At 54.0% G+C, this 57,671-nt stretch carries 52 protein-coding genes and 2 pseudogenes (2 of these 54 only partly in view); 27 read left to right on the forward strand and 27 right to left on the reverse strand.

What is annotated here, in order from left to right:
• The 11 genes in view from sctU to sctW are tightly spaced (at most 10 nt apart) and all read right to left on the reverse strand, a layout consistent with a single transcriptional unit that may run on beyond the window.
• On the reverse strand, nt 1–819 hold the 5' portion of the coding sequence (gene sctU / locus N7V53_RS10765) for a type III secretion system export apparatus subunit SctU (protein ID WP_124968167.1). It extends 267 nt beyond the left edge of the window; only the first 819 of its 1,086 coding nucleotides appear in the window; the start codon lies at nt 817–819; the stop codon falls past the left edge of the window.
• Nucleotides 816–1,631: a type III secretion system export apparatus subunit SctT gene (gene sctT / locus N7V53_RS10770; protein WP_279793379.1), complete on the reverse strand. Its 816-nt coding sequence runs from the start codon at nt 1,629–1,631 to the stop codon at nt 816–818. Before sctT ends, sctU begins: the two co-directional genes overlap by 4 nt.
• Nucleotides 1,631–1,891, reverse strand: coding sequence for a type III secretion system export apparatus subunit SctS (gene sctS, locus N7V53_RS10775; protein WP_023478855.1), 261 nt, complete (start codon nt 1,889–1,891; stop codon nt 1,631–1,633). Before sctS ends, sctT begins: the two co-directional genes overlap by 1 nt.
• A gap of 7 nt (nt 1,892–1,898) precedes the next feature.
• Nucleotides 1,899–2,552, reverse strand: a complete 654-nt coding sequence (gene sctR, locus N7V53_RS10780; protein ID WP_279793380.1) for a type III secretion system export apparatus subunit SctR — start codon at nt 2,550–2,552, stop codon at nt 1,899–1,901.
• A 5-nt stretch (nt 2,553–2,557) separates the two neighbouring features.
• Complete coding sequence (locus N7V53_RS10785) at nt 2,558–3,601, reverse strand: FliM/FliN family flagellar motor switch protein (RefSeq protein ID WP_279793381.1); 1,044 nt, start codon at nt 3,599–3,601, stop codon at nt 2,558–2,560.
• Nucleotides 3,598–4,137: a type III secretion system HrpP C-terminal domain-containing protein gene (locus tag N7V53_RS10790; RefSeq protein WP_128482835.1), complete on the reverse strand. Its 540-nt coding sequence runs from the start codon at nt 4,135–4,137 to the stop codon at nt 3,598–3,600. Before N7V53_RS10790 ends, N7V53_RS10785 begins: the two co-directional genes overlap by 4 nt.
• On the reverse strand, nt 4,134–4,598 hold the full coding sequence (locus N7V53_RS10795) for a type III secretion protein (RefSeq protein ID WP_279793382.1): 465 nt from the start codon (nt 4,596–4,598) through the stop codon (nt 4,134–4,136). Before N7V53_RS10795 ends, N7V53_RS10790 begins: the two co-directional genes overlap by 4 nt.
• Complete coding sequence (gene sctN / locus N7V53_RS10800) at nt 4,576–5,934, reverse strand: type III secretion system ATPase SctN (protein WP_279793383.1); 1,359 nt, start codon at nt 5,932–5,934, stop codon at nt 4,576–4,578. Before sctN ends, N7V53_RS10795 begins: the two co-directional genes overlap by 23 nt.
• Nucleotides 5,934–6,800 carry an FHA domain-containing protein gene (locus tag N7V53_RS10805; RefSeq protein WP_279793384.1) on the reverse strand — a complete coding sequence of 289 codons (867 nt, stop codon included), beginning with the start codon at nt 6,798–6,800 and terminating at the stop codon, nt 5,934–5,936. Before N7V53_RS10805 ends, sctN begins: the two co-directional genes overlap by 1 nt.
• A 2-nt stretch (nt 6,801–6,802) precedes the next feature.
• Nucleotides 6,803–8,926, reverse strand: a complete 2,124-nt coding sequence (gene sctV, locus N7V53_RS10810) for a type III secretion system export apparatus subunit SctV (RefSeq protein ID WP_023478924.1) — start codon at nt 8,924–8,926, stop codon at nt 6,803–6,805.
• 10 nt (nt 8,927–8,936) lie between these two features.
• A complete protein-coding gene (gene sctW / locus N7V53_RS10815) occupies nt 8,937–10,079 on the reverse strand; it encodes a type III secretion system gatekeeper subunit SctW (RefSeq protein WP_279793385.1) in 1,143 nt (380 codons plus the stop codon).
• Between the two features lie 278 nt (nt 10,080–10,357).
• On the opposite strand from sctW, the gene N7V53_RS10820 reads away from it, so the two are divergent.
• From N7V53_RS10820 to N7V53_RS10850, 7 genes and pseudogenes are all read left to right on the forward strand, one after another.
• Complete coding sequence (locus N7V53_RS10820; protein WP_279793386.1) at nt 10,358–10,903, forward strand: sigma-70 family RNA polymerase sigma factor; 546 nt, start codon at nt 10,358–10,360, stop codon at nt 10,901–10,903.
• 123 nt (nt 10,904–11,026) lie between these two features.
• Nucleotides 11,027–12,505, forward strand: coding sequence for a PAS domain S-box protein (locus N7V53_RS10825; protein WP_279793387.1), 1,479 nt, complete (start codon nt 11,027–11,029; stop codon nt 12,503–12,505).
• Entirely contained in the window at nt 12,502–13,143 is a 642-nt protein-coding gene (locus tag N7V53_RS10830; RefSeq protein ID WP_279793388.1) for a response regulator transcription factor, read from the forward strand. The genes N7V53_RS10825 and N7V53_RS10830 overlap by 4 nt, the downstream gene beginning before the upstream one ends.
• A gap of 377 nt (nt 13,144–13,520) precedes the next feature.
• Nucleotides 13,521–13,991 carry an SMI1/KNR4 family protein gene (locus N7V53_RS10835; RefSeq protein WP_023478747.1) on the forward strand — a complete coding sequence of 157 codons (471 nt, stop codon included), beginning with the start codon at nt 13,521–13,523 and terminating at the stop codon, nt 13,989–13,991.
• 133 nt (nt 13,992–14,124) lie between these two features.
• Nucleotides 14,125–14,598 (forward strand): hypothetical protein, encoded by a 474-nt coding sequence (locus N7V53_RS10840; protein WP_034812203.1) that lies wholly within the window; start codon nt 14,125–14,127, stop codon nt 14,596–14,598.
• A 16-nt stretch (nt 14,599–14,614) separates the two neighbouring features.
• A pseudogene (locus N7V53_RS10845) lies at nt 14,615–15,131 on the forward strand (RHS repeat-associated core domain-containing protein); the annotation flags it as partial.
• Nucleotides 15,132–15,534: 403 nt separating this feature from the next.
• Nucleotides 15,535–16,077, forward strand: coding sequence for a hypothetical protein (locus N7V53_RS10850; protein ID WP_023478806.1), 543 nt, complete (start codon nt 15,535–15,537; stop codon nt 16,075–16,077).
• A gap of 11 nt (nt 16,078–16,088) precedes the next feature.
• Here N7V53_RS10850 and N7V53_RS10855 read toward each other — a convergent pair whose 3' ends face one another.
• Nucleotides 16,089–16,697 (reverse strand): DUF4291 domain-containing protein, encoded by a 609-nt coding sequence (locus N7V53_RS10855; protein WP_023478812.1) that lies wholly within the window; start codon nt 16,695–16,697, stop codon nt 16,089–16,091.
• 692 nt (nt 16,698–17,389) lie between these two features.
• Between N7V53_RS10855 and N7V53_RS10860 the strand changes: the two are divergent.
• Nucleotides 17,390–18,685, forward strand: a pseudogene (locus N7V53_RS10860) (hypothetical protein).
• Nucleotides 18,686–18,817: 132 nt separating this feature from the next.
• Here the strand turns inward: N7V53_RS10860 and N7V53_RS10865 are convergent.
• A complete protein-coding gene (locus N7V53_RS10865) occupies nt 18,818–19,642 on the reverse strand; it encodes a WYL domain-containing protein (protein ID WP_279793389.1) in 825 nt (274 codons plus the stop codon).
• 345 nt (nt 19,643–19,987) lie between these two features.
• On the opposite strand from N7V53_RS10865, the gene N7V53_RS10870 reads away from it, so the two are divergent.
• From N7V53_RS10870 to N7V53_RS10895, 6 genes are all read left to right on the forward strand, one after another.
• A complete protein-coding gene (locus N7V53_RS10870; protein WP_039294301.1) occupies nt 19,988–21,394 on the forward strand; it encodes a Wadjet anti-phage system protein JetA family protein in 1,407 nt (468 codons plus the stop codon).
• Entirely contained in the window at nt 21,384–22,055 is a 672-nt protein-coding gene (locus N7V53_RS10875) for a DUF4194 domain-containing protein (RefSeq protein ID WP_137848790.1), read from the forward strand. Before N7V53_RS10870 ends, N7V53_RS10875 begins: the two co-directional genes overlap by 11 nt.
• On the forward strand, nt 22,039–25,551 hold the full coding sequence (locus N7V53_RS10880) for an SbcC/MukB-like Walker B domain-containing protein (RefSeq protein WP_279793390.1): 3,513 nt from the start codon (nt 22,039–22,041) through the stop codon (nt 25,549–25,551). The genes N7V53_RS10875 and N7V53_RS10880 overlap by 17 nt, the downstream gene beginning before the upstream one ends.
• 1 nt (nt 25,552) lies before the next feature.
• On the forward strand, nt 25,553–26,791 hold the full coding sequence (locus N7V53_RS10885; RefSeq protein WP_159868352.1) for a Wadjet anti-phage system protein JetD domain-containing protein: 1,239 nt from the start codon (nt 25,553–25,555) through the stop codon (nt 26,789–26,791).
• Between the two features lie 256 nt (nt 26,792–27,047).
• The gene (locus N7V53_RS10890) at nt 27,048–28,025 is read left to right on the forward strand and encodes a hypothetical protein (protein ID WP_279793391.1); all 978 of its coding nucleotides are present in this window, start codon (nt 27,048–27,050) and stop codon (nt 28,023–28,025) included.
• A gap of 167 nt (nt 28,026–28,192) precedes the next feature.
• Nucleotides 28,193–29,313 (forward strand): IS3 family transposase gene (locus tag N7V53_RS10895; protein WP_279793392.1). Its coding sequence is split into 2 segments (ribosomal slippage): nt 28,193–28,451 and nt 28,451–29,313, totalling 1,122 coding nucleotides; the frame shifts between segments, so codons are not numbered across the junction.
• Between the two features lie 178 nt (nt 29,314–29,491).
• Here the strand turns inward: N7V53_RS10895 and N7V53_RS10900 are convergent.
• The 3 genes from N7V53_RS10900 to pth all read right to left on the reverse strand — a co-directional run bounded on the left by N7V53_RS10900 (nt 29,492) and on the right by pth (nt 32,682).
• Nucleotides 29,492–30,667: an integrase arm-type DNA-binding domain-containing protein gene (locus tag N7V53_RS10900; RefSeq protein WP_279793393.1), complete on the reverse strand. Its 1,176-nt coding sequence runs from the start codon at nt 30,665–30,667 to the stop codon at nt 29,492–29,494.
• A 213-nt stretch (nt 30,668–30,880) separates the two neighbouring features.
• Nucleotides 30,881–31,972: a redox-regulated ATPase YchF gene (gene ychF, locus N7V53_RS10905; RefSeq protein ID WP_023478765.1), complete on the reverse strand. Its 1,092-nt coding sequence runs from the start codon at nt 31,970–31,972 to the stop codon at nt 30,881–30,883.
• A 125-nt stretch (nt 31,973–32,097) separates the two neighbouring features.
• A complete protein-coding gene (gene pth, locus N7V53_RS10910) occupies nt 32,098–32,682 on the reverse strand; it encodes an aminoacyl-tRNA hydrolase (RefSeq protein WP_023478596.1) in 585 nt (194 codons plus the stop codon).
• A gap of 272 nt (nt 32,683–32,954) precedes the next feature.
• Here pth and ychH point away from each other — a divergent pair, with 272 nt between their 5' ends.
• Nucleotides 32,955–33,230, forward strand: coding sequence for a stress-induced protein YchH (ychH, locus tag N7V53_RS10915; protein WP_023478593.1), 276 nt, complete (start codon nt 32,955–32,957; stop codon nt 33,228–33,230).
• Between the two features lie 116 nt (nt 33,231–33,346).
• Nucleotides 33,347–34,402, forward strand: coding sequence for a MerR family transcriptional regulator (locus N7V53_RS10920; protein WP_279793394.1), 1,056 nt, complete (start codon nt 33,347–33,349; stop codon nt 34,400–34,402).
• Here N7V53_RS10920 and dauA read toward each other — a convergent pair.
• From dauA to lolB, 4 genes are all read right to left on the reverse strand, one after another.
• Entirely contained in the window at nt 34,388–36,040 is a 1,653-nt protein-coding gene (dauA, locus tag N7V53_RS10925) for a C4-dicarboxylic acid transporter DauA (protein WP_034812198.1), read from the reverse strand. The genes N7V53_RS10920 and dauA overlap by 15 nt on opposite strands.
• A 132-nt stretch (nt 36,041–36,172) precedes the next feature.
• Nucleotides 36,173–37,120: a ribose-phosphate diphosphokinase gene (gene prs, locus N7V53_RS10930; protein WP_007371855.1), complete on the reverse strand. Its 948-nt coding sequence runs from the start codon at nt 37,118–37,120 to the stop codon at nt 36,173–36,175.
• A gap of 123 nt (nt 37,121–37,243) precedes the next feature.
• Nucleotides 37,244–38,110, reverse strand: a complete 867-nt coding sequence (gene ispE, locus N7V53_RS10935) for a 4-(cytidine 5'-diphospho)-2-C-methyl-D-erythritol kinase (protein ID WP_270221013.1) — start codon at nt 38,108–38,110, stop codon at nt 37,244–37,246.
• Nucleotides 38,107–38,730: a lipoprotein insertase outer membrane protein LolB gene (gene lolB, locus N7V53_RS10940; RefSeq protein WP_023478783.1), complete on the reverse strand. Its 624-nt coding sequence runs from the start codon at nt 38,728–38,730 to the stop codon at nt 38,107–38,109. The genes ispE and lolB overlap by 4 nt, the downstream gene beginning before the upstream one ends.
• A 200-nt stretch (nt 38,731–38,930) precedes the next feature.
• Here lolB and hemA point away from each other — a divergent pair, with 200 nt between their 5' ends.
• From hemA to kdsA, 6 genes are read left to right on the forward strand one after another with little or no spacing between them, the layout of a single operon-like run.
• Complete coding sequence (gene hemA, locus N7V53_RS10945; protein WP_023478633.1) at nt 38,931–40,187, forward strand: glutamyl-tRNA reductase; 1,257 nt, start codon at nt 38,931–38,933, stop codon at nt 40,185–40,187.
• 43 nt (nt 40,188–40,230) lie between these two features.
• Entirely contained in the window at nt 40,231–41,313 is a 1,083-nt protein-coding gene (gene prfA, locus N7V53_RS10950; RefSeq protein ID WP_023478594.1) for a peptide chain release factor 1, read from the forward strand.
• Nucleotides 41,313–42,143 (forward strand): peptide chain release factor N(5)-glutamine methyltransferase, encoded by an 831-nt coding sequence (gene prmC / locus N7V53_RS10955; RefSeq protein WP_023478731.1) that lies wholly within the window; start codon nt 41,313–41,315, stop codon nt 42,141–42,143. The genes prfA and prmC overlap by 1 nt, the downstream gene beginning before the upstream one ends.
• Before the next feature lie 15 nt (nt 42,144–42,158).
• Complete coding sequence (gene sirB2 / locus N7V53_RS10960; RefSeq protein ID WP_023478628.1) at nt 42,159–42,551, forward strand: invasion regulator SirB2; 393 nt, start codon at nt 42,159–42,161, stop codon at nt 42,549–42,551.
• A 3-nt stretch (nt 42,552–42,554) separates the two neighbouring features.
• Nucleotides 42,555–43,364: an invasion regulator SirB1 gene (gene sirB1, locus N7V53_RS10965; protein WP_023478892.1), complete on the forward strand. Its 810-nt coding sequence runs from the start codon at nt 42,555–42,557 to the stop codon at nt 43,362–43,364.
• 26 nt (nt 43,365–43,390) lie between these two features.
• Nucleotides 43,391–44,245: a 3-deoxy-8-phosphooctulonate synthase gene (gene kdsA / locus N7V53_RS10970; RefSeq protein WP_023478739.1), complete on the forward strand. Its 855-nt coding sequence runs from the start codon at nt 43,391–43,393 to the stop codon at nt 44,243–44,245.
• Nucleotides 44,246–44,288: 43 nt separating this feature from the next.
• Here kdsA and chaA read toward each other — a convergent pair whose 3' ends face one another.
• Entirely contained in the window at nt 44,289–45,383 is a 1,095-nt protein-coding gene (chaA, locus tag N7V53_RS10975) for a sodium-potassium/proton antiporter ChaA (protein ID WP_279793395.1), read from the reverse strand.
• Between the two features lie 276 nt (nt 45,384–45,659).
• On the opposite strand from chaA, the gene chaB reads away from it, so the two are divergent.
• Together chaB and N7V53_RS10985 are read left to right on the forward strand one after the other, a co-directional pair.
• Complete coding sequence (gene chaB / locus N7V53_RS10980) at nt 45,660–45,890, forward strand: putative cation transport regulator ChaB (protein WP_023478915.1); 231 nt, start codon at nt 45,660–45,662, stop codon at nt 45,888–45,890.
• A 171-nt stretch (nt 45,891–46,061) separates the two neighbouring features.
• Nucleotides 46,062–46,760, forward strand: coding sequence for a gamma-glutamylcyclotransferase (locus N7V53_RS10985; protein ID WP_279793396.1), 699 nt, complete (start codon nt 46,062–46,064; stop codon nt 46,758–46,760).
• A 9-nt stretch (nt 46,761–46,769) separates the two neighbouring features.
• On the opposite strand, the gene N7V53_RS10990 is transcribed toward N7V53_RS10985, so the two are convergent.
• The 4 genes from N7V53_RS10990 to N7V53_RS11005 all read right to left on the reverse strand — a co-directional run bounded on the left by N7V53_RS10990 (nt 46,770) and on the right by N7V53_RS11005 (nt 50,048).
• On the reverse strand, nt 46,770–47,015 hold the full coding sequence (locus tag N7V53_RS10990) for a DUF1883 domain-containing protein (RefSeq protein WP_279793397.1): 246 nt from the start codon (nt 47,013–47,015) through the stop codon (nt 46,770–46,772).
• Nucleotides 47,016–47,214: 199 nt separating this feature from the next.
• Entirely contained in the window at nt 47,215–48,999 is a 1,785-nt protein-coding gene (locus N7V53_RS10995; RefSeq protein WP_279793398.1) for a methyl-accepting chemotaxis protein, read from the reverse strand.
• Nucleotides 49,000–49,107: 108 nt separating this feature from the next.
• The gene (locus tag N7V53_RS11000) at nt 49,108–49,461 is read right to left on the reverse strand and encodes a DsrE/DsrF/TusD sulfur relay family protein (RefSeq protein WP_124968185.1); all 354 of its coding nucleotides are present in this window, start codon (nt 49,459–49,461) and stop codon (nt 49,108–49,110) included.
• A 71-nt stretch (nt 49,462–49,532) separates the two neighbouring features.
• Entirely contained in the window at nt 49,533–50,048 is a 516-nt protein-coding gene (locus N7V53_RS11005; protein WP_241175046.1) for a YbhB/YbcL family Raf kinase inhibitor-like protein, read from the reverse strand.
• Nucleotides 50,049–50,243: 195 nt separating this feature from the next.
• Between N7V53_RS11005 and N7V53_RS11010 the strand changes: the two genes are divergently transcribed.
• Complete coding sequence (locus N7V53_RS11010; protein WP_279793567.1) at nt 50,244–51,656, forward strand: YchO/YchP family invasin; 1,413 nt, start codon at nt 50,244–50,246, stop codon at nt 51,654–51,656.
• On the opposite strand, the gene narL is transcribed toward N7V53_RS11010, so the two are convergent.
• Nucleotides 51,657–52,307 (reverse strand): two-component system response regulator NarL, encoded by a 651-nt coding sequence (narL, locus tag N7V53_RS11015; protein WP_023478729.1) that lies wholly within the window; start codon nt 52,305–52,307, stop codon nt 51,657–51,659. It abuts the gene before it with no gap.
• Nucleotides 52,300–54,102 carry a nitrate/nitrite two-component system sensor histidine kinase NarX gene (gene narX / locus N7V53_RS11020; protein WP_279793399.1) on the reverse strand — a complete coding sequence of 601 codons (1,803 nt, stop codon included), beginning with the start codon at nt 54,100–54,102 and terminating at the stop codon, nt 52,300–52,302. Before narX ends, narL begins: the two co-directional genes overlap by 8 nt.
• A gap of 308 nt (nt 54,103–54,410) precedes the next feature.
• Between narX and N7V53_RS11025 the strand changes: the two genes are divergently transcribed.
• Nucleotides 54,411–55,802: a NarK family nitrate/nitrite MFS transporter gene (locus N7V53_RS11025; RefSeq protein ID WP_279793400.1), complete on the forward strand. Its 1,392-nt coding sequence runs from the start codon at nt 54,411–54,413 to the stop codon at nt 55,800–55,802.
• Nucleotides 55,803–56,194: 392 nt separating this feature from the next.
• Nucleotides 56,195–57,671: the start of a nitrate reductase subunit alpha gene (locus N7V53_RS11030; RefSeq protein ID WP_279793401.1), read on the forward strand. Its footprint extends 2,267 nt past the window's final position; 1,477 of the gene's 3,744 nt are visible here — the first part of the coding sequence; its start codon is at nt 56,195–56,197; its stop codon lies off the right edge, out of view.

Below are 57,671 nucleotides of genomic sequence, written 5' to 3' on the forward strand. Positions count from 1 at the left end.
GCCGACGGCGAAATGGGTCGGGTTAACCAGCAGCACATCCGCTTCTTCGACGTTGATCTCGCGCGCGGGAACCGGCTCTTCATTCAGGATCTCCTGCGCCACCTGGCGGCGGTGGCCTTTCATATGCGGATCGCCTTCGCTCTGCTTGAACTCGTTTTTCAGATCTTCATGGCTCATACGCTGCTGTTTCAGGAAGAAGTAGCGCTGAATACCAAAATCGAAGAGGCTTATCACCAGCATGACCATCAGCACCCGGCGCGACACCTTCATAAACAGCGCCATTACCCCTTGCCAGAAACCATTGAGATCGCCAAGCGCCAGTTGGGCAAGGCCGCCGAGATCCGGCAGGATCGCTTGCCATACCACCAGGCCTATCACCACCGCTTTAACGATGCTGGTCAGAAGCTGGGTAAACTGACGGGCGGAAAACATATTCTTCAGGTGATTAACCGGGTTAAGCGCATCCAGTTTCGGTGCCAGCGCTTCGCTGGAGAAGAGCGGGCCGAACTGCACCCAGCCGCCCACCACGCGCAGCAGCATAGCAATGGCGCAGGCGAGACCGACCAGCACCAGCATAACGGTGACGCTGTCACTTATTACCTCTTCCAGCGCATGATCAAATGGGTCGCGCAGGCGGGATAACGGCAGCAGCATCATCGCCTGCAACCGCTGCATACTCGAGTCGACCATGGCAAAAATGGTCTCAAGGATGCCGATAGAGATAAGCAGCTTAGGGATATCCTGGCTCTGGCTGACCTGGCCTTTTTTGCGCGACTCTTTCAGTTTTTGCGGTGTGGCGTCTTCGGTTTTTTCGCTCATGGCGCGCTCCCGGCGGAAGGGGTGAAGATCTGCGGCAGGATATGGATAAGATCGCGCAGCTCATACAGCCGCGCATTTCCCAGATGGTCCAGCAGCGGCAGATAGAGGATAAAAAAGAGCATGCCGAGCAGGCATTTCAGCGGAATCGTCAGCGCCGTTGCCTGGAGTTGCGGGCTATAGAGGCTCATAATCCCGATGGCAAAATCGAGCAGCAGCATCAGCGCCACCGGCGGCCCGGCGTAGAGCACCATATCGCTGAAGACTTTCCCCACCAGCGTCAGCCAGACGTGAAAACCTGCCTCTTTGGGAAACGGCATCCACTGGGTAGCGGACCACAGATGGTAGCTATCCCAGATCACCTGGGTGATGGTTGATAATCCCAGCCCGGTCACCAGCAGTAATATCAGCACCTGCTGCATTAACTTGCCGAGCGGCGTCACATCCGGCCCCAGTTGGGGGTTGATCTGCCCACCCATCAACGCGCCGCGCTGGTTATCGAATAATGCACCGACAGACTCATAGAGCCAGAAAGGCAGCGCCAGCAGCAACCCGAGCATGGTGCCTATCAACAACTCTTTCAGCACCAGACCTGTGAGCGTCATCATCGTCGGCTCAAGCAGATCAATCTGCTCTTTAATACCCGGCGCGATAAACAGCGCCAGCGCTACGGCAATCGCGGTGCGCAGTATCCCTTTGATGATGCTAAAGGAGAAGATTGGCGTCAGTAGCAGGCAGGGAAAGATGCGCGCCATACCAAGGGATAGCGCGAGGATCCCATTGAAGGTGTCGGTAAGCGGGTAACCTATCAGCATCAGGAGCCGACCGTTGACATCATGGCAAATGCCGCCTGCGCCAGCTCCATCAGCTCAACACCGACCCAGCGCCCGGTGAGCGCCAGCGTCAGGCCGACCGCCATCAGCTTGATGCAAAACGGCAGGGTCTGATCCTGCAACTGCATCGCGGCCTGCACCAGCGAAATGATCACCCCGGAGATCACTGCCACCAGCAGCGGCGGCGCGGAGAGAATAACCACCAGCAGTAACCCCTGGCGAAACAGCGTCAGAATATCCATGCGGGCCTCATAAATAGCTGTAGAACAGACCGTCGAGCAGCCGCGTCCAGCCGCTGATGAGCACAAACAGCAGGATTTTCAGCGGCAGCGACACGGTCATCGGCGAGACCATCTGCATCCCGAGCGCCAGCAGGATATTGGAGACGATCAGGTCCACGACAATAAAAGGAATGAAGATCAGAAAGCCGATTTTGAAACCGTTTTGCAGCTCCGACAGCACGAATGCCGGGATAATAAGCAGCATATTCTCCGGGGTGACCGAATCAGCCATGCGCTTTGGCCACATACGCTGGGCATTTTCCTGCAAATGGATAACGATGTCCGGGTCGGTGTTTTTGCGCATAAACGTTTTCAGCGGTTCGATCCCGTTAGCGGCGGTATATTCGAGCCGCTCCATACTGCTGAAATCGACCGGGACCGCTTTCAGCCGGTCGGTCATATCGCTAAACACCGGCGCCATAATAAAGAGCGTTGCCGCCAGCGCGATGCCGTTGAGCGCCATGGTTGGCGGTACCTGCTGCACGCCCATCGCGTTGCGCGTCAATTGCAGCACCATGGTGATCTTCAAAAAGCTGGTACAGATAATGAGCATCATCGGCAGCAGCGCCAGCGCGCCGAGAAACAGCGCCAGCATAATTGGGTTTAGCGGCCCCATCTCCATCGGAATCACCTGTTCACATCCACGACGCTCGCCACGCCCGGCAGCATATGAGTAATTTGCAGTCCCAGACGCCCTTCGACATCGACCAGTTCGCCTTTCGCCAGCGGAAACTCGCCGTGACACAGCAGCGCTTCACCGGGCACCACGTTATCGACCGTCACCGTCGAGCCGACATCCAGGCGGTTTAACTCACCCAGCGTCAGTCTGAGATGGCCGCAGCGCACGGTTAACGCCAGCGGCAGCGCATCAAAAGGCGAGGCCGCAGGCGTCGTGGTTTCAGTCAGGTTTTCATCCGGGTGTGGGGTGTCGGCAGGCAGATTATCTTCGGGGGTCACATTCACGTAAGTATTCTCCAGACGGGTAATAAGAAAACGGGCAGGATGCCCCTCCTCGAACAGCAATTCGCCCTCAAGGTGTAATTGCGCAAGGCGAAGCTCGCCGCGACCGGTCGGGGAAAAATACGAGGTAGCAGGGAAAACCACATCATCGGGGCGAAGTGTGCGTAACTGCGCGGGGGCAAACGACACCACGCCCAGATCTATCGGCAGCGATAACGGCAGGTCGCTGCAAAGCGGCGCAGGCAGCGAAACCCAGCCAGGCTGGTTTAACAACGCCGCAAGCGTAGCGGGCGCAAGGTATAGCTGACTCTGCGCCTGCGACTCGCCGAGCGTGACGCTCATCGCAAGCCAGATACCGTCAACCGGCGCGCAGGTGGCCTCCTGCGGCGTCAGGTCGCCAAACAGCGCGCGCAGCGCCGGGCTGAGATGCTGGTTAAAGAGCGGCCAGTACCACTCCGCGCACGCGCCAGGCTCTGGCAGCAGCGGGCAGGCGGAAAAGAGGCTCAGCAGCGCTTCACTGCCCGCCAGAGATAACAGCCCCGCCTGGCAGGAGAAGCCCTGCGTTGGTGGCCGCTCGCCGGGTTCGGTAAGCCGGAGCTGAAGCTCACCCGCTTCCTCCTCAAGGGTGAAGGGATAGCCAACACCGTGGCCGATACGGCGGCGCAGGCTGGCTTCCTCGCGCGGCAGAGTGCGCAGGGTCAAGGATTTCATTCCCGGCCTCCGCGCTGCTCAAAGCGCAGGCGCACGGCGCAGGCCATCCGGCGGCGCAGCGACTCCCGGCAACGCTCCTGATGGGCAGCCATCATATTCATCGCCGCTGGTGCAAAACGCAGGCTGATATCCCAGCCCGCAGCAAAAGGGCTCACGCGGGCATCCACTTCGCCTAACAGGGGCAGCAGCAGCGTCATGGAGACCGGGTCGGCAGGCTGCTTCTCCACCATGGCGCACAGCGGGGGCTCCAGCTGTTGCCAGGCCCTGGCCGGTGAAGCAGGAGGCTCATGCTCATGGCCTAACTGTGGCCCAAAAGAGGCGCTGCCTTCCCACGGTGTGATAAGCGGTTGCGGCACGTCGCTGGTGGGGAGCAACAGCGCGTCAAACAGCGAGCTCTCTTCGCGAAACGGCTCGGCGCGGGATTTACGCTCGGGGTTAGCGGCGTCTGACGATGCGGTTTGCGGCGAACGGCGCTGCACCTCCGGGCGGGCAGGCGGCGCGGGGTTATTTTGCTGGGTGTGGGGTAAAGCTGTCATCGTAATGCCTCGCTATGCTCCATCAGGTATTCCAGTTTTTCCACATCACGCAGACGCGCCTGGGTTTGCTGCTGCGCGTGCTGCACCTGCTGCTGCTGCGTGACCTGCTGTGTGCGGCACTGTTGCAGCTGATGACGCTGCCCGCTCACCGCGTCGCTGGCCTGGCGCTCCTCCGTCAATCCTTCGACCAGACGCTCCTGTTTTTGCAGCCCCGACTGGTGGTGTTCGGCAAAGCTCTCGCGCAGCTGTTGATAGTGCTGTTGTGCGGCTGCGAGCTGTTGTTCTGCTTCGGCTGACTGACGCTGCGTTTCGCGCAAAGCCTGCTCCGCTTGCCGTTGCAGGCGTTCGCAGCGGCGTAAGCGCTGGCGGCGAATCGGCAGCAGCAGAGAGAAGGCCTGCTGCAATTCAGCGCTGCCATCGTCAGTAATGATGTCGTTATCAGGCAGCGGATGACGGCGCATGCTGGCTTACCTCCGATAAGTGGTGCAGGGTGTCGTCATACTCTGTGGGGGCGTGCATTGCCTGTTGCAGATAGCCATTAATCGCCTCCTGAGCCGCTACCGCCGCATCGGTCATCGCATCGTGGCCCGGCTGGTACTCCCCAAGGCGAATTAACATCTCAACCTGCTGCCAGGCGGACATCATGCGCCGCAGCTGCGTGGCGTCGCGGATATGCTCGCGCGTGGCGACGTTGCTCATGGTTCGGCTCAGGCTTGCCAGCACATCGATAGCCGGGTAATGCCCGCGCTCCGCCAGGCGGCGGGTCAGCACAATGTGGCCATCAATCAGGGAGCGCACTTCATCGGCGACCGGATCGTTCATGGAGTCGGCTTCAATCAGCACCGAGTAGAGGGCGGTAATAGCGCCGCGGGAGGTCTGCCCGGCGCGCTCCAGCAGGGTCGGTAACAGGGTATAAACCGAGGGCGGTAGCCCGCCGCGCCCCGGCGGCTCGCCAAGGGCAAGGCCGATTTCACGCTGGGCGCGGGCAAAGCGCGTCAGGGAGTCGAGGATCAACAGCACGCTTTTACCTTTATCGCGCCAGGCTTCGGCAATGGCGGTGGCGGTAAACGCGGCTCTGGCGCGCTCCATGCTGCTGCGATCGGAGGTGGCGCAGATAAGCACCGTACGGCTGCGCAGCGCCTCGTCCAGCTCGTGGTCGAGAAACTCCCGCAATTCGCGCCCGCGCTCGCCAATCAAACCAAAGACGATGACATCGCAGGGGGTGTTACGGGCGATCTCCGCCAGCAGGGTGGTTTTCCCGCAGCCCGCACCGGCAAAGATCCCGACCCGCTGGCCGACGCCGAGGGTCAGCGGGCCGTCGATCGCGCGAATACCGGTCGGCAGCGGCGTATCGATGCGCGGACGATCGGTGGGGGCCGGGGCATCGCCCAGCACGCCGACCGCATTCTCCACCGTACCGGGCAGGGCGAACGCGCCAGGCTGGTCAGCATCGAGCGGGCGGCCAAAGCCGTCCAGCACGCTGCCGAGCAGGGCGTCAGACACCACAATCGAGTGCGGCAGGCGCAGCGGAACCACGCGCGCGCCCCGGGCGATGCCGTCGAGCTGGCCGAGGGCGGAGAGCAGCGTGTGCTGCGGATTGAAGCCAACAACTTCCGCCAGCACGCTCTGCCCGTCATCCCGGGCGATCTGGCAGAGATCGCCAATCCGTGCCTGAGGCAGGCTGCTTTCAAGCAATATGCCGTTAATCCCGGTGATGCGGCCAAAGCTTTCGACTGGCGAAAAGCTTGCCAGCCGCCGCTGCTGCTGTTGATACCACTCCTCAAGCGCCACCGTCATTACCAGCTCACCTTAATGTTCTCGCGACCGTTGAACTCAATCTGATCGCTGGTGATCGATACCAGCCGCAGGTTGTCCACTTCATCGCCGACAAACAGGCGTTGCCCGTCGTCGGTGACGATATTGGCGCGGCTACCGGTGGTGATTTGCACAATCCGGAAGGGCAGGCTGACCTTCAGCAGCTTGACCTGGTTATCCAGCGGGGTAGCGCTGGTGTAGGTGGCGTTAAAGCGCTCCAGCATTCGGTTAAAGACCTGCATCTGCGATTTACTGAGACGGCCCGTCAGGCGCAGCCGCTGGTTATGCATATCCAGCTTCACCACCTTTGCCAGATCGCGCTCGCGCAACATTTTCTGTAACGGTGCCTGCAACTCTGCGGGCGTGCTCTGTGGTGTCGAGGAGGCAACCTGGGTCTGGGCAACGGTGGGCTGCAAAACCCAGCTGGTTACCGTCAGGGTGAGCAGCAACATCAGGCTCCATGAAAGCGTGCGGATGCTGCGGGTGAAGAACCCTTTACTGGCGGCGACGGGGGGAGCGGCCTGTGGCTCTGCTTCAGCCGAACCCTCTGGCGCAGACGGTGTGGCAGGCGGCAGGCAGGCGGCCCACGGCGTGTCGATCCGCGCCACGCACAGCCAGACGTCGGCGACCTGGAAAGGCGATTCAATATTGACAGTAAAAGCCTCCGCACCCTCCGGCTGTGCCAGCCACTGCGTCTCTTCCCGGCGTAGTTCGCACGCCCGGGCAGTAACGCGCGCATCGCTAAGCATCAGATCGGCCTCATCGGCCTGGCCAATCAGCCATTGATCGCCGAAGAGGGGTAACGCGGCGCCCAAATGCAGGCCAGACAGCACGCGCAGTTCGAACATGATCAACTCTCCCACGTGGTAAGCGAGTAAGCGGCCGGATCCAGCTCTATACGCCCCAGCACATTTACTGCGAGATTAGGTTGTAGCTCTGCAAACGAGAGCACCGGCACATAGTGAAACTCTTCCTGGATAAGCCCGCGCATCGGGCTGCGCAGATCCTGGGCGACCAGCAGTACGGCGCTTTCCGGGGTGTCGGCCGGGAAGGCGTTAGCGATGACCGAGAGAATGGCGGTGATCTGCTCATGGGTGAGCGCAAAGAAAAGGTCGTTTTGCGTCTGACGCAGCGAGTCGCGCAGTTGCTCTTCCAGCTCCGGTGTCAGCAGCCAGACATGCAGGCCATCCGGACGGGCATACTGGTAACAGAGGTGATTTTTTAGCGAGATGCGCACCTGGTCGGTCAGCAGCCAGACGTCGCGCTCATGCTGCCCATGCTCGATCAGCGCTTCGGCAATGGCGCGAACCGATCGCAGCGGAATACGTTCGGAAACCAGTTTTTGCAGCACGCTGGAGAAACGAGAGATCGGCATCACGCGCTGTAACTCCTGCGACAGTTCTGGCTGCTCTGCTTCCAGCCAGCTCACCAGCGCGCGGGTCTCCTGAAGGCCGATAAAGTGCGGGCTGCTGGCGTGAATGGCATTCTCCATGCGCTTGACCAGCATTTCGCGCGCCGTCCAGCGCTCGACCTCTTCGTTTTGCAGCAGCGGATGATCCGCCGCCAGCCAGATAAGATCGCCCTCCTGACGCCGCTCATCGCCCTCGACCACGCTCTCCCGGTCGGCTGGCGCGATCTCGTCCAGCCAGCGGCGTTTTACCGCCCGGTGCGTCACAGTAAATGTGCCGATCACTTTCGGGATCTCATACACCGAGAAGCGAAACTCATCTTCCGTTTGCTGGTCGAGAAACTCGATATCGAAAGCGGGCAGGGTAAAGCCGAAGTGGTAAACGATACGGTTACGCAGGCGGCGAATATCCTGCACCAGCTCCAGCATCTCCGGATGGCCGCGCCATGAGGAGGGGAAGTTGATCAGATAAGGGCGCGTTGGGTTGAACTGACGCAAATCTTCTTTACCGTTTAGCTCAGGCGGAATGACCTCATTCTCCATTTGTGGCTGCGCCAGGCTCAGGGTCTTTCTGATGCGCCAGATCTGAAAACCGCCGCTAATCATCGTTAATGCTGCCAGCAGCAGAAAAATCGCCGTTGGCATACCGGGCAGCAGGGCAAAGCCCACCATCCCCATTGAGGAGAGCAACCAGGCTTTCGGCTGGCTGGTTAACTGCTCGGCAATCTCGCGGCCGATATTATTATCCGCCGTCTGTTCATTGTCGGACGAGACGCGGGTAATCAGCATCCCGGCGGTAAGCGAGATCAGCAGCGCCGGGATCTGTGCAATCAGCCCGTCACCGATGGTCAAAATGGAGTAGATATGCATCGCTTCACCGGCAGGCATGCCCAGTTGCAGCACGCCAATACTGATGCCGCCAATCAGGTTGATCACCACAATCACCAGCCCGGCGATGGCGTCGCCCTTCACAAATTTCATTGCGCCATCCATCGCCCCGAATAGCTGGCTCTCTTTTGCCAGCTCATTACGGCGGTTTTTGGCCTGCACCACATCAATCAATCCGGCGCGCAGATCGCTGTCGATGGACATCTGCTTACCGGGCATCGCATCAAGGGTAAAACGCGCCGCCACTTCGGCCACCCTTTCGGAACCCTTGGTAATCACCAGGAAGTTCACCACGGTGAGGATCAGGAACATCACCATCCCGACCGCAAGGTTGCCGCCCACCACGAAGTTACCGAAGGCCGCCACCACATGGCCCGCGTCCTGCTGAATTAGGATCTGCCGGGTGGTGGAGATGGAGAGCGCCAGGCGAAACATAGTGGTCAGCAGCAGCACGGCAGGAAAGGTGGAGAACGCCAGCGGCTTGGGCAGATACATCGCCAGCACCACCAGCAGGGAGGAGAGGCAGATATTCACCGCAATCAGCGCATCAATTAATGGCAGCGGTAACGGAATGATCAGCATAAACACCAGCGCCATGGCAAAAGCGGCACCGACCACTTCGGAGCGTTGCATGGCGCTGATGGCGATTCGATTTAATATCTGAAACAGGGTATTCATCTTGATTGCCTCACGACGCGGCGTTCCGGTTGCGGCGCTGCTGTTGCTGCTCCGCTTTGGTGACGTCCGTAATGATGCCGCGCAGTAATTTCAACGCGTTACCACGTTTTTCCAGGTCCGGCCACAGCGAGCGAGGCACGCCGCGCAGCAGCGGAAAAAGCGAGCTGTAAAAGAGCGGCTGATGGTGTTTGCTCTGGCCGATGATCTCCTGCGCAAGGCCGGTGAAATCACTCTGGTAAGCGCCGTTGTGGCTGATCTGTAACATCCGGCGCGCCAGCGTCAGGCTGTTCATATCAACATTGGACAGTTTGCTGCGCATACGCTGCAAAAAGGCAGTGCTGTCGCTCAGCGTCTGGCTTATCCCGGCGGCATCGCGCAGCCCGTGGTGAATACGCCCGAGGGTAAGGACGCTAATCGAGGGGGCAAGCGCGGCCATATCATCCGCCAGCGCGCGCTGCAGGGTACGCAGCGTCGGTATCAGATTGCGTGAGCCGATCGCCTCCAGCAGCATATCCAGCATCATGATGGCGGATTGCTGGTGGACGATGCCGTCGTAATAGAGGTTGCGCAGCGACTGTTTACGCTGCGGGTCGCTGGTATACCCGGCGATGGCGGGGGCCGTGTTGTTGCCTGCGCGGATGCTCTGGCCGTGGGTCTGCTCTAGCTTATCCAGTTGCGCCCCGGCGAGCGTGGCCAGTTCCCCGTCGCCTTCATCGTGTGCCTGTTTGCCGAGCATCCGCAGCAGCAGGGCGGTGCGCGCCGGATCGCCGCCGGTCTTTTCCAGCAGCGTGTCGCTCTCCGGCGGCGGGTTCTGGCGCAGGGCGTTACGCAGCCACTCCATCTGCTCAAGGGCTTGTTGTTCATCGCCGCCATCGAGCAGGGAAAAGAGCTCATTCAGCTCGCCAATTTTGCTGAGCGCATGCTTGCCACGCAGCTGGTTACGCAACCCATTACGGCGCTCTTGCGCCTTTTGCTTACGCTCCATCTTTTCACTGAACGCGGCGCCAATCTCTTCCATCGCGTCATTTAATGACTCTGCCCGCACGCGGACATTATCCGGCACGTTGGTTTTGCCTGCCGCTTGTGGCGTGTTTCTATGCAGGGCTTTTAGCGAGTGCGCTAGCGCCGGAATCGCATGTTGTATCTTGAACATCGCCAGCCATCCTCAGTGGTCATTACCCTCTTTCTGTGTCAAAGCACGCTTCCCGGTTCCGTAAAAAGCAGCAAAAAAAAATGTGAATAATTTCATTAAGTAACCAATGCAATTTTTTGCATAACGCAGCGGCCACGCGAGGTAAAAACTGGCTCGGAAAAGTCTGCATCCAGAATTAATTGCTTTTATAAACAGTTGGTTATTCAGAAACAGGCCGCTGGCATATCTCTTGCTAAGTAGCAGCGCACTCATTTGCTACCTAACAGAGAGACAAGAAAATGATTAATTCAACGCTCGTGTCCACTGTCGTAGAGTCACCGGTTGCGATGAACGTTAACTGGGATGAGATCTTCGTTACGCATAATAAGAAGCTCTTAAACTTCATTCGTAAACGTATCGCCAGCCAGGAGGATGCTGATGACATCTTGCAAATGACCTGTCTGGAAGTGTTGTGTAACCGGCATAAGTTTCGCGGTGCGTCCCGCCCGGAAACCTGGGTGTTTGGCATTGCCGTTAACTTGATCCGCAACTACTACAAATCGAAACAGAGCCACTATCTGTTCGACAGGCTGGATGATGAGATTACCGCCGATCTGCTGCTGGATGATGATCCCAGCGATTTGACGGAAAACAGGCAGCTCCTTAGCCATACGCTGGCATCCATTGAAATTTTATCGAAAGACGTCAAGTTGATGCTCTCTATCCTTGTGGAGGAGGAGGGCAGTTATCAGGATATTGCGCAGCAGTTAGCTATCCCGGTCGGCACCGTGCGCTCGCGCCTTTCACGGGCGCGGGAGACGCTAAAAGGGAGAATTTACGCCTGAATCCGGGTTTGCTGAAAAGGACAAATTAACTGCTAAGATTATTAGCTCATTAATATTTAGCGGGTTATGACTATCATGCCGTCGGAATGCTATTCCCTGCGGCATGATATATCCGTGGAGGGAATGATGCTTTTACAGGGTGTATCAGGCCAGGCTGATAATCATGAGGTTAATATCAGCGGCTTATCAAACATTGCCTTAGACAAAATCCATGATGCGATTTATTTGATAGACAGCCAGCTGCATATCAAATATGTCAACGAAAAAGCCTGCCAGTTGACGGGATATTCCCGCGAGGCATTTTCACAACTCAGCTTTGATATTATTGATAAAGAACTGCGCGACAATGATGTTTTTGCCCTGTGGTGGAAACTCAGTACACGTCCTGAAGGGATAACATTTACTTCGCAACATACCGGACGCCATAACGATTTTCCCGTCGAGGCGAGCTGTAGCGGATATAACCATGATGGTGAGCTGCATATATTATGTATTGTTCGCGATATGCATGAAATTCGCCGGCAAAAAGAGCAGCAGCTACTGCGGGAAAAACAGATGCACCGGGTGGTGGAAAATTCTCCCGATCTCATTTTACGTTTTGATTTGCAGACCCGCTGCCTCTACGCCAACCTGGCCGTCCGCAACTGGTTTAATCTGAGCGAAAACGATATCAGCCGCGTGCCGCTGACCGAAAGCGTGCCGCGCGGAGGCGTCGGCCTGAGCCTGTTTAAGCTGGTTTCGCGCACCATGGTGGATGAAAACATTGCCGAAGATGAGCTTGTGGTAAAGCGTAACGGGGAGAAACGCATCCTGCATGTGCGCTGCGTCCCGGAATATGATCTGCGCGGCGAGATAATGAGCGTGCTGGCGGTGGGGCGCGATATTACCGCTATCCGCAAGACTGAAGAGGAGTTGCGGCAACTGACGCATAATCTGGAGCGGGCGCGGGAAGCGGAAAAAAAACAGCTGGCGCGTGATATTCATGACGAGCTGGGCCAGCATTTAACCGCCTTGCGTACGGGGTTGTCGCTGCTGGCGATGCGTAAAGATCAGTCTGCCGATGCGCAGCAGGCGGAAATTCAGCAACTGATGGGGCGTCTGGACAGCACCATTCAGGTGGTGCGGGATGTCTCAACCCGGCTGCGGCCCAATGTGCTCAATCTCGGGTTGATTCCGGCGCTGGAGTGGCTGCGGGATCAGTTTATAAAAAACAACGGTATTCGCTGCATTTTGCTGGCACCCGACGAGCATACCGTGGTGCTGGATGATGCAACGCTGACGGCGGCATTTCGCGTGGTACAGGAGTCCCTCACCAATGTCGCCCGCCATGCCAGAGCCAGCAATGTCTATATCTTCGTCAAACTCACGCCGGATGCGCTGCTTATCGAAGTTGTCGATAACGGCAGGGGCTTTCATCTGCATCGTGTGAAGAGAGGAACCTGTGGGCTGCACGGGATCGAGGAGCGTGGCCGCATGCTAAATGGCGAGGCGACCATCAATAGCACACCCGGTAAAGGAACACGGGTTAAACTGAAGTTCCCCCTCTCTGTAGGTGTTAAATCAGCACCATCCTGTTCGAAAACCAGGAGGATCGATCGATGAGTGAATGCATACGTCTGATGATTGCCGACGATCATGCCATCATGCGTGAGGGCCTGAAGCAAATTTTTGCACTCGATGACACTATCGAGGTGGTGTGTGAAGCGCCGGATAGCGGCCAGGTGCTGGAGCGTTTGCGCCAGCACGACGTCGATCTGCTGCTGCTGGATATTTCGATGCCGGGCATGAGCGGGGAAGATCTGATCACCCGCCTGATACCGCTCTATCCCCAGTTGCGTATTCTGGTATTGAGTATGTTTAACGAACCGCAAATTGCCCGGCGGGTGTTAAATAATGGCGCGCTGGGCTATATCACTAAAGATAAGTCGCCAGAGATTTTACTCAAAGCGATCCGCACCGTGGCGCAGGGATCACGCTATATCGATCACGATCTGGCGCAGGAAATTATCTTTTCCGACTACCAGAACAATAATCGTGCGCCGCATGAGAGCCTGACGATGCGCGAACGGCAAATAATGATCATGCTGGCTCACGGCGAGTCGATTAATGCGATAGCCGATGCGCTTTCGATCAGTAATAAAACCGTCAGCACCTATAAATCACGCATGATGAAGCGAATGAAATTCACCAATAACGCCCATATCGTCAAATATTCCCTGCGGCATAACCTGGTGCAATAAGGGATTTCACCACCACCGCCTGACGGATGGATGATTAAATCGATGCATACGCGAACTCATTTTTAGCGGCGCTGTAGTGAGATTGAAGATAGGGTATGAAAACAAAAATCCACGCAGTTGCGTGGATTTTATCGTTTTTGTGATGCGTGTGAGATTCAGCAAAACCTCATAAGACAATATAATCGTCAAGCGTTATCACCTTTTTAAATTTCCCCTTTTGTCCTGAGATAATTTCTCAAGCGTTAATAATTCCTGGCTTTTGACTTTGCGGCAAAGAGAAACCTATAGTAGTGCACCGCCTTCTATGAATAGACGGCCATTTAATCGCTGGAAGAAAAAGTATTGGAAAGCTGAGTACTGGGCTTTTAGGAGGCTAAATGATTGATATTTATAAAGAACTTGATGATTTAATTAGTGCAAGTGGTGAGGGAGCGCAAGGAAGTGGTCCCGCCACTGAGGATGTAATTGAGCTTTATGAGAAAGAGCTTAAGGTTAAATTCCCTCCCACATATAAGCTTTTTTTAGAGAAATATGGAACGCTTTCATTTAATGGAGAGTCATTTTATGGCATCTCAAAGTTAGGCTTGGCCGCACAATCTGCACCTGATGTCAGGTATACAACCCTTAAGGTCAGGGAACTTGGCGATATTGATAACAATATGATTTTCATAAAATCCTCTGGTTATGGCCCGCTATTTTCTATTGACGTATCTGTTCAAATTGGTGGCGAGGCAGCAGTAGTGGAAACAGACTTATCATTCAAGAGAGATGGCAGTAAAAAAATCGTGGCAAAGACTTTTGCAGATTTTTTGGTTTGTGAAACTAAAAAATCTTTGGAAGATTTATAATATCTTTGAAGAGCTTACATGCGCGCCGTGTTAACCAGGCTTCAAGGTATAGTATCCAGAGCAGGATTCAGTATGACGCTCTCGGTGGCATGAGTGTCCCAGGAATTCCAGGTATAATAAATTAGATGAACTTATGAATATAAACCAAGCATCGATCGAAAAGTTATTAAGAATCAATTGGCTTTCAAACGCAGGAAAAGATAGCTCTATTCCTGACACTATACGCGTTAAAAATATAAATGCTTTTCAAATTAATCTGGAAAGTGAAGAGTGGGAAAATGTTACTTTAGAAGCCCGAAATAATATCACAGGTTGGTTGGCGAAAAAACATGTGAATGCTTTTCTTGAGTGGAACAAGCTCGCAGATGCTGCTGCTATTATCATTGAAAGTAAAATTGTTCCACAAATCCCTCCTATAGGAGGGAATCAAAAGGCTTTGCTCAGTAATATAAAGTGGGATTTATTAAATTATCTATTAGAGGATGCTTATAGTCCCTTTTTAAATAAGTCACTTTTTTTTATGAATCTTATTTCTATTTATGAGCAAGGTCATATGCCCTGTGGCTGGGCCGGTCTGTGGCCCCAGGGCGAGCTAATAATTTACTAGCCCTACTGGCGGAATGCGCCGCGAACTGGTTTTCGAGCGCCGCTACCGCTGGGACCGCACCGATCAGAGAGTCCAGCAGATACACACCGACGCGACGCCCGCCATGCCGGGCGAGAAGTACAGCCAGTACGTATGGTCTACGACGCGGCGTGGCAGGTGACAAAGGCTGTCGAACCGCAGAAAAAAGAGCGCTTCTTCTGGGACCCGGCAGGCAACCGCACCGAAGAACACCGTAACCCGGTGTGGCACAACCTGCTGCTGCGCCTGGGCGGGCTGAAGCTCGATTACGACGGGTTCGGGCGGCTCACGCGCCGTCAGGATAAAATAGCGTGGTGCAGCATTTTGCGTATGACGATGAGCAGCAGATGAAGGAAATCACCTTCACCGGTCATGCCGAATTCAGAAAGGTGGAATACCGCTACGACCCGGTCGCCGGGCGTTACACCCAGATGGACCCGATTGGGTTAGCGGGCGGGATTAATACCTACAGCTATGTGGGTGATCCGCTGGTGTGGGTGGATCCGTTGGGGTTGGTTGCATGTTATAAGCCACCGCATGAGAATGTTTTTTACAGGACCATGTCAAAAGAAGATTTTGCTGTTTTACAAAAAACAGGACGGATGCCAGGTACAACCGAAACAACAATATCTCCCACCCGTGAGTTTTCAGAAGATTATGACGGGATATTGGTACAATTCAATCTAAAACCAGGTACGCGAGCACAGTTAGAAGGTATTGGCATTAGAGATAAGTCTGATCTGGCTGCTGTAACCCATCCTGATATACCAAGCCCAGCAAAATCAAAAGGTTGGGGATTGAAAATGCTCGATTTAAAGGCGATGATGACCAGATAAATATTGGTCCTGGAAGGGAAGGGGGCGCTGCTTTAAAAATCTTTAACGATGGTATCGATTCTTTTAATATGTTGAGGAAATAATGAATTCAGAGCAAAAGAACTTAGTGCTTTCCGTGGTTAATAATAAGCCACTTAGAGCTGGAAAAATAACAGATGAAGAATTTCTAAAGCTTTTTCCATGTACTCAGGGAAATGTTGAGGGTTTTATAGATGACATTTTAAAAAATGCGCATTCTTCTAAAGACCTGAAAGAAGTTGAATACGCTTTATATATTGGCTTTCATTTTGGATTTACAAGCAAGCATAAAGATATCTTGATACATCTTTTGGGTGATGATTTTCATTGTAAACATGATGATGTTGTGCGGGCTTTAGTTAAAATAAAGGCTAAAAGCGATGATGCAGTAAATGCCCTGTATAACTGTGCTTTGTCTGAATATGATTACTTGGCTGATGACAGAGAGGATGATAATTACATGTTGGCATTAAACTGTATATACGCTTTAGCGAAAATAGGTTCAAAATACGCTGCTGAGAAATTAAAAGCATTGTCAAGAAATTCCATCCCTAAAATAAAGAACAAAGCAGTGCAGGTTGGAAAATCTTACGGTGTTTTAGATTAAAAAATAAATTTTTATTTAAGCCAGTTTTCGGCTTGAATTTTATAAGGCCGTTCTTGAGGGAGAAGCGAAATTGCTAAGTGTATGTCCCCAGCATCTATACACCCTTTTATGTTCTCGACAAGGCTGGTTACATCTGAAATGTTGGTGATCCATTTTTTGCAATAATCTTCAACGGCTTGATTACGTAATCCTATTTGTATGGTGCGATAGTTTAGTTTATTTAGATATAAGTCCCTTTCTGGATCCCATTGTATTATTACATCTGATTTTTTTATACCGGTGCGCCAGCTGTCTAAGCTATTATGAATAGACTCGCCATGACTGCTAAGTACTCCGCTTTTTAGTATTTCACGGAATCCTGTGTGGCTTATATCTATTGCCAGAATTCTTTTTTGTCTTGAGTCTTTTTTTGCCCATCCTGAACGGTACATCATCCATAAAAAAGAAGGCTTAATCCATGTCATTCTGCTCATACTGAACGGTGGAGATACGAAGGTTTTTTTCTCAAGAGCGCTTTCTGCTATTTCATCGGAAAACGCCTGATAAACTCGAATAAATTCATCCGTATAATATGCTCTAATTTCATTTGTTGGAGTTAAAGAGGTGGTTATTTTATTCATGGTTTTTCAATTATAGATTGTAGATGTCATTATTTATTATAAGCAATATCCAGGGATAATACCATGTCCCACATTGATACTTCGGGCTGTATTCTGGTAAAAATCAAGAGTAAACCAGACCCTTAAATATTTTGCTGACGGCAGCAGCTGGTAATACGGCTACGACGATGTCGGGGGATGTCCTTTCTGATAGGGAGCATACCGATTAAAACAAAAATCCACGCAGATGCGTGGATTTTATCGTTTTTGCGATGCGTATGAGATTTAGCGAAACCCCATAAGGCAACAAATCTTATTAGACGTTGAACCGTAATTTTATTGTTATATTATTGATATTTAACGTTTTTGTTCTTATTAACTAATATTGTACTCATATTCGTACTCACTTTGGCTGATGCTACCAGCTGAGGCCAGTTATAACAGCTACAGCCAATTCTTGTTCACCCGGATTGTGTGGTACGACTTTTCTTTATCAATGAATTGTTTTGATGGGATTGTCGAGTATTCAATAAGTGGAAGTGTAGTTGTAAGCACTTTCACAGGAATATATCTTATTTGACAGAGAGATTTTTGCTGGTAACGGGCATTTCGAACGCGATTGATACGTCAATCGATGGAGAGCCCGGCCAGAGTCCTTTCAATGACCAGCAGGCAAAGATTTCTGATAATTTTAGCCAAAGAAGGGTAATGTGATGTCAGATATTAATCCACAGGATGCTGCACATATTTTCCCCCAAGATCGGGAAGCGCTGTATGACTGGGTCTGGCGTGAGCCTGCGGAGCGTATAGCTGCCCTGTATGGCATTAGTACGGATTTACTGGCGAAACAATGCAGTGAAATGCGTATACCCAGGCCGCTTGCGGGTTACTGGAAAGCACTGGCGAAAGGGGTTGCACCTGCAATCCCCGAGCTACCAGCTCTGAAAAAGGATAAGGTGGTGAAGGCGCTTGAGAATAGCAACCCACCAGTGCAACCTTCCACCACTGCGTTACCAAAACCAGTACTTTCCGTAACCCGAAAGCAAGCTCCTGTTACAGGGAATGGCTATGGGTTAATAAATGATCTTAAAACGTATCTGCCGGCCTCCTCGGTTACAGAAGATGGCTATTACAAGCCTACGAAAAAGAAATTATTGGATCTCAACGTTTCTGATACGGGATTTGATAGTGCGATAGAGTTCCTGAGTAGATTCTTTGATGCCCTGGGAAATAAGGGATACCGGGTTACGTTGGATGCACTGGGAGAAAGGCTACATCGTGCGGATATTGATATTAAGTAAGATTCGAAAGAGGGTGGGTATCGCAGGGGCAATCTATGGCGGCCTTATACGCCAAGTATTATTTGTATTGAGGATATGTACTTTGCGTTTAGTCTTGCTGAAATGACGGAGTATGTTCCAGCGAAAAAAGTCAAGAATCGCTATGTACGTGACGAACAGATGGGGAGATGGATACGGGGAAGAAATAGTGAACCTTTTCTTCACGTATCGAAACATACCTTGCCTACTGGGCGATTTCTGTTGCAGCTTTACTCACCTTATACTTCCGCAAAATGGTTACTTCAGTTCCGGCAGACAAAACAATGTGGATTAATTAGTCAGATCCCTAAGATGATTTCGGCAATGCAACAGGCTGTTCCGTTAATTTCAAAGCAACTAGAACAGGCCAGAATTGAAGCTGAGGAGTGGCGCATTCAGCGTGAGCGGGAACAAGCCATATACTTGGAAAAGAAGCGGATAGAGCAGGCGGAGGAAGCGCGTAATGCCAGTCGTACTGAGCTGAAATCCATTATTGCCCAGTGGGCAGAAGACAAACGGCTGGAGCAGTTTTTTTACGAAGCAGAGATGGATGCAGCAATGCTTGATAACCAGCAGAAGATACAGGTCATGGAACGCCTGCAACTTGCCCGTCAGTTCCTGTCTGACGATACGGCAATTGAGCGGTTGTTGAAGTGGAAAACACCAGGAGAGTGGTTAAACAAAGGATGAGTCTATTTCCTCGTCACGGTGTTAAATTAATGTGGATTGAACCTGATAACCCAAAGCCGACATTTGGCCCGGATCGGCCAACTTAGCTCTGAGATACTTCGAATATTCTACAGAACTTTTTCTTACTAGAAATCAACTTGGGTCAAATCCGAGTTCGTGGGCAAGTTTATTTGAGTCAGTTATGAAGGCAAATACTGGCCAAGCCTTAGGATTTTCATTAACAGCAAGATTGTATTCAGCTTCACTTGCAGGAATGCGATTGTCGATCAGAAAATAACCGATTAGCGGTTTGCGAAGCGCGAACCGTTTGGTGATTCCATCCTGATCCAACTCATAATCGATCACGATTAATGCCTGCTGATCTTGGCTGAGGTGTGGATTAGGCCTCAGCTCAAGTTCGATCATCTGCTCCCACTCAGTATCAGGATTAGGTGGGACACCTCTACAACGTTCAAAGGCAGGTGCATTATCGCCCCAGTTCTGCGTGTTTTTCGAGGGTTTAACTACTTTTGGGGTGTTTTTGAAACGACCAATGAGAAAATCGCGATACGCCATATTATCCCAACAAAAAGCGCGTACGTGGTAACGGTTATTAACGAACGCGATAGCCGTGGGTGTTAGCCGTCGGCTACGTCCTTTAGGTGAATTCATTGTTGCTACTACAGCTTCAATAGACTGCTGGTGCTCAATGGCCGAGAGTAATCGGGCCAGAACACGCAAATTATGATGGCGTAACAGCATGGGCATTTCAGTGGTGTGTGCAGCTATGGGCGGCGCGAACTCTTCAATGGCCTGCCACTGCAAATCTGCCTTGGATAATAACACCGGCTCAAACCCGTCAGTAGGTTGATAGTACGGAATACCCAACTGATATGGCTTTAGCGCCTTAGGCGAGAGTTGCTGGTAAAGCTTTATATCTTTCTGAGCCTGAGGGCGTGAGATACCAAAGGTTTCCATCAGCATGGTCGTTGTTAGCCGACGCTCCCAGAGCAACTGACGCTCAATGTAACACAAACGCAGCCACTGAGGGTGCGAGTATGCCCCAGTCTCTAGCCGCTTACTGGCTAAATCCGTTACGGAGACTGTTTGCGTGTCTGATGCGATCGCGGGTTTCATGTACTGTGAGTACTGCATATAGTGGCCCTTCTAATATCTTAAATGTGCAGACATCCGAAAGTATAAGTTGGCACTGTATAAATATCTACTACCATTACTTAATAATGGGGTGTATAAAATATACATATAGCTATGTTGTACTTTCAGGTGAACTCAAAAAGTAACGAAAGAGCGTAGGACGATTCCGTGAGCTTTAACACACTCAATACCAATCTGTTTAAACCGATCTCGGGCGAGAATGGACGATCGATGCTTGCGTTATTAGTCGATCTCGATACTTTCTTGGATCCGACACAACTGGTAGATGAACCTACGCCGCAACAGGTACGGGTCTTTCTACGAGACTATATCGCCAATAAGAATTTGAGCCTTGAGATAGCGTCGGTTGAGTCAACGATAGGAAATCCCGCTCTGGAACATTATGTCTATAACCGGTTGCGAGATACGGGGTGGATTCGAGAAGAGCAGGAGAGCGGGTATCGATACGTCGTCTGGATGGCGCAAGATGCTCGTAGGCTGTTGAACTTCCTTGGCAATATGAGTGCTGAGCATCCCTCGTTAGGTGTGGTGTGTCTGGCGGTACGCTCGAACCTTTCTGAAGTGGTTAAAGACCCAACCAACGGATCGTTAGTGCGCAAAGCGGCTGATGACATGGAGGATTTCTTAAATCGACTCAGAGCTCTCGTGGGCAATATCCGCGAAATCCACCATGCAATTAGCGGTGGTTCCGTCCAAGGTAGTGGCCATTTCACTTTTTACTTTGAAGAATACTTGGCCGAACTCTTTCTACCCAATATTGAGAAACTCTCCCTGAAAGGAAACCCCAACCTTCATGCCAGTAAAATTCGTAAGCTAGTTAGCGATATCCGTTTCAGCTCAGAGCGCCTGGAAGCATGCGCTAGAGCCTATAAGCGTGATGATATTTCTAATCCTTCGGTTCAGCTTGTGGAAGCAGATCTAGATCGATTGAGCAAAGCGTTTGACGGAATTGCTCCACTGTTCAAGAAAACGCAGGACTATGCTCGTCGTATAACCCGGCAGATGTATGAGAAGATCAAGTATACCGTGCATACCCCAAGTAATATGGGGCAACAGATTCAGGCGCTGCTTGAGCGCATCGGGAGTGAAGCCTTGTTAGGCTCATTACCTAGCCCGTTGATAGGTGAAGAGCTCCTTGCTGATTGCCGGTTGGCCACACCCAAGGCAAAGTCAATACTGCCTGTTCCGACGGTGCGCAGACAGCCAAAACCGTTGTGGGAAAAACGGGCATACAACCAGCTCAAGCAAGAACATATCAGTTTCCAGAAATGCGACCCTACACGTGTTGCCAACTTCATTGAATCGAATCTTGGAGAGCGAGTACAGATGACCACGGATGATCTTAGGATCGATACCGCTGATGACATGATGGCAGCGCTTCATTTGCGCCTTTTGGCACAAGGCATATCGAAAACTCATCCACTTTTTTCTCTGCAGTCCATGTACTGCGTTGAGTTCGATGAAGGGGAGTGGACGGACCTTAAACAGATGGCCGGTCGTCGCATCATAATTCGTCGGATCGTCACTATGGAGAAACGCACACATGACCAGTGAAATTGTGCTCAGAGAGTTGAAAGATATCGAGGCCAAGACATCTGCTGACTATGCCGATAGCTTACGTAACACGGCAGCATACCTACTGCAGAAGCAATGGGTATGGAAGGGAAAACGCGGCCAAAAAGAGCACTTCAAGTTGTGTGAGGATAATCTGGCTTATTTTAACAAGCTTTTTGATGGGTTGGATATGGGGTGGTACTACGATCGTAACTTCGGTTATGCGGGGATTTTACCGCGTGGTTCTGGTAAGCAACTGGATATCACCTCTACGCTGTTCCTGCTCATTCTACGGAAAATGTATGACGCTGAAGCGTCGATGGGACGTACGGAGCTTGGGTGTGTAACACCGCCAACGGTCGAGCTTCTTAATCAGTACGAACATGTCAGGGGGGAGATGCCCCCTATAACAGAAACCAATAATGCCCTGGAGAACCTAAGGAAGAAGGGAATTATTGAACTCGGAATTAAAGACCCCGATACCAAACTCCACGAGTTGACCGTTCTCCCTAATATTACCCGTGTGGTCGATCAAACCTATGTGGGCATGCTTAACCGCTTTATGGATAGTTACACACCTGAATCTGCGTCTGGCGAAGCGGTTTTCGAAGGAACTGATGATCTTGAGACACTGGAGGTCTACGATGACAGTGCAGAATAACCCCATACAAGCACATATTCTTCATAATGTGGTGTTGGCGCAGTGGTATCTGTTTGAACTGGAGACGATCCATCTCAATGCTCCAGCCACGCTAGTATCAGGCGAAAACGGAGCGGGAAAAACAACGATTTTTGATGCGATCCAGTTTGTTCTGATGGGGGGAGATCAACGTAAAACCCGCTACAACTCTGCCTCTGAAACCAAAACCTCTGGGCGTTCTGCGCGTAGTTATGCGCTGGGCGAGTTCAAAGAAAACGATGCAAAGAGTTGCCAACGTGAGAATGCCAATACTTACATTTTCTTAAACTGGTACGATAATCATCAATGTCCTTACGCTTTTGGACTGTCTGTTTATGCCAACAGTCAGTCACCAAACATTGAGACCCGCGGGCATATCATTAAAGGCCGCCACATTACTGAAGGTGATTTACTGTCCGGGGATGACGCCTTTCTACCATGGCGTGACTTTGTTGACCGCATGAAACAGGATGCCAAAGAGCGTCATGGTGCGATGAGCTATGAGTTGCTTGACAGTGCGCGGACGATACGTGAAAAAATGGCTGAGGCGATGTCGGTTAATCAGACGCGCAGCGCCAAAATTGAACCTGATTTATTGGTTAAGACATTATCAAATGCGTTACAACTGAAAATGGACAGCCCGATTGATCCATTTATCAGGGACTTCATTCTTCCTCCCGACCTCATTGAAACCTATCAATTGCGCGAAGATCTTCTTGAGCACCAGCGTATTGAGGCGGAAATCGCACGTGCCGAGAGCCACAAAAATGCGCGCGAGTTACTGATTGCCGAAGCGAAGAAGCTTACCCGGCATTACGCCAATGCCCACCATGCTCTTTGGGTTTCGCAAGAGGCCGATACTGTTCGGCTCAATGAAGAACTTGGCCGCACAGAAGATGCTCAAATAGCTGCGCAAGAGCGCCAGACAGCAGCTAAACGCACCATTGACAGAGAAGAGCCACGACTGCCGGAGCTGAAACAATGTCGTGATGATGCCCTGATCGCTTGGCAAAATTCTGATGCTGCAAGTCTGAGTAGAGCCGTTGATGCTGCAAAAAGCGCCGTTTCTAAATCCACAAACAGTCTTACCAACCGAATATTTTCACTGCAAAATGCTGTGCGTGAAGTTATCCGTCAACGATTTCCTGACACGCTGGGTATCCAGAGTGTCGAGCTATTAGCCCGGCACTGGGCGACATCCGTGGACATTCTCAATCGGGCAGGCATTGAGAGCCTCTCAGCATCGGAACATGAGAATACGCTTAAGGTAACCGATAAACTTAAAAGCGCAAAAAAATTACTGGACGAGATAGCTGAACGTATAGAAGTGGCTGATAAAAATGTGAGCCACGACTTAACACAAACCATGCATGAATGTAAGGCCTTGCAGGTGCGTATTGAACGGCTGAGAAAGGGACTTTCGGACATCAATCCGGCGACGGCTAAGGTCATCGAATTACTCAAACAAGAGAGAATAGAATCCATGCCCGTCTGTGACCTCTGTGAGATCGCTGATAGAGACTGGCAAGAAGCAGTGGAGTCGTACTTGGGTCCGAATCGCGAAGCACTGGTGGTGAGTGTACGTGATTTTGACCATGCATTGGAAGTGTACGAAGTTGCACAGAAGCGAGAGCCGCAACTCAAACGAGTACGCATGATTAACCCTGATCATGCTTTAGCCGCCAACAAAGCGCCCACTGAAAGAATGGTTTCAAAGCTGATCGAAACCAGCGATCCGATCGCTCGTGGTTTTATGAACATCATTCTGGATAGAACTAAGATGGCGGCAACGCGCGATGAACTACGAAGAGAGCGCAAAGCGCTAATGGCATCAGGCCTTGCGACCGGTAGTGGAACGGTGGGCGGTACCGCTCATATTCGCGGGTTATTGATGGGGAAACAGGCTAAAGCTGAGCAGCTTAAGCTCCTGGAGCATGAACGGGATGTGCTCGCACAACGGCTCTCTGGCGTTGAGAGATCAGCACAAACGCTGAGCAGGCTTAACCGCAACTGGGCTGGGCTATCTACATCTATTGTGGAGGGCTCATCGTCCGTACGGGAAAATAGTATCCGCCTGATGCAAGATAAAAAAGCATTGTCTGCCGCTCAGGAACAGTTGAAACCGCTGACATCGAAAGATGAACAGCTCAAAGCCGCAAAGGCGCAGGCTGACGACAATTATGAAGCATGTAATACGGCGATCATCAATGCCACGGCCGAACAAAAGAACGCTATTGCAACGTTAAATAGCTTGAACACCGAGATTGAAAGCCTCTCAAAAAATAGGGACGAGGCAGAACGAATCCGCAGTGAAACAGAAAAATCTCCTATACACAATACCGCCAAAGCAGATGAACGCTGGCAAACTTATGAGCAGAAGTTTGGGGGCGAAGAAGGATGCTATTCCCTGATTCGAAACAAAGCCCTGAATGAGGCTCAGGTTGAACGGGAGAAGGCGCTCAATACACGTGGAGATCTGTATTACAAGGTCGTTAGATTCACGACAGACTTTGCAGAGGATATAGCGAATCGTCAGGCGCTTCTTGAAGCCGCAAAAACTGATAACGTGAATACAGAGGCGTACCACTTTATTGAGGCAGATTGTACGGAATGGGTTGAGCGTATCCTGGCAGCACAGCTTTTAGTGCATCGTCAGGCGGCCCGGGAAGCTGCTGAACAGATGGAAAAAAACTTTCGAGGCATCATAGTAGGGGAGCTTCAAAGCCGCTTTGAGCAGATGAGATATACCTTCAATCAACTCAATAACTTGCTCAAGAAAGTCCCGTTTCACGACCACATCTACAGCTTCCACTTCAAGGTTCGCGAGATAGAGAGCTTGCGCACCGTCTACGAGTACATTACGACTGCAGATAGAGAAGAGACCGAGTTAGTTGGGACAATGTTCGAAACAGCATCAGAACATCCTGCTATAGACCTGTTGAAAGAGGCATTGCTCAGTGGTGACGATCTAATTAATGAGATCAGTGATTATCGCAGTTTCTTCACCTATGACATGAAGATGCGTAACCCTGACACCGGGACTGAGCGCAGCGTGGCAGATATGCAAAGCACAGGTTCAGGCGGAGAGCAACAAACACCAGCGTATATTGCGCTGGCTGCGAGTTTTATGAACGTTTACAAGATTAGTGGTCATTCAGATCGAGGGGCGTCTTTGGTACTCCTTGATGAAGCGTTCAATAACATGGATGGTGGCAATGCGAGCGCAGCAGTGGCCTTTCTTAAAGAAATCGGGTTGCAATTACTGATTGCTGCCCCGCCAGAAGTGACCCTGAAAATTGGTAAAGAGATGGAGCAAATTTATACCATTTGCCGTGAGGACAGAGATGTGGTGATTGACCACACGCAGATTTTCGAGGCAGGGCAGGAGCTTATAGACCAACGTAATCCAGTTTACCATCCAGAGCTTGTGGCTGAACGCGCTGCTGAATTGAAAGCTAAAGCCAAGATGGTTGAATGATATGAACTCTTATGTTGAGAAGTTCATCAATCAATTGATCAAGAAGATAGATAAACCAGAAGGTGTGGAACTTGAGTGCAGGATACGTATCACAGATCACGCCTATCGTTGGTACTTCGCCCTCAATAATAGTACCAAAACGGCGCTGCATAAGACGTTGGAATCCATTGCATACTTGAATATCCACTATCAGCGTAAAGTCGCGCTGGGAGCGTTTAAACATATTGAGTATATCGAGATCGTTGATGGCTACAGATTAATGGATAGTCAGGGAGTTATACCACAGGCTGATGAAATCAAAGTTTCATTTCGGCATTTAGAGACAACGGTGTTCAATGTACCTTGGTGGGATAATACGAAGCTGGAGATTGCCAAGGAATGGTCGAGCAACAAGACGTTTTGTGGTGTGAATCGCAACCAGGCAGACCGACTTTTTGATGCAATGAAAGTTATTGAGTGGATCGTTCAACTACCTGTCTCTGAGAATGTTCCCGATATTCGGACCCTCAGTGCCATGTTGTATGGCAACTCCAAGAAGTTAGAATGTAAGAGCTTTTCCGGTCTTATTCGAAAGTTGATGTTGCCGCATATTGACGATGATGTTGTGGATTTGCTTGACGATGGGGTTAAGCTGCTGGAGTATTTTGGGATTAGTAAATACCCAATACCAATGCGTTTCAAAGCCAATGGGTTGTTGCATTGCAGGGGGATTATCGATTTATCTGCACTCCACTACGGAATCGGTGTTTCCCCGGATGAAGTCAAAGGCATTGTGTGGGGACAACGGCCACCCTATGTGCTTTTCATTGAAAATCGTGCTAGTTTCGAGCGGTATGTGCGCGAAATTGATGATTTGGGTGTAATTATTTACACCGCCGGCTTCCCGCCGCGCTCTTGGGTACATGTAATAGAGATCATTATCGCTGAACTGCGTATGGAGATACCGATTTACCATTGGGGGGATCGAGATGCCGGTGGCTATCGTATTCTTGCATTTTTGGCGAAGCGACTTGATATTGATATTCAGCCATATCTGATGGGGGTGGGGGCTGAAGCATTGACTCAGGCTGATGATGAGCTCGTTGATAAACCTGTAGTCGAATTAATGCAGGCGCTGGAGTCAGCAAAGCACTATCCAGCTATTTTAGCGCTTTATAGAGATCTAGCGAAACTCCAAATTAAGAATCTACCTTGGATCGAGCAGGAGCAGATAGCCCCTGTTAGCCCTCGGAAATATTGAAAGTTCTCCCTATTCGTTGATATTTCATGTCCTTATGTTGGGATCTCAAAATTGCGTGGAACTAAAAGGGGGGTGCTTACAATAGCACTTCAAAAGGATATGCCTACCTCCAATACTCATTTGCAAATGATGATGTGTGTCAGGCGGAGATTGAGGGAGTGAAAAAGAGCTCCTTGTAACTAATTGTGCGAAAAGCCTCATGAACTGGCGCTTTTGCTGATGCTATAATTAAAAGTATTGTGTTTATGGAGGGGTTATGAATTCACGCGATGAACCTGGTTCGTTTGGTTTGCCTGAAGGAGAGAAGGGCGAAATAATTTCCATGATAAATTTTGGTGAGTTTATGGAGGTTTACACAGAAGAATCTACATATAAACTCATGACTCCAGATAGTATTGATCCTGAGAGAGAACATCAAAATGTGCCTTGGATATACACTAAAGTTTCTGATTTTGGAGCATCTAACCCCTTGGTTGCTAATACAGTAATTCTAACTGATGAATTTTTACGGCAACTTTACTCCAATGAAGATAGTAACCGCATCCAAATCATTGGTAAGGCCAGAGACATTAAAAATGTTCTGTTGAATTATTTGCTGTCTTTGCAGTCTTTAATAGATAATTCAAATATTGAAATCAATAAATTTATTGATAATGAAAATGTCATGAACGGCAAGGCTCATGCTTACTTCCCTCAGCTAAAAGGTCTTGATGGATACGCAACGGATTTTTTAATTTCAGCTAAGCGATGCATTCAGGAAGTTTCTGGGATGGTGAATTTTTTCTTACCATTAAAGAGCAAGCATGGGCGAATTGATAGGTTGTTACAGGATGTAAAGGTAAATCACCAGGATGCGACAATGCTAATTAATGTTCTAAACGAGCACTTGCCGATGTGTGAGCATATATATAGCCTTAGAAATGCTCAGGAACACGCCGCCACAACTGATACTCCATTGATAGTTAATAACTTTAAATTTGAAAATGGAAACGAATTAAATCTTCCCAAATGGGGGTTAAAAGGACAGGGATTTAAGTGTGTTTATGAAGAAGCAAATGAAATACTTTGGTTTCTGATTACATTCTTCGAAGAAGTATTTTTGTCATGTGTGACGTTGGCTTTCCCTACATTCCCAAAATATGAAATAGTTTTTAATAAAAATCCAGTGAAAGAGAACCCGGTGCGCTACAGTCTCCATTTATCACTTCCAGATGAATTTATTAATAAAGAGTAGAAATACGCTTCTTAAGGAAACTTATAATGTAGTTGGGTATACTAATTTTTATAGCATGTATCTGTTGTTAACTAATGCAGCTTATGCCCATCACTTTGACCTGCTCCCCGTTGATTAATACACACCGATGTTAGTAATGTCTTCATAAGCCACATGAGGACATCCCCATGAAGAAGCGTTTTTCCGACGAACAGATCATCAGTATTCTCCGCGAGGCTGAAGCCGGGGTTTCTGCCCGTGAACTCTGCCGTAAGCACGCCATTTCCGACGCCACCTTTTACACCTGGCGCAAGAAGTATGGCGGTATGGAGGTGCCCGAGGTTAAGCGCCTGAAGTCGCTTGAGGAAGAGAACGCCAGACTCAAGAAGCTGCTTGCTGAAGCCATGCTGGATAAGGAGGCGCTTCAGGTGGCTCTGGGGCGAAAGTACTGACGACAGGCCAGAAGCGGGAAGCCGTTGAGTTTATGTGTGATGCGACCGGTCTGTCGCAACGTCGAGCCTGCAGGCTTACAGGTTTGTCTCTGTCGACCTGCCGCTACGAGGCTCAGCGTCCGGCGGCTGATGCGCATTTATCAGAGTGCATTATTGAGCTGGCACTGGAGCGCAGGCGTTTTGGCTACCGCCGCATCTGGCAATTACTGCGCCGTGAAGGCCTTCAGGTTAATCACAACCGCGTGTACCGTCTTTATCATCTCAGCGGGCTGGGCGTAAAACGCAGACGACGTCGTAAAGGACTGGCAACGGAACGTCTGCCGCTGCTCCGCCCGGAAGCGCCCAACCTGACCTGGTCGATGGATTTCGTCATGGACGCACTGGCTATCGGTCGCAGGATAAAGTGCCTGACCTGTGTGGACGACTTCACGAAGGAGTGCCTGACAATTACCACAGCATTCGGGATTTCAGGCGTTCAGGTCACGCGTATACTGGACAGCATTGCACTGTTTCGAGGCTATCCGGCGACAATAAGAACTGACCAGGGGCCGGAGTTCACCTGCCGCGTACTGGATCAATGGGCCTTTGAGCATGGTGTTGAGTTGCGCTTAATCCAGCCGGGCAAGCCAACGCAGAACGGATTTATTGAGAGCTTTAACGGACGATTTCGCGATGAATGTCTGAATGAGCACTGGTTCAGCGATATCGCTCACGCCAGGAAAATCATTAATGACTGGCGGCAGGATTATAACGAGTGTCGTCCACATTCGGCACTGAATTATCAGACGCCATCAGAGTTTGCAGCACGGTGGCGAAATGAAAAATATGAAGATAAACAAACCGACATTACTAACTGACGGTTGTATCTAATACTGGGGGCAGGTCATAACTTATACTTGGTGAATCTTTAATCAGTGGTTTAAATCCTCTGCTGGGAAGATGTGGTGCAAAACACCAAATGTTCGTTCTTGGTACAAAGTGGACCTTGAGGAATGAGTTCTATCCGCGTGGTTCACTAACTAAGTGCAGTAAATTTTACTCGGATCCCGCTACCCATTTGTCCAACATATCCGCCCATTCCTGCATCATCACTGTACGCTCATCAAGATAAGTTGCATGGTTGTATGTGCGACGAACATTGTTGGTATCAGCGTGCGCAAGCTGAGCTTCGATAGCATCAGGTCGATAGCCCATCTCGTTTAAGCGGGTACTTCCTGTGGTTCTGGTTGCATGTGGGCTATAAGTACCGCTCCAGCCGAGGCTTTTAAGTAGTTGACGCAGTGAGTGTGATGTCATCGGGCCACGCGGGTTATCACGGCCCGGAAAGAGATGGTGCCGATGCCCGGTTAATCCTTGTAGTGTTCTGAGCATGTTGACAGCCTGGGAGGGAAGGGGAATAACGTGTTCTCTGCGAGCTTTCATTCGCGTTGACGGAATCTTCCACAGTGCGTTATCGAGATCGAATTCTGTCCATTCTGCCTCAGTTACTTCGGCTGGTCGCGGCAGCGTCCACCACATAAGCCACATGCAATAGTTAACCTGGTATGAGCCGCGACTGTTGTCAAAACAGCTTAATAGTTTCCCGATTTGCTGCGGATTCAATGCCTGTTTGTGCTGCGTTTTGTTTGCCGGAAGAGCTTTGCGCACGGGCCAGACAGGATCACTATCAGCTCTAAGTGTCGCGACTGCCAACTCGAAAACTGATGAAATTGTTCGACGGGCTTCAGCGGCAACTGTCGGTGCTCCTCGTTTAGCAGTTTCTTGAAGAATTTTGAGAATGTGGTGTGGGGTGATCTCTCTGACCGGGAGCTTACCGATTGCGGGAAAAACCACACGTTCAAGCATATCCAGTCGCCGCGTTTTGGTAATTTCGGCCCAGTCTCTCATCTGCAACCACTCTTTGGCGATCAGCTCAAAGGTGTTGGATGCGTCGTTGACCTTGCGAATCTTATCTAACTGACGAGCCTGTGTTAGGCTAACTCCATCCGCGACCTGCTTTCGCGCTTGCTCGCATTTCTCGCGGGCTTCGGCAAGTTTGACCGTCGGGTACTCACCTAGTGCAAACATGCTGGATTTACCGTTGAGTTTAAACCGATAACGCCAGGCCTTTTTGCCATTGGGTTTAACTTCCAGGTAGAGACCGTTGAAATCATTAAGTCGATAAAGTTTTTCTTTCGGCTTGGCAGTGCGGCATTGTGTATCGGTGAGCATAACGGGGCCTTGTTTATTTATTATACCGTTATTGTACTCACTTAAAATGAAGATGGAAGAATGTTGTACTCACCCATGTACTCATTTTTGACAGCGTTGTTACGAGATGTGTTGAGACATTGTGAAGTGAAAAATCCACGCAAGTGCGTGGATTTAAAGTGTATTTTCTGTTCTCTGAGACGATAGGAGACCGCCAGAGATAGCAGATTATATTTAGACGTTAAACAGGAAGTTCATCACATCGCCATCTTTAACGATGTACTCTTTGCCTTCTGAACGCATCTTGCCGGCTTCTTTCGCGCCTTGCTCGCCTTTATAAGCGATGAAATCTTCATAGGCGATGGTCTGGGCGCGGATAAAGCCTTTCTCAAAGTCGGTGTGGATTTTACCGGCTGCCTGCGGAGCGGTTGCGCCGACAGGAATGGTCCATGCGCGCACCTCTTTCACGCCAGCGGTGAAGTAGGTTTGCAGGTTCAGCAGCTCATAACCGGCGCGGATCACGCGGTTCAGGCCAGGCTCTTCCAGACCCAGTTCAGCCATAAACTCGTCGCGGTCGGCATCGTCCAGCTCTGCGATATCAGACTCAACGGCGGCGCAAACGGCAACCACCACGGAACCCTCTTTCGCGGCGATTTCGCGCACGGTGTCAAGATACGGGTTGTTCTCGAAGCCATCTTCATTGACGTTGGCAATGTACATGGTCGGTTTCAGGGTCAGGAAGCTCAGGTAGCGAATAGCCGCTTTCTCTTCAGCAGAGAGATCCAGCGAGCGCAGCATACCGGCATTTTCCAACTGCGGCAGGCATTTTTCCAGCGCGGAGAGCTCAGCTTTCGCATCTTTGTCGCCGCCTTTGGCTTTCTTCTGCACGCGGTGAATTGCGCGTTCGCAGGTATCAAGGTCAGCCAGCGCCAGCTCGGTATTGATAACGTCAATATCGTCAGCCGGATCGACCTTGTTGTTGACGTGAATGATGTTGTCATTCTCGAAGCAGCGCACTACGTGGCCGATGGCTTCGGTTTCACGGATGTTGGTCAGGAACTGGTTGCCCAGGCCTTCACCTTTGGACGCGCCTTTTACCAGACCGGCGATATCAACGAACTCCATGGTGGTCGGCAGAACGCGCTGCGGTTTAACAATTTCCGCCAGCTTATCGAGACGCGGATCGGGCATCGGTACGACACCGGTGTTCGGCTCAATGGTACAGAAGGGGAAGTTCGCCGCTTCGATACCCGCTTTGGTGAGCGCGTTGAACAGGGTGGATTTACCTACGTTAGGCAGACCAACGATACCGCATTTGAATCCCATGATGTAATTACCTTAATCTCTTGATAATCAACCCGTTATTGAAAACGGATTGTCGAAAAGTGAAAAACTGCGCCTAGTATACACATAACCAATGTTACGCGCGGCAAAAAAGGCGCTGCGCGCGCTTACTGCGCCTTAAAAGCGTGCAGGCGATTGGTAGCTTTGGTCAGCCCCTCTTTCAGCCACACTTCGGTACAACGCGCCGCTTCGTCTACCGCATCGTCGATCAGCGTCTGCTCTGACACCGGCGGTTTACCCAGCACAAAACCGACAACTTTGTTTTTATCGCCCGGATGGCCAATTCCGATGCGTAAGCGGTGAAAATTGGGGTTATTGCCCAGTTTGCTGATGATATCTTTCAGGCCATTATGCCCGCCGTGGCCGCCGCCGAGCTTAAACTTTGCCACTCCTGGCGGCAGATCGAGCTCATCGTGCGCCACGAGGATCTCGTCGGGGTTGATACGGTAAAAAGTGGCCATCGCCGCGACCGCTTTACCGCTCAGGTTCATAAATGTCGTGGGTACCAGCAGGCGCACATCTTCGCCCGCCAGCTGAATGCGCGAGGTAAAACCAAAGAACTTCGGCTCATCGCGTAACGGCGCGCGGGCGCGCTCCGCCAGTAAATCCACATACCATGCGCCAGCGTTATGGCGTGTCGCGGCATACTCCGCGCCGGGGTTTGCCAGCCCGACAATCAGTTTAATCGTCACTTTCTTTTCCTGACCAGGTCAATGTCCGGCGCGTAGTTTACGTCGAGCGGCGCGCGATGACAAAATTCTCACATCTGATGATGCGTTAAGGGAAAGTAATTACTCAGATCAATCATTCGAATTTCAACTAGTTCATGGGGTTATGTGTAAATTTATGTTAGGCGGATATGTGTAATTGTGATCCTGCCCGCAACCGTTAAAAAGGTCGCTGTCTATACTTTGCACACAAGGATTGGGGATATCCCATCCAACCCACTGTTCGGAGGTGACACATGAAACGTAGAAACGCGTCGTTACTCGGCAATGCGCTCATGGGGTTGGGGTTAATTGTGATGGTTGTCGGCGTCGGTTATTCGGTTCTCAACCAGTTACCGCAGCTTAACCTGCCACAAATTTTCGCCCACGGCGCGGTGCTCAGTATCTTCCTTGGCGCGGTGCTCTGGCTGGCTGGCGCGCGCGTCAGCGGTCATGAAGAGGTGTGCGACAAATACTGGTGGGTGCGTCACTATGACAAACGCTGCCGTCGCGACAGGCAAAACCACGGCTAACCAGTACTGATTTCGATAACGGCTCCTGCGGGAGCCGTTTTTTTTTGGTTTTTTGCTTGACCCTGACGTAACGTGAGGCACGAAAGTGGCGTCTGTGGAGCACGAAAGGAGCAGTTATGTTAATTCAGGTAGGTGAGCTGGCGCGGCGCGCGGGCATTAGCGTTCGCACCCTTCATCATTATGAGCACATTGGCCTGCTGCTGCCTTCTGCCCGAAGCGCCGCCGGTTACCGGCTCTATAACCTCGCTGATGTGAAGCGCCTGCAGATGATTCAGGCGCTGGCGAAATCGGGGATGGAACTGGCGGCAATTGGCGACTACCTGGCGCGGGAAACGCGTCCGCTGGCTGAACTGTTAAATGACCAGATTACCCGGCTCGACAGGCAGGTGCGCGATATCGTGACCCTGCGCGATCGCCTTGTCGATCTCCGGGATGGTCTTGCCCGCGGCGCGGAGCCCGACCTCGAGTCATGGCTACAGACACTGGAGTTGATGAAAATGTACGATCGTTGGTTTACGCCGCAAGAGTTAGACGAGTTACCGTTTGCCGCCCGGGATGAAGCGCGTGACCGCGTCTGGGCGACGCTGGTTAGCGAAGCGCAAATACTGATGGACAATAACGTGGCAGCGGATGATGCGCAGGCGATGGATCTGGCGACCCGCTGGATGACGCGTCTTGAGCAGGATACGGCCAACAAGCCGCAGTTTTTAACGCGGCTTAATGAGATGCACAGCGCCGAACCGCAGATGCGTGAGCAGACCGGCATTACCCCTGCGATGACCGGGTACATCACCCGCAGTTTTGCCGAGAGCAAGCTGGCTATCTGGCAGCGCTACTTAACGCCGCAGGAGATAGCCTTCACCCGCGCGCACTACTTCGACCGCATGATGGAGTGGCCTGCGCTGGTGGCAAAACTGCACGATGCCAGCCGCCGCGAGCTTGATCCACACAGCGATGAGGCGCAGGCGCTGGCGGAAAACTGGCTGGAGCTATTTCAGTCTTATGCCGGGCGCGATCCGCAGACGCAGCAGAAGTTTCGCACGGCGATGGAGCAGGAGCCGCACCTGATGAAGGGGACGTGGATGACGCCCGCGGTGCTGCAGTGGCTCCAGCGGGCAATTGAAGTGATGATGCGCGCCCGTTACGGCGCGCCGGGATCAGAGATCGGCTAACGCCGCGTCGCGGTTCGGGAAGAAGGCCAGCCTGCCGGGGATCGGTTGAATACCGGCGCGGGCAAAGGTGCGCAGCGGCTGAAACTCCAGGTTGCTGACGCGAAGCTCCACGCCCTCCGGCAGGCGGCTGACGAAACGGCGGAAAGCATCAAGCCCGCCAGCGTCAAGCACCGGAACCGCGTCCCACTTCAGCACCACAATGCGTTTTCCGGCGATGCGCGTCTCCAGATCGCTGAACAGCCCCTCTGCCGCTGCGAAAAAGAGCGGGCCGATCACTCTCAGCACCAGCACATCATCCGGCACGCTGACATTCACCGCCGCAAGACGCGTCATGCGCGCGATGCGGCGCATAAACAGCAGCGAGGCGAGGACGATCCCGACGCTGATGGCAATCACCATATCGAACAGCACCGTCAGCGACATGCAGATCAGCATTACCACAATGTCATCGGCCGGCGCGCGGCGCAGCAGATCGACCACTTTATGCGCTTCGCTCATATTCCACGCCACCATCAGCAGCAGCGCCGCCATTGCCGAGAGCGGCAGCCAGGAGAGCAGGGGTGCCAGCACCAGCAGCGCCATAATCACCAGCAGGGAGTGGATCACCGCCGAAATGGGCGACGTGGCACCGGCGCGTACGTTTGCCGCCGAGCGGGCAATCGCCGCAGTAGCTGTAATACCGCCAAAGAAGGGCGCGACAATATTGCCCAGCCCCTGACCAATCAGTTCACTGTTGGCTTTATGCTTGGTGCCGGTCATGCCGTCGAGCACTACCGCGCAGAGCAGAGACTCAATCGCGCCAAGCATCGCCATGGAAAACGCCGCGGGCAACAGAGCGCGCAGGGAGTCCCAGCTTAAGGTAAAGGTTGAGCCAGGCAGATCCCATGGCAGCACCAGTTGCGGCAGCAGCTGCGGGATGCCGTTGCCCTGGCTGCCGTCAGCCAGCAGATAGTGAAACTGCGACCCGATGGTGGCGACATGGCCGCCGAGCAGGTTGACCACTCCCATCACCGCACAACCGGCCAGCAGCGCCGGCAGATGCCCCGGCACGCGCAAACGCAGGCGCGGCCAGAGGATCAGCGTGCCGAGCGTCACCACGCCGATGGCGGCATCGCCCGGGTTAATGGTCGGCAGCGCCATCACCAGTGCGCCCACTTTTTGCAGGTAATGCTCTGGGACGTGCGCCATTTGCAGGCCAAGGAAATCTTTGATCTGCATGGTGCCGATGGTAATGCCGATCCCGGAGGTAAACCCGAGGGTTACGGAGAGCGGGATGTATTCAATCAGGCGTCCAAAACGCGCCAGACCGAAAAGGATCAGGAAGACCCCGGACATCAGCGTCGCCACCAGCAGGCCGCCGAGGCCAAACTGTTGCGAAACCGGGTAGAGGATCACTACAAAGGCAGCCGTCGGGCCGGAGACGCTGTAGCGCGACCCGCCGCTCAGGGCAATCACGATGCCTGCGACGGCGGCGGTGTATAAACCGTATTGCGGCGCAACGCCGCTGCCAATCGCCAGCGCCATCGCCAGCGGAATGGCGATAATGCCCACTGTGACCCCGGCGATCAGATCGCGGGTAAAGCGGGCGGCGGTATATTTTTCTTTCCAGCAGGCATCAATCAGCGCGCGGAAAGGCATGATATGAGGAGAAAGTAACGTTTTCACAGGAGTCACTCTTTTGCGAAGCGTAGTCTAACTAATTAATAAATCATACAAATAAAAAAGAGGGTTAAAAAAACCCGCCGGAGCGGGTTTGATATGCAGCATCGATTAATGTTCGAACATCGCAGAGATCGACTCTTCATTGCTGATACGACGGATAGCTTCGGCCAGCATGCCAGAGAGCGTCAGCGTACGTACGTTCGGCAGCGCTTTGATCTCTTCGCTCAGCGGAATGGTGTCGCAGACCACCACTTCGTCAATCACGGAGTTGCGCAGGTTATTCACCGCATTACCGGAGAAAATCGGGTGCGTGGCGTAAGCGAAGACGCGTTTCGCGCCGCGCTCTTTCAGGGCTTCTGCTGCTTTGCACAGCGTACCGCCGGTGTCGATCATATCGTCAACCAGCACGCAGTCGCGGTTCGCCACGTCACCGATGATGTGCATCACCTGCGAAACGTTGGCGCGCGGGCGGCGCTTATCGATGATCGCCATGTCGGTATCGTTCAGCAGTTTGGCAATCGCACGTGCGCGAACCACGCCGCCGATATCCGGCGAAACCACAATCGGGTTATCGAGGTTCAGTTGCAGCATATCTTCGAGCAGGATTGGGCTACCGAACACGTTATCAACCGGTACATCAAAGAAGCCCTGAATCTGTTCAGCATGCAGGTCTACGGTGAGGACGCGGTCAACGCCAACGCTTGAGAGGAAATCGGCAACCACTTTTGCGGTAATCGGTACGCGAGCGGAGCGGACGCGGCGATCCTGACGGGCGTAACCAAAGTAGGGGATAACTGCGGTGATACGGCCTGCGGAAGCACGGCGCAGGGCATCGACCATCACAACCAATTCCATCAGGTTGTCGTTAGTAGGAGCACAAGTGGACTGGATGATGAAAATATCACCACCGCGTACGTTTTCGTTGATTTGTACGCTGACTTCGCCGTCGCTAAAGCGACCTACGGCGGCGTCGCCGAGAGAAGTGTACAGGCGGTTGGCAATACGTTGTGCTAGTTCCGGGGTGGCGTTACCAGCAAAAAGCTTCATATCAGGCACGAGAAGAACCTCAGGCATGCGTCCAGTGGTGGATAGGATACGCCAAAATGTGCGGTCAGGGCGAAAAACTATCCATGCGGTGTATTAAAGAGCGCGATGCAACGTCTGGAACAAGTGACGTTGTCACCGTGACTCAGCTTGCCCGGCGATGGTTTGTGCTAGCGGCGAGAGGTTAACGCCTCGCGCGACAAAACCGTTCAGCCATTCCGGGGCTTGCTCAAGCACCTGACGAGCGGAGGATTCGGTGTCAAATTCGGCAAAGACACAGGCTCCTGTGCCAGTCAGGCGCGACGGCGCGTATTCTAACAGCCAGGAAAGCGCCGCATCAACCTCACGAAAACGTTTTCTTGCGATAACCTCGCAATCGTTGCCGAATTCACAATTCAGTAACGTATTGATTGACCTGACGGGCGTATTGCGCGGGAGTTCGGGATCGCCAAAGATAAGCGGCGTCGGAATGCTGACGCCAGGGTGGGCGACCAGGTACCATTTTTCCGGCGGATCGACCGGCGTAAGCAGCTCGCCGACCCCTTCGGCAAACGCCGCATGGCCGCGCACAAACACCGGCACATCGGCACCAAGCGTTAAACCCAGTTGCGCCAGTTCATCGACGCTCAGCCCGCACTGCCAGAGATGGTTAAGCGCCACCAGCACCGTCGCCGCATTCGACGAGCCGCCGCCAAGCCCGCCGCCCATCGGCAGACGTTTTTCAATGGCGATATCCGCGCCGCAGCCTGCGGCCAGGCGCTCGGTCGCGGCGGCGCGCTTCATCAGCAAACGTGCCGCGCGCACGATCAGGTTCTCCTCATCGGGCACGCCCTCGACCGGCGTCAGCAGGCAGATTTTGCCGTCCCGGCGCGGTTCAATGGTCAACGTGTCGCCATAATCGAGAAACTGAAACAGCGTTTGCAGCGTGTGGTAACCATCCTCACGCTGGCCGGTGATGTATAAAAAGAGGTTAAGTTTTGCCGGAGCAGGCCAGGTCATCATTTAACGATCCAGTTATCCATCTTTAACTTGATGCGCTGCTTGCCGTCGCTCAGCTCCATATTGGAAGGCAGGGCCGGCTGGGTTTTGCTGTCATAACCGCCATACACCACTTTCCAGCTCTTACCGTCCTGGCTGTAGTTGACCTGGCTCAGGCGATACTGGTCGTCGAGTTTGTAATCGGTGGCGTCGCCCGGCAGGCCGAGGATCCACTGGCGCAGGCTGTTAAGCGGAATCGGCATGCCGGTCAGCTTGCCAATCATCTCTTCCGCGTCGTCAGCGGTGTAGTGCTTACCTTTGTTATCCACCAGCTCAACGTTGCCCGGCTGCGCCTTCAGCTCAAGCTCGGTGCTACCCAGCGGATTGGTGAGCAGTAAACGGTAGCGATCCTGGCCGGTTTGCTGCCAGAAGAAGCGGGCATAGACTTTTTGCTCATCCGAGAGATAAGCAAACGCGCCGCGCGTCTGATACTGGTGTAAATCGCGCACCTGCTGCTGATGCTGACGCCACTGCGGCGCATCGGGGCTTTTTCCCGGCCCTTTTGGCGCGGTCAGGGTACAGGCGGTGAGCACGAGGCTTGCCAGCGGTAGCAGGCGAATGAGGCGGAAATCCGACAGAATCATAACGATGACAAATCCTTGTAACAGTTTACAGACAGAAGCTTAATGCTAGCGCCGCACAGAAAGAGCGTCTACGTTCACGTTGTCTTAAATCATAAAAAGACCAATTACTCCGAAAGGATAGTCTCCCTTTTATTGACTCCGCTCATCCTGTATGATGCGTGCAGTCTAACCTTATCAACGTTGGTACTATTCCCGCGCCCATGACCCTTTTAGCACTCGGCATCAACCACAAAACAGCACCTGTTGCGTTGCGAGAACGTATTGCGTTTTCGCCGGAAACGCTTGACCAGGCGCTGGAAAGCCTGTTGGCGCAGCCGATGGTGCAGGGGGGCGTGGTGCTCTCAACCTGTAACCGCACCGAGCTCTATCTGAGCGTCGAAGAGCGGGAGAACTTACAGGAAGCGCTGGTGCGCTGGCTCTGCGACTATCACCATTTACGTGAAGATGAGGTTCGCCAGAGCCTCTACTGGCACGAAGATAACGACGCCGTCAGCCATTTAATGCGCGTTGCGAGCGGGCTCGATTCGCTGGTGCTCGGCGAGCCGCAGATCCTCGGCCAGGTGAAAAAAGCCTATGCCGACTCCCACCGCGGACACGGGAATGCCAGCGAGCTGGAACGCATGTTCCAGAAATCCTTCTCTGTCGCCAAGCGCGTACGCACGGAAACCGACATCGGTGCCAGCGCCGTTTCGGTCGCTTTTGCTGCCTGTACCCTCGCGCGGCAGATCTTTGAATCCCTTTCGACGGTTACCGTGCTGCTGGTCGGCGCGGGCGAAACCATTGAACTGGTGGCGCGCCATCTGCGCGAGCACAAAGTGCAGAATATGATCATCGCCAACCGCACCCGCGAGCGTGCGGAGCTGCTGGCGAATGAGGTCGGGGCGGAGGTGATCGGCCTGAGCGAAATTGATGAGCGCCTGAAAGATGCCGATATCGTCATCAGTTCGACCGCCAGCCCGCTGCCGATTATCGGTAAAGGGATGGTCGAGCGGGCGATGAAGGCGCGTCGCAATAAGCCGATGCTGCTGGTGGATATCGCCGTTCCGCGCGACGTCGAGCCGGAAGTGGGTGAAATTGCCAACGCCTATCTCTATAGCGTCGACGATCTGCAAAGCATCATTCAGCACAACCTGGCGCAGCGCAAAGCCGCGGCGGTGCAGGCGGAAACTATCGTCGCCCAGGAGACCAGCGAGTTTATGGCCTGGCTGCGCGCGCAAAGCGCCAGCGAGACGATTCGCGACTATCGCAGCCAGTCAGAACAGGTTCGCGATGAGCTGACGGCAAAAGCGCTCGCTGCGCTGGAGCAGGGCGGCGATCCGCAGACCATTATGCAGGACCTGGCGTGGAAGCTGACCAACCGCTTGATCCACGCCCCAACCAAATCTCTTCAGCAGGCCGCCCGTGACGGGGATGACGATCGCCTGCATATTCTGCGCAACAGCCTCGGGCTGGATTAGCACACCACACTCCTGATAATTACTAAAAGGTGCCTTTACGCCTATGAAGCCTTCTATCGTTGCCAAACTGGAAGCCCTGCATGAACGCCATGAAGAAGTTCAGGCGCTGCTGGGCGACGCGCAAACCATCGCCGATCAGGATCGCTTTCGCGCCCTGTCGCGCGAATATGCGCAGCTGAGCGACGTTTCCCGCTGTTTTACCGACTGGCGACAGACGCAGGACGATATCGAGACTGCGCAGATGATGCTCGACGACCCCGAAATGCGCGAAATGGCGCAGGAGGAGTTACGCGACGCGAAAGAGAAAAGCGAGCAGCTTGAGCAGCATTTACAGGTGCTGCTGCTGCCGCAAGATCCCGATGATGAGCGCAACGCGTTTGTCGAAGTCCGCGCCGGGACCGGCGGGGATGAAGCCGCGCTGTTTGCCGGCGATCTGTTCCGCATGTACAGCCGTTATGCCGAGGCCCGCCGCTGGCGCGTTGAGATCATGAGCGCCAACGAAGGCGAACATGGCGGCTATAAAGAGGTGATTGCCAAAATCAGCGGCGACGGCGTCTATGGTCGTCTGAAGTTTGAATCGGGCGGACACCGCGTGCAGCGCGTCCCGGCAACCGAATCGCAGGGGCGTATTCATACCTCCGCCTGTACCGTTGCGGTGATGCCGGAGCTGCCGGAAGCGGAGCTGCCGGATATCAACCCGGCGGATCTGCGTATTGATACTTTCCGCTCTTCAGGCGCGGGCGGCCAGCACGTTAACACCACCGATTCGGCGATCCGTATTACCCACTTGCCGACCGGGATTGTGGTCGAGTGCCAGGATGAGCGTTCGCAGCATAAAAACAAAGCCAAAGCGCTTTCGGTGCTCGGCGCGCGCATTCGCGCAGCTGAAGTGGCGAAACGCCAGCAGACGGAGGCTTCCACGCGCCGTAACCTGCTCGGCAGCGGCGATCGCAGCGACCGCAACCGCACCTACAACTTCCCGCAGGGTCGTGTGACCGACCACCGCATCAACCTGACGCTCTACCGTCTGGATGAAGTGATGGAAGGCAAGCTTGATGCGCTGATCGAGCCGATCGTGCAGGAGTACCAGGCCGACCAGCTGGCGGCGCTCTCCGAGCAGGATTAATGGAGTATCAACAGTGGTTGCGCGAGGCAATCAGCCAGCTGCAGGCGAGTGAAAGCCCGCGGCGCGATGCCGAGATCCTGCTCGGCTTTGTCACCAGCAAAGCGCGCACCTTTATTCTCGCCTTCGGTGAAACGCCTCTTACAGACGAGCAGCAGGAGCAGCTTGCTGGGTTACTGGCCCGGCGTGTGCGCGGCGAGCCGGTTGCGCATCTGATTGGCGAGCGCGAGTTCTGGTCGCTGCCGCTGTTTGTCTCGCCCGCGACGCTGATCCCGCGCCCCGATACCGAGTGTCTGGTTGAGCAGGCGCTCGCCCGGCTTCCCGCCGCGCCGTGCCGTATCCTCGACTTGGGTACCGGCACCGGCGCGATTGCGCTGGCACTGGCCAGCGAGCGGCCAGATTGCCAGCTGACCGCCGTCGATCTTATCCCGGAAGCGGTCGCGCTGGCGCAGCGTAATGCTGAGCACCTCGGTATCCGCAACATCGAGATTGTGCAGAGCCGCTGGTTTAGCGCCCTTGAGGGGCAAACCTTTTCGCTTATCGTCAGCAACCCGCCCTATATTGATGCGCAGGATCCCCATCTGGCGCAGGGCGATGTGCGCTTTGAACCGCTCAGCGCGCTGGTGGCGGCGGATAACGGCCTTGCGGATCTGCATACATTGATTAAAGACGCTCCGCGCTACTTACTGCCGCAGGGCTGGCTGTTGCTGGAGCATGGCTGGCAGCAGGGGGCGGCGGTGCGCGAGATTTTTGCCCGCTACGGCTGGCAGCAGGTGGAAACCTGCCGGGATTATGGTGATAACGAACGCCTGACGCTGGGACGGCGGCCGTAACGGGAGCAACAGGGAATGTGCCTCTTTAACATCCTGATTACGTTACATTTGACGTCGGTGGCGCTGACCATTAGCCTGTTCACCCTGCGTTACTGGTGGCGCTGGAGCAACAATCCGCGCTTTCAGGCGCGTTGGGTGCGGGTGTTACCGCATATTGTCGATAGCGTTTTGCTGCTCAGCGGCGTGGGGTTGATAGCCCTGACCGGCTATTTGCCTTTTACTGTTAAAGGCGCATGGCTGACTGAAAAGCTGTTTGGCGTTATCATCTATATCGTTTTGGGTTTTATTGCGCTCGGTCGACATCGTCCGCGCGGCCAGCAGGCAGGTTTTATCGCCTTTATGCTGGGGCTGGTGGTGCTGTACATCATCATTAAACTCGCCGCCACAAAAGTACCGATACTGGGGTAAGACATGAGGTCGTTAGCTGATTTCGAATTTAACAAAGCGCCATTATGCGACGGGATGATCCTTGTTTCCGAGCTGATACGCGATGATTTTCCTTCACAATACGTACAAGACGAACTGGAGCATCTGCTCGCGCTTGCCCGTGAAGAGATCAGTCAGGCAAAGCCTCAGGAGCATCAACTGGAGGAACTCCTCGCGCTGTTCTACGGCGAATGGGGCTTCAAAGATACCCGCGGCGTCTACCGTCTCTCCGATGCGCTGTGGCTGGATAAAGTGTTGCAGAACCGCCAGGGCAGCGCTGTGTCGCTGGGGGCGATTCTGCTGTGGGTCGCCGGGCGGCTCAATATTCCGCTGACCCCGGTTATCTTCCCGACGCAGCTGATTCTGCGCGGAGAGTGGCTGGATGGCGAAATGTGGCTGATTAACCCGTTTAATGGCGACACGCTGGACGAACATACGCTCGAAGTTTGGCTGAAGGGCAATATCAGCCCGGTGGCCGAGCTGTTTAACGAAGACCTTGATGAGGCAGACAACGCTGAAGTGATCCGCAAACTGCTGGATACCCTGAAGTCGGCGTTGATGGAAGAGCAGCAGATGGAGCTGGCCCTGCGCGCCAGCGAAGCGTTACTGCAGTTCAATCCGGAAGATCCGTATGAGATCCGCGATCGCGGGCTGATTTATGCGCAGCTGGACTGCGACCACGTGGCGCTGCATGACTTAAGCTATTTTGTCGAGCAGTGCCCGGAAGATCCGATCAGCGAAATGATCCGCGCGCAGATCAACACGATTTCCCATAAACAGATTACCCTGCATTAAGCATTCACACTCGATAAGGCGATTTTATGAAACAAAAAGTGGTCAGCATTGGCGACATCAACGTGGCGAACGACCTGCCGTTCGTGCTGTTCGGCGGCATGAACGTGCTGGAATCCCGCGATTTAGCCATGCGCATTTGTGAGCACTACGTCACCGTGACCCAGAAGCTGGGCATCCCGTACGTGTTCAAAGCCTCTTTCGATAAAGCCAACCGCTCTTCTATCAAGTCCTACCGCGGGCCGGGTCTGGAAGAGGGGATGAAGATTTTCCAGGAGCTGAAGCAGACCTTCGGCGTCAAACTGATCACCGACGTGCACGAAGCGAGCCAGGCCCAGCCGGTCTCCGAAGTGGTGGATGTGATCCAGCTTCCGGCCTTCCTTGCCCGCCAGACCGATCTGGTGGAAGCGATGGCGAAAACCGGCGCGGTGATTAACGTCAAAAAACCGCAGTTCGTAAGCCCGGGCCAGATGGGCAATATCGTCGACAAATTTATCGAGGGCGGTAACGACAAAGTTATCCTCTGCGATCGCGGCGCGAACTTCGGTTATGACAACCTGGTGGTCGACATGCTCGGCTTCAGCGTGATGAAAAAAGTCTCCAACAACTCGCCGGTGATCTTTGACGTCACCCACGCGCTGCAGTGCCGCGACCCGTTTGGCGCCGCTTCCGGCGGCCGTCGTGGTCAGGTAGCCGAGCTGGCGCGTGCGGGCATGGCAACCGGTCTTGCCGGTCTGTTTATTGAAGCGCACCCGGACCCGGATAACGCCAAGTGCGATGGCCCGTCGGCGCTGCCGCTGGCGAAGCTGGAGCCGTTCCTGCAGCAGATCAAAGCAATTGACGATCTGGTGAAGAACTTCGAAGAGCTCAACACCGAAGCGTAAAAGAAAAACCCCGCGAAAGCGGGGTTTTTTGTATCCGAATAACTCAGGCGAAGATGGTCATCAGGTAGGCGGCAAACAGCGCCAGATGCGCCGCGCCGTTAAGCACATTGGTACGCCCGGTCGAGAAGGAGATCTGGCACAGCATCAGTGACGCCACCATCACAATCATCTCCGGCGCATCGAGGCCGAACACCAGCTTATTATCGGTGAGCCAGGCAATCAGCGTCACCACCGGTACGGTCAGTGAGATGGTCGCCAGCACCGAACCGAAGAAGAGATTCATCGCGCGCTGCACCTGATTGTTCAGCACCGCTTTTAACGCCCCAAGTCCTTCCGGCGAGAGGATCAGCAGCGCGACGAGGAAGCCGGTAAAGGCCACCGGGGCGTTCACTTCCGTCAGCAGCGCTTCCAGCGGCTGCGCGTTCATCTTCGTCACCGCAATCACCGCAATCAGATGCACAATCAGCCACGCGGTGTGCCAGAAATTGCCGTGCGCCGACGGCTTACCGTGGTGCGGGTCGTCGCCGTCATCTTCATGCTCATAGACAAACAGGCTCTGATGGGTTTTGGTCTGGATCAGCAGAAACACGCCATACATCGCCGCCGAGATGAGCGCCACCAGCAACGCCTGGCCGGTGGTGAAGTTCGCTTCCGGCAGCGCCATCGGGAAGACCAGCACGATAATCGCCAGCGGAAAGAGGGCGATCAAATATTGCTTGATGCCAAACAGATTGACGTACTGCGTGGCAAATTTACGCCCGCCCAGCAGCAGTGAGAAACCCACCAGCCCGCCGGTGACAATCATAATGATGGAGTAGAGCGTATCGCGCATCAGTGTTGGCGCGGCATCGCCGGTCGCCATCAGCGCGGAGATCAGGCTCACTTCGAGGATAACGACGGAGAGGCTCAGAATTAACGAGCCGAAAGGTTCGCCCAGACGGTGGGCAAGAACGTCAGCGTGGCGAACCACGCTAAAGGCGCTGGCTAAAATCCCGATCAGCGCCAGCACATTGATACCGACTATCGCCGGCAGCGACTGCGAGCTTCCCCAGAAGAGCAGCACGGCCAGCGCCAGCACCGGGAAAATGAGCGTGGTCTCCTTGTGGCGGGTTTTAACCGCCTCGTGGGTTGTTGTCATTATGATTCTCCTCAGAGGGCAGGTGTTGTTGAAGTATAGATAAAGAACGAAAGGTGATTAAAATAGCAAAAAAGTCGCATTTACATGGTAATTTTTACCTGTTTTTACGGTGGTGAATTTTTTTCTACTTTAAACCATCAAAAGCACCTGTTTTCTTAAAATAATGAAATATAAACATAACGATAGTAAAGTTAAAAAGTCATTTATCCTCCATGCCTGGCGCTGAGGCGGGTTGTCGACCAGACTTAACCTTTTAGCCCAAGAAGGAGCAGAAAAGTGCCATATAAAGCAAAATCCGAGCTGCCCGATAGCGTGCAACACGTGCTTCCAGCCCATGCGCAGGAGATCTATAAAGAGGCCTTTAACAGCGCCTGGGATCAATACAAAGATAAAGATGACCGCCGCGGCGATGCCAGCCGGGAAGAGACGGCGCACCGCGTCGCCTGGGCGGCGGTCAAAAATGAATATGAAAAGGGAGATGACGACAAGTGGCATAAGAAGAAATAGCGCGTAGCAGCGCCACCTTCGCCATTTATAGCTTTATTCGATGGATTGATGCTGTTGCATGCGGCGCGTGAATTGCATATCGTCATATGGCGCTGCGTTGAAACGACGGCGTATGTCGGGAAGGCAGCAGTAAAGCAGTCGCAAGGACGCAGGCAGTGGCGGAGGTAGAAGATGTTAACGCGTGATTTCTTGCGAACGGCCGATTGCAAAACGGCGTTTGGCGACATAGAAGAGTCGTTGTTGTGGTCGGCCGAGCAGCGGGCGTCCTCGCTGGCGGCGACGCTGGCCTGTCGGCCGGATGATGGTCCGGTGTGGATTTTTGGCTACGGCTCGCTGATGTGGAACCCGGCAATGGAGTTCGATGAATCCTGCCCGGGAACGCTGGTCGGCTGGCATCGCGCCTTCTGTTTGCGCCTCACTGCCGGACGCGGTACTGCGTGCCAGCCAGGGCGCATGCTTGCACTGAAAGAGGGCGGGCGCACCACCGGCGTGGCTTACCGGCTGTCCGAAGAGAGTCTGCACGACGATCTCGCGCTGCTGTGGAAACGGGAGATGATCACCGGTTGCTATCTGCCGAGCTGGTGCAAACTTTCGCTCGACGATGGCCGCGAGGTCAATGCGCTGGTATTTATTATGGATCCGCGCCACCCGCTCTATGAGTCAGATACCCGCGCGCAAACCATCGCGCCATTAATTGCCGCCGCCAGCGGCCCGCTTGGCACCAATGCCCAGTATCTCTTCTCCCTTGAGCAGGAGCTGATTAAGCTCGGCATGCACGATGACTGCCTGAATGAACTGGTGGGAAGAGTGCGTATGCTGCTGGAGGGGGACAAACCAGGCCCGGAAATGGTGCCTGGTTTTGCCTGCTAAGAATGGTGTTTACGCCGCAACATAGCTGATCGAGTGCTCCAGCGACTGGCTGTGGCTGTCGATCAGCACGCTCCAGATGCCGCTATAAGGCACCGAAAGATAGGCGCTGGCGCGGTCCTGCACACTCAGAATATCTGCCTGCGCATTCGGCCTGCGGCTCTTCTCACACATCAGATGGATATGGCAATTTTCAGAACAGCGAACCACCACCGTATCCCCGCCAAACAGTTTTAAACTTGCTTTTACTACCGCCATTTTTTTAACCCCGTCATTTGAATAACGCCATCCCTGCGTGATGTTGTTCACAAAACACTCCGTGCATCACACCAAACGACCGTTAGCCAGATGCTGACTTTGATCAACAAATGACGTAAGGATTAAACAAAAATAACAATCTGCGGCGAGGGGGGAGATCCGGCGCGAGAAACCGAGGTCTTCACGCGCCGGTAAAAGATTAAATGCGGAAATGTCCGGCGGTGTCGGCAAGTTCACCCGCCTGGGCGCGCAGCGCCCCGGCAGCGGCGGTTGATTCGACCACCAGTTCGGCGTTCTGCTGCACCATGCGATCCAGATTAATCACCGCATGATTGATCTCCTGAATGCCTTTCATCTGCTCGCTGGTGGCGACGGTGATCTCGCGCATGATCACCGATACGCTGTCGATGCTGGTGACAATATCGGTCATGCTGTCGCCCGCCAGCCGCACATAGCGCGAGCCGGTGGCGACGCTGTCGGTGGTGGAGTCAATCAGCGTTTTAATCTCCTTCGCCGCCTGTGCGCTGCGGCTGGCGAGATTGCGCACTTCGCCTGCCACTACCGCAAAGCCGCGACCCTGTTCACCGGCGCGCGCTGCTTCCACCGAGGCGTTAAGCGCGAGGATATTGGTCTGGAAAGCGATGGCATCAATAACGCTGGTGATATCGCCAATCTTTGCCGAGGCAACTTCAATCGACTGCATGGTGTTGATCGCCTGCGTCACCACCTGGCCGCCGCGTGAAGCGGCTTCTGATGCGACGTGCGCCTGGGTATTGGCCTGCGCGGCGGCATCGGTGGATTGCGCGACCGATGCCGTGATCTGCTCTACGGCGCTGGCGGTTTCACGCAGGCTGGAGGCCGCCTGCTCTGTGCGCCCGGAGAGATCCTGGTTCCCGGCGGCAATCTCCTGCGCCGCCAGCTGCACCGAGTGGGTGGAGTCGCGCAGTTTCACCATCACCACCGCCAGCTTATCGCTGAAGGCGTTAAAGGCGTGGGCGATCTGCGCCACTTCATCGTTACCGCTCTCCGGCAGGCGCTGGGAGAGGTCGTTGGTGCCGCTGCTGATGGCGTTCATCGCATCGCGGATCACCACCAGGCGTTTAAGCAGTGCTGCGACCATCCACTGCATCAATGCCCCGGCAATAATCACCAGTACAATCAGCGACACGGCGGAGGCCTTTAACTGCGCGCGCAGACCGGCGGTAGCGTCATCCCCATCGAGGGCGACCACCAGCAGCCAGTCGGTTCCTTTTACCCGGCTGGCTAACAGCGACTTCTCATCACCGGCATACTCGCCAGAGACGGTTTTTCCGCTACTGAGATCGGCAAAGGAGACACCGTGAATGGCGTCAGAGAAGGGTTTCATCGTCAGCTTTTCGTCGGCGGCGGCAATCACTGAGCCATCGCTGGCAAGCAGCATACCGCTGCTGTGCGGTGTCGGGCTGATGCCGCGCACGTTAGCCACTACGCTGGTCATCGAGACATCCCCGGCGACCACGCCCTTCAGCGTGCCGTTCTCTTTTACCGGCACGGCAAAGGTCACCACCAGTTGACCGGTGCTGGCATCAACATAGGGGGCGGTAACCACCGGGGCATCGGCTTTCACTGCCTGCTGATACCACGGACGAATGGTCGGATCGTAATCCGCCGGGACACCGCCGGGATCGGAGAACTTCGCGGTTTTGCTGGCGTAGCCAACGTAGACGTTGATGAAACCCCCGGCGCGGGCAATTTGGGCAAATACCGGCACCGGATCGTCCGTTAACGCCACGCTTTGCAGGGAGGCGATCATCGCTGTTTTGCTGGCGACCCAGTCGGCAATGGCAATGCCATGGCTGTCGCGGGTGCTGGAGAGAATATCCTGCTGGGTTTGCTGGTTGTGCTGGCGCGTAACCTGGTAGTTGATGATGGTGTTAAGCAGCAAGGCGACAGTAAGACAACCTGCCGTCGCCGCCATAATCCGGGCCTTGATCGATGTGAACATTTTTATTGTACCTGCTGTGTTTGTCTTAAGTGGCTATCGGCAACACAGCAGGCAAACTTGATGACACAAAGCCATCCATAAGAAAATTGTATTAAACTCGCCGTTCCATTAGAAAGTTAATACTTTGTCTGCCGCCAGCGTCCACTGCGCCAGCTCGACAAGGGTACCGATCTCCACGCCTTCGACCAGCGGCAGGGCGCTGACGCCGCGGCCGTCGGCGCAGGTTTTGCAAAGTTTCACCGGTACGCCCTGGGCGGTAAGGATCTCCAGCATCTGCTGAATGTTGTAGCCCTCGGCAGGCTTCTGGCCGCGCAGCCCGGCGGTTACCGCATCGGACATTAAAAACAGCTTCAGCTCGACAGGCTCTTCCTGCTCGCGCAGCGCGATTGCCAGCCGCAAGCTGTTAAACAGCGATTCACTTCCGTAGGCCGCACCATTGGCGATGATCACAACGTTTTGCATTGTCACTCCTTCGATTAACCGTAGCGAAAAGGGCTATGCTACTGCGCCGCGCGGGCGGCGCAAAGGTAAAATCACTGCCCGAAGCGGCCAATCAGCCCGGCGGCGGCAAGCGTGTTGCCTTTAAGCTTGCTGAACAGCTCCTCGCGGGTCAGCCCCTCCTCTAAGGTCGGTGGCAGCGAGGTGGCAATAAGAGTAAAGGTGTAGTGATGCGCGCCGCTGCCCGGCGGTGGGCAGGGGCCATGCCAGCGGAAATTGCCGGGCGTGTTTTTCCCGCCGGTAAAACCTTTGCCGTCGCGCAGATCGTTTTGCGCAAAGCCCGCGCTGGAGGGCGCGATGTTATAAGCCACCAGATGCGTCACGCCCAGCCCGCGCGCGCCTTCAGGATCATGCACAATCAGCGCAAAACTCTGCGTGTTGGTCGGCGCGTTATTCCATACCAGCGCTGGCGAGAGGTTTTCGCCTGTGCAGTTGGGGTTATTGCTGGCGTTACCGGCGAATTTTTTCTCCATCATTGCGTTATCGGCAAAGGCCGGGGATTGCAGTGCGAAAAGGGGAGTGGCGCTGGCCTGCGCCCCGCAGAGCAGCATCCAGCCGCACAGCAGAGTTATTTTTGTTTTCATGACGCGTCTCTCGTGACAAGGATGCATTAACTGTAGCCGTAGCGAGGCGCGTCGATTAGGGATTTTCCTGATATATCGCCAGCGGCTGTAATCGCCCGCCAAAACCGCTAGACTAAGTGACTTACTTCACAAAACTGGCCCAGGAACCCCATTAACGTCGTGATGCGCAGCTCCTTTACCTCTCCCCTTATCTCCCTTCTTGCCTTTTTAGTGGCGGGAGGCGATGCCCATGCGCTGCAGAGCAAATATGTGCAGCAGGCGGAAAACCCGTTTGATAACAATGGTGACGGCCTGCCGGATCTCAGCATGGCGCCAGAGACGGATGCGCAGGAGAAACACTTTGCCGAGGTGGCGAAAGCGTTTGGTGAAGCGAGCATGACCGACAGCGATCTCAGCGCTGGTCAACAGGCGCGCCAGTTTGCCTTTGGAAAACTGCGCGATGTGGTGAGCGGCGAGGTCAATCAGCAGGTGGAGTCCTGGCTTTCGCCGTGGGGCAACGCCACCGTTGATATGAAAGTGGATAACGAAGGGCAGTTTAACGGCAGTCACGGCAACTGGTTTGTACCGTTGCAGGACAATAACCGTTACCTGAGCTGGAGCCAGCTGGGCCTCACGCAGCAGGATAGCGGGCTTATCGGTAATGTAGGGCTCGGGCAGCGCTGGGTGGCAGGCGACTGGCTGCTCGGTTACAACACCTTTTACGACACGCAGTTGGAAGAGAACACCGGGCGCGCCGGGTTTGGCGCGGAAGCGTGGGGCGAATACCTGCGTCTGTCGGCCAACTACTACCAGCCGGTGAGCCACTGGCGCTACGACACGGCGACGCAGCAGCAGCGCATGGCGCGCGGTTACGATGTGACTGCACAGGCGCGGCTGCCGTTCTACCAGTACGTCAACACCAGCGTCAGCGTGGAGCAGTACTTTGGCGACAGTGTCGATCTGTTTGATAGCGGCACCGGTAATCACAATCCGGTCGCCGTTAAACTGGGGGTCAATTACACCCCGGTGCCGCTGGTGACCATCACCGCCGAGCATCGCCAGGGGGAGAGCGGGGTAAGCCAGAACGATCTGGGGCTAAAACTCAACTACCGCTTTGGCGTACCGCTGCATAAACAACTCTCGCCCTCTGAAGTCGCCGTCAGCCGCTCGCTACGCGGCAGCCGCTACGATAGCCCGACACGCAACAATCTGCCGGTGTTTGAGTATCGCCAGCGCAAAACGCTTTCCGTCTTCCTGGCGACGCCGCCCTGGGATCTACAGCCGGGTGAGACGGTGGCGCTTAAGCTGCAAATTCACAGCACGCACGGTATTCGCAGCCTGACCTGGCAGGGCGATACCCAGGCGCTGAGCCTGACGCCGCCGGTGAATGCGCGCAGCGGCGATGGCTGGACGTTGATTATGCCGCGCTGGGACAGCAGCGAAGGGGCAAGCAACAGCTGGACGCTATCAGTGCTGGTGGAGGATGAGAAGGGGCAGAAAGTGGAGTCCAACACCATTGTGCTGAAACTGACCGAGCCGGTGATCCCACCGGCAACGGAAGGCGGTACGGACTGGTCGCTGCCAGCCGCGCCGTGATCAGAAAACCCGCTCCTGGTGTACCCAGACCGCCGCTTCGACGCGGGATTTTAACTTCATCTTTTTCAGCATATGTTTGACGTGCACTTTCACCGTGCTCTCGGTGATATCCAGACGGCGGGCAATCATCTTGTTTGGCAGCCCTTGGGCGATCAGTTTCAGGATGTCGCGCTCGCGCGGCGTTAACTGGGAGATATCGCGATCGGTAGTCGCGCGGTTAGCGCGCAGGCTGGCCGCCAGCACCGGGGTCAGCGCCTCGCTCAGCACCATTTCGCCTGCCGCCGCCTGCTGTAAAGCCTTCAGCAAATCTTCCGGCTCCATATCTTTCAGCAGGTAGCCGTCGGCACCGCGCTTCAGGGCGGTGACCACATCCTCTTCATGATTAGAGACGCTGAACACCACAATGCGCCCGGAAAGGGTCTTCTCCCGCAGCTTATCGAGGGTTTCCAGCCCGTTCATGCCCGGCATATTGAGATCGAGCAGGATCAGGTCCGGGTCCAGCGACTCCGCCAGTTCAATGCCTTGCTCCCCGTTGCTCGCCTCGCCGACGACGGTGATGTCGTGGGCCATGCTAATTAACTGCTTCACACCGGTACGCAGCATCGGATGGTCGTCGATCAGCAGGATAGTTGCCGGATCCTGATTACTCATGGTTATCTCCTTGCATGGATGAGAGAAACGTTTCGGGTATAAACGTCACGACAACGTCAGTCCCCCCGGAGGCTCCGGGACGCACCTGGCAGTCGCCGCGCAGGCTTTGCGCGCGGTCACGCATAATAATTAATCCGTAGTGGTTGGTTCGTTCCGCATTGTCCGGGATACCGCACCCGTTATCGCTGATGCGTAATACCACCCGGTTTTCCTGTTGTTGCACGGCGACGCTGACCGCGGTAGCGCCGGAGTGTTTTAACGCGTTGCTCAGCGCCTCGCGGGCGATCTGCAACAGATGAATGGCCTGATGCGCCGGGACAACGCGAGGTGGAAGCTGGTAATCAAGCCGCACCTCGAAGCCAAAATGGGCGCTGTACTCCTGACAGCTGGACTCCAGCGCCGGGCGCAGACCCGGCTCGGTGAGCTGTAAGCGGAAAGTGGTCAGCAGCTCGCGTAGCTGCGCCCAGGAAGTATTGAGTTCATTACGAATCTGGCTCAGCAACTGGCGGCTGCTCTCGGGGATTTCGTCACCCTGCATCTGCAAACAGCTGACCTGCATCTTCATACAGGAGAGGGACTGGGCAATCGAATCGTGCAGCTCGCGGGCAATGGTCGCGCGCTCCTCCATCACCATCAGCTGCTGCTGGCGATCCTGATGGCGATCCAGCGCCAGTGTGGCGGTAAGCTGTTCAACCAGGGTATCAACCAGCTGCTGCTGGTCATGGCTTAAATGGCGGCCCGGCGGCAGCTTCGCCAGCAGCAAGCCGTACTGCATATGGGCATCCGCCAGCCGCCATTTGAGCGTCGAGCCAATGCCGGTCGATTCAATCAACTTACCGTCGCGCGGGCAGAGGTGGCAGCCTTTCACATCGCAGCTGGCCGTCGACTGGCAGGTAAACTCCTGGTGATTCTCTTCATCTTCCAGGTCGTAAACCCGCAGTTCAATATCATGCAGCAGGGTCAGATTTTGTAAGCCGTTGAGCACCGGCGAGAGGCGCTCGCACATCGGAATGCGTGAATGCAGGCGGTGGTTGGCCTGCCATAAGAAGGAGAGGATCTCGTTTTTCTGCTCAAGCCCGGCGGTCTTCTCCTGTACGCGCCGCTCAAGCACCGCATAACTCTCGCCCAGCTCCGCAGACATATTGTTCAGCGCCTCGCCAAGGGTCGCCATTTCGTTGCCGCCGCTGATATGGGCGCGCTGGGTAAAATCACGCTGGCTGACGGCGCGCGCCATATGCAGCAACTGCTGCCACGGACGGAGCAGACGCGCTCGCAGCCACATCAGCGCAAGCAGGATCAGCAGGCCCATCAGGACAGCCATCACCCGGTGCAGCACCACCACTTCGGCGATGCGGTGCTCGGTGTTGCTGTCGAAAGCAGAGACCAGTTTATCGATGCGCCCGACAAAGACGGCGATGATCTCCGCGACCTGCGCGGGCTGCCGGGCATCTTTGATCGCCGGGATCACCACGTTGTGCCAGTAGGTTTGCAAATCAGCAAGCTGCGCCTGCTGCCCATCGCGTTTCGCCGCCAGCGCCAGTTCGGGACTGAAAGCGGTGTGCTCCATCTCATCGAACAGATATTGCTCATCTTCCTGCAGCGGGATGGCCGACATCAGGCGGTAGCTCTGCATACGCAGCGAGCCTGCTTTGTTGATGGCGTGCGCGCTGCCCTGAACGCCCTGCACCAGCCAGCCGGAGACCGCCATACCGGTCACGCCAATCAGCGTGGATAACAGCATCAGTACGGCCAGTTGGCTGACCAGCGACATCGGTGAAAAGAGGCGTTTAAGCATGGGGAAATGAGACTCCTTGGCCGCAAAAGGTGCGGGTGGCGTTATTGTCAGCTATCGCCTGGAGTATACCCATACCCACAAAGAGTTACTCCTTTATTGCCAGCGGGGTGACATTCGGAGGGACAAACGACCCGGCAGCGGTCAGCGCCGTGAAAAACCACACCTTTTTTGAAGGTAAACGCTACTCATAAATGAGCATGATGTTTTTTTGCGCTTTATAACGCCAGCTTTTCCTTTGATTTATATCAACTTAACGCGCGCCACAGAAATTAATGTGGCAGGCATCAAACTGCACATCAGAGGTGTCTATGCATCAAACATCCGTTCCGGATACGCGTTCGTCATCACGGGTTATTACCGAGTGGCGTCCCGAAGATCCGGCTTTCTGGCAGCAGCAGGGACAGCAGATTGCCAGCCGCAATCTGTGGATCTCCGTGCCCTGCCTGCTTTTAGCGTTCTGCGTCTGGATGCTGTTTAGCGCAGTGGCGGTGAATCTACCCAAAGTGGGCTTTCAGTTCACCACAGACCAGCTGTTTATGCTGACGGCGCTGCCGTCGGTCTCCGGCGCACTGCTGCGCGTACCGTACTCCTTTATGGTACCGGTGTTTGGCGGCCGTCGCTGGACGGCATTCAGCACCGGCATTCTGATTATCCCCTGCGTCTGGCTCGGTTTTGCGGTGCAGGATACCTCCACGCCATTCACCACATTTATCATTATCTCCCTGCTGTGCGGTTTTGCCGGAGCGAACTTTGCCTCCAGCATGGCAAACATCAGCTTCTTCTTCCCGAAAGAGAAGCAGGGCGGGGCGCTTGGCATCAACGGCGGCTTCGGCAACCTTGGCGTCAGCGTGATGCAGCTGATTGCGCCGCTGGCGGTCTCGTTCTCCATCTTTGCTGCCTTTGGCGGCGGTGGCGTAACCCAGCCTGATGGCACCATGCTCTATCTGCAAAACGCGGCGTGGATCTGGGTACCGTTCCTGGCGGTGTTTACCCTGGCGGCATGGTTCGGCATGAACGAACTGGCGACCTCAAAAGCGTCGCTCAGCGCGCAACTACCGGTGCTGAAGCGCTCGCATCTGTGGATCATGAGCTTCCTCTACCTGGCGACCTTCGGCTCGTTTATCGGCTTCTCTGCTGGCTTTGCGATGCTGTCAAAAACTCAGTTCCCAGAGGTGCAGATCCTGCACTTTGCCTTCTTCGGGCCGCTGGTTGGCGCGCTGGCACGTTCCGCAGGCGGCGCGATTTCCGACCGTCTTGGCGGAACGCGCGTGACGCTGGTGAACTTTGTGGTCATGGCGATCTTCAGCGCCTTGCTGTTCCTGACGCTGCCGTCCAACGGCGAGGGCGGCAACTTCACCGCCTTCTTCTGCGTCTTCCTGGTGCTGTTCCTCACCGCCGGGCTGGGCAGCGGCTCCACCTTCCAGATGATCTCCGTGATCTTCCGTAAGATGACCATGGAGCGGGTGAAGAAAGCGGGTGGTAGCGAAAGCGACGCGATGCGTGAAGCCGCGACGGAAACGGCGGCCGCACTGGGCTTTATTTCGGCGATTGGCGCGATTGGCGGCTTCTTTATCCCGAAAGCGTTTGGCACCTCGCTGGCGCTGACCGGCTCGCCGGCGGGCGCGATGAAAGTATTTCTCGTGTTCTATATCGCCTGTGTGGTGATCACCTGGGCGATATACGGGCGTAAAAAACAATAATAAATGTAGTGTGTTGATTATCATTGCGCGGCTTCGGTCGCGCATTTTTTTGCCCCTATATAGTTACAACATACTAATGGTTTTACCGTGCCTGCTTCGGTTAGCACTGTGACCGGTATCGCATCGCAGCGGCGTCTACCCCTTAATACCTGGATACCGGGATAAATCTGAATAATTCAGTAACTAAATATAATATATTTATGTGAATCAATTAGTTACGTAAAAATCATCGATAACTCTTTGGGAGTACTGCGTTGTCAGCCCATAAATGGCGCGCTATGGCGGCTTGATCATCATCAATTCTCTTTGTCTTTGCGGGGGTTACCTTCGCGGCAAATGCAGCAATGTCGATTTAGCCAGAGAGCCGAAAAGGCTCCAACAGGAGAACCCCGATGAGTAAATTCCTGGACCGGTTTCGCTACTTTAAACAGAAAGGCGAAACCTTTGCCGATGGGCACGGCCAGCTTGTAAACACCAACCGGGACTGGGAGGATGGATACCGCAGCCGCTGGCAGCACGACAAAATCGTGCGCTCAACCCATGGCGTAAACTGCACCGGCTCTTGCAGCTGGCAGATTTTCGTCAAGAACGGCCTGGTCACCTGGGAAACCCAGCAAACGGACTACCCGCGTACCCGTCCTGATATGCCAAACCACGAACCACGCGGCTGCCCGCGCGGGGCGAGCTACTCCTGGTATCTTTACAGCGCCAACCGCCTGAAATACCCCCTGATGCGTAAACGCCTGATCAAACTCTGGCGTGAAGCGAAAGCGCAGCACAGCGATCCGGTAAATGCCTGGGCTTCTATCATTGAAGATGCTGATAAAGCGAAGAGCTTTAAGCAGGCGCGTGGACGCGGTGGCTTTGTGCGCTCCTCCTGGCAGGAAGTGAATGAACTGATTGCCGCCTCTAACGTCTACACCGTAAAAACATACGGCCCGGACCGCGTGGCTGGCTTCTCGCCAATCCCGGCGATGTCGATGGTCTCTTACGCCTCCGGCGCACGTTATCTGTCGCTGATTGGCGGCACCTGCCTGAGCTTCTACGACTGGTACTGCGACTTGCCGCCTGCTTCACCGCAGACCTGGGGCGAGCAGACCGACGTGCCGGAATCCGCTGACTGGTACAACTCCAGCTACATCCTCGCCTGGGGCTCTAACGTGCCGCAGACCCGTACCCCAGATGCGCACTTCTTTACCGAAGTTCGCTACAAAGGGACAAAAACTGTCGCGATTACTCCGGACTACGCAGAAATCGCCAAGCTGTGCGACCTGTGGCTGGCGCCGAAGCAGGGCACCGATGCGGCAATGGCACTGGCGATGGGCCACGTGATGCTGCGTGAATTCCACCTCGATAAACCGAGCCAGTACTTCACTGATTATGTTCGTCGCTACACCGACATGCCGATGCTGGTCATGCTGGAAGAGCGTGATGGCTACTACGCCGCGGGCCGCATGCTGCGCGCCGCCGATCTGGTCGATGCGCTGGGCCAGCAGAACAACCCGGAGTGGAAAACCGTCGCGCTGGATAGCGAAGGCAATATGATCGCCCCGAATGGTTCCATCGGTTTCCGCTGGGGCGAGAAAGGGAAGTGGAACCTTGAGCAGCGTGATGGCGGCAACGGCGCAGACGTTGAACTGACCCTCAGCCTGCTGGGCAAACACGATGATGTTGCACAAGTTGGCTTCCCGTACTTTGGCGGCGACAACACCGAGCACTTCCAGGGCGTCACGCTAGATAACATCCTGCTGCACAAACTGCCGGTCAAACGCCTGCAACTGGCGGATGGCAGTAGCGCGCTGGTGACCACCGTTTATGACCTCAATATGGCCAACTACGGTCTGGATCGCGGTCTGGGTGATGAAAACT

This window comes from Kosakonia sp. HypNH10 (genome assembly GCF_029850615.1).
Classification (GTDB): Bacteria; Pseudomonadota; Gammaproteobacteria; order Enterobacterales; family Enterobacteriaceae; genus Kosakonia; species Kosakonia cowanii.

Bases quoted from the DNA above. Each gene is read 5' to 3' on its own strand.
- N7V53_RS10875 (WP_137848790.1), top strand. From the start codon at position 21,384: ATGACCAGTGAAATTGTGCTCAGAGAGTTGAAAGATATCGAGGCCAAG.
- sctV (WP_023478924.1), bottom strand. From the start codon at position 8,926: ATGAATACCCTGTTTCAGATATTAAATCGAATCGCCATCAGCGCCATG.
- N7V53_RS11000 (WP_124968185.1), bottom strand. From the start codon at position 49,461: ATGCAAAACGTTGTGATCATCGCCAATGGTGCGGCCTACGGAAGTGAA.
- N7V53_RS10790 (WP_128482835.1), bottom strand. From the start codon at position 4,137: ATGACAGCTTTACCCCACACCCAGCAAAATAACCCCGCGCCGCCTGCC.
- ychH (WP_023478593.1), top strand. From the start codon at position 32,955: ATGAAACGTAGAAACGCGTCGTTACTCGGCAATGCGCTCATGGGGTTG.
- N7V53_RS10830 (WP_279793388.1), top strand. From the start codon at position 12,502: ATGAGTGAATGCATACGTCTGATGATTGCCGACGATCATGCCATCATG.
- N7V53_RS11010 (WP_279793567.1), top strand. From the start codon at position 50,244: ATGCGCAGCTCCTTTACCTCTCCCCTTATCTCCCTTCTTGCCTTTTTA.
- hemA (WP_023478633.1), top strand. From the start codon at position 38,931: ATGACCCTTTTAGCACTCGGCATCAACCACAAAACAGCACCTGTTGCG.
- N7V53_RS10795 (WP_279793382.1), bottom strand. From the start codon at position 4,598: ATGCGCCGTCATCCGCTGCCTGATAACGACATCATTACTGACGATGGC.
- sctN (WP_279793383.1), bottom strand. From the start codon at position 5,934: ATGACGGTGGCGCTTGAGGAGTGGTATCAACAGCAGCAGCGGCGGCTG.
- narX (WP_279793399.1), bottom strand. From the start codon at position 54,102: ATGCTTAAACGCCTCTTTTCACCGATGTCGCTGGTCAGCCAACTGGCC.
- N7V53_RS10850 (WP_023478806.1), top strand. From the start codon at position 15,535: ATGAATTCAGAGCAAAAGAACTTAGTGCTTTCCGTGGTTAATAATAAG.
- N7V53_RS10825 (WP_279793387.1), top strand. From the start codon at position 11,027: ATGATGCTTTTACAGGGTGTATCAGGCCAGGCTGATAATCATGAGGTT.
- N7V53_RS10840 (WP_034812203.1), top strand. From the start codon at position 14,125: ATGAATATAAACCAAGCATCGATCGAAAAGTTATTAAGAATCAATTGG.
- N7V53_RS10920 (WP_279793394.1), top strand. From the start codon at position 33,347: ATGTTAATTCAGGTAGGTGAGCTGGCGCGGCGCGCGGGCATTAGCGTT.
- ychF (WP_023478765.1), bottom strand. From the start codon at position 31,972: ATGGGATTCAAATGCGGTATCGTTGGTCTGCCTAACGTAGGTAAATCC.
- sctR (WP_279793380.1), bottom strand. From the start codon at position 2,552: ATGGAGATGGGGCCGCTAAACCCAATTATGCTGGCGCTGTTTCTCGGC.
- sirB1 (WP_023478892.1), top strand. From the start codon at position 42,555: ATGAGGTCGTTAGCTGATTTCGAATTTAACAAAGCGCCATTATGCGAC.
- sctW (WP_279793385.1), bottom strand. From the start codon at position 10,079: ATGTTCAAGATACAACATGCGATTCCGGCGCTAGCGCACTCGCTAAAA.
- N7V53_RS10990 (WP_279793397.1), bottom strand. From the start codon at position 47,015: ATGGCGGTAGTAAAAGCAAGTTTAAAACTGTTTGGCGGGGATACGGTG.
- N7V53_RS11005 (WP_241175046.1), bottom strand. From the start codon at position 50,048: ATGCTGCTCTGCGGGGCGCAGGCCAGCGCCACTCCCCTTTTCGCACTG.
- prfA (WP_023478594.1), top strand. From the start codon at position 40,231: ATGAAGCCTTCTATCGTTGCCAAACTGGAAGCCCTGCATGAACGCCAT.
- prmC (WP_023478731.1), top strand. From the start codon at position 41,313: ATGGAGTATCAACAGTGGTTGCGCGAGGCAATCAGCCAGCTGCAGGCG.
- N7V53_RS10995 (WP_279793398.1), bottom strand. From the start codon at position 48,999: ATGTTCACATCGATCAAGGCCCGGATTATGGCGGCGACGGCAGGTTGT.
- N7V53_RS10785 (WP_279793381.1), bottom strand. From the start codon at position 3,601: ATGAAATCCTTGACCCTGCGCACTCTGCCGCGCGAGGAAGCCAGCCTG.
- ispE (WP_270221013.1), bottom strand. From the start codon at position 38,110: ATGATGACCTGGCCTGCTCCGGCAAAACTTAACCTCTTTTTATACATC.
- N7V53_RS10985 (WP_279793396.1), top strand. From the start codon at position 46,062: ATGTTAACGCGTGATTTCTTGCGAACGGCCGATTGCAAAACGGCGTTT.
- narL (WP_023478729.1), bottom strand. From the start codon at position 52,307: ATGAGTAATCAGGATCCGGCAACTATCCTGCTGATCGACGACCATCCG.
- sctT (WP_279793379.1), bottom strand. From the start codon at position 1,631: ATGCTGATAGGTTACCCGCTTACCGACACCTTCAATGGGATCCTCGCG.
- N7V53_RS10900 (WP_279793393.1), bottom strand. From the start codon at position 30,667: ATGCTCACCGATACACAATGCCGCACTGCCAAGCCGAAAGAAAAACTT.
- N7V53_RS10805 (WP_279793384.1), bottom strand. From the start codon at position 6,800: ATGTTCGAACTGCGCGTGCTGTCTGGCCTGCATTTGGGCGCCGCGTTA.
- N7V53_RS11025 (WP_279793400.1), top strand. From the start codon at position 54,411: ATGCATCAAACATCCGTTCCGGATACGCGTTCGTCATCACGGGTTATT.
- lolB (WP_023478783.1), bottom strand. From the start codon at position 38,730: ATGATTCTGTCGGATTTCCGCCTCATTCGCCTGCTACCGCTGGCAAGC.
- N7V53_RS10885 (WP_159868352.1), top strand. From the start codon at position 25,553: ATGAACTCTTATGTTGAGAAGTTCATCAATCAATTGATCAAGAAGATA.
- N7V53_RS10820 (WP_279793386.1), top strand. From the start codon at position 10,358: ATGATTAATTCAACGCTCGTGTCCACTGTCGTAGAGTCACCGGTTGCG.
- N7V53_RS10835 (WP_023478747.1), top strand. From the start codon at position 13,521: ATGATTGATATTTATAAAGAACTTGATGATTTAATTAGTGCAAGTGGT.
- sctS (WP_023478855.1), bottom strand. From the start codon at position 1,891: ATGGATATTCTGACGCTGTTTCGCCAGGGGTTACTGCTGGTGGTTATT.
- N7V53_RS10880 (WP_279793390.1), top strand. From the start codon at position 22,039: ATGACAGTGCAGAATAACCCCATACAAGCACATATTCTTCATAATGTG.
- N7V53_RS10890 (WP_279793391.1), top strand. From the start codon at position 27,048: ATGAATTCACGCGATGAACCTGGTTCGTTTGGTTTGCCTGAAGGAGAG.
- kdsA (WP_023478739.1), top strand. From the start codon at position 43,391: ATGAAACAAAAAGTGGTCAGCATTGGCGACATCAACGTGGCGAACGAC.
- dauA (WP_034812198.1), bottom strand. From the start codon at position 36,040: ATGCCTTTCCGCGCGCTGATTGATGCCTGCTGGAAAGAAAAATATACC.
- N7V53_RS10865 (WP_279793389.1), bottom strand. From the start codon at position 19,642: ATGGAAACCTTTGGTATCTCACGCCCTCAGGCTCAGAAAGATATAAAG.
- sirB2 (WP_023478628.1), top strand. From the start codon at position 42,159: ATGTGCCTCTTTAACATCCTGATTACGTTACATTTGACGTCGGTGGCG.
- chaA (WP_279793395.1), bottom strand. From the start codon at position 45,383: ATGACAACAACCCACGAGGCGGTTAAAACCCGCCACAAGGAGACCACG.
- N7V53_RS10855 (WP_023478812.1), bottom strand. From the start codon at position 16,697: ATGAATAAAATAACCACCTCTTTAACTCCAACAAATGAAATTAGAGCA.